At 74.8% G+C, this 46380-nt stretch carries 36 protein-coding genes (1 of these 36 cut by a window edge); 21 read left to right on the top strand and 15 right to left on the bottom strand.

The window, feature by feature from the left end; translation table 11 throughout:
* Window positions 1-281: 281 nt before the first annotated feature.
* Complete coding sequence (locus ACSNOD_RS00435; protein ID WP_436764641.1) at window positions 282-851, top strand: carboxymuconolactone decarboxylase family protein; 570 nt, start codon at window positions 282-284, stop codon at window positions 849-851.
* Window positions 852-930: 79 nt separating this feature from the next.
* On the opposite strand, the gene ACSNOD_RS00430 is transcribed toward ACSNOD_RS00435, so the two are convergent.
* Both ACSNOD_RS00430 and ACSNOD_RS00425 read right to left on the bottom strand, forming a co-directional pair.
* The gene (locus tag ACSNOD_RS00430) at window positions 931-1806 is read right to left on the bottom strand and encodes an alpha/beta fold hydrolase (RefSeq protein WP_436764640.1); all 876 of its coding nucleotides are present in this window, start codon (window positions 1804-1806) and stop codon (window positions 931-933) included.
* A gap of 162 nt (window positions 1807-1968) precedes the next feature.
* The gene (locus ACSNOD_RS00425; RefSeq protein ID WP_436764639.1) at window positions 1969-3561 is read right to left on the bottom strand and encodes a DEAD/DEAH box helicase; all 1593 of its coding nucleotides are present in this window, start codon (window positions 3559-3561) and stop codon (window positions 1969-1971) included.
* A 494-nt stretch (window positions 3562-4055) separates the two neighbouring features.
* Here ACSNOD_RS00425 and ACSNOD_RS00420 point away from each other — a divergent pair, with 494 nt between their 5' ends.
* A complete protein-coding gene (locus tag ACSNOD_RS00420; RefSeq protein WP_436764638.1) occupies window positions 4056-4814 on the top strand; it encodes a ferritin-like fold-containing protein in 759 nt (252 codons plus the stop codon).
* On the opposite strand, the gene ACSNOD_RS00415 is transcribed toward ACSNOD_RS00420, so the two are convergent.
* The 4 genes from ACSNOD_RS00415 to ACSNOD_RS00400 form a co-directional block, all read right to left on the bottom strand.
* Window positions 4811-5095: a hypothetical protein gene (locus tag ACSNOD_RS00415; protein ID WP_436764637.1), complete on the bottom strand. Its 285-nt coding sequence runs from the start codon at window positions 5093-5095 to the stop codon at window positions 4811-4813. The genes ACSNOD_RS00420 and ACSNOD_RS00415 overlap by 4 nt on opposite strands.
* Window positions 5096-5405: 310 nt before the next feature.
* Window positions 5406-5633: a DUF3107 domain-containing protein gene (locus tag ACSNOD_RS00410; RefSeq protein WP_436764636.1), complete on the bottom strand. Its 228-nt coding sequence runs from the start codon at window positions 5631-5633 to the stop codon at window positions 5406-5408.
* A 198-nt stretch (window positions 5634-5831) separates the two neighbouring features.
* Window positions 5832-6473, bottom strand: coding sequence for a TetR/AcrR family transcriptional regulator (locus ACSNOD_RS00405; protein WP_436764635.1), 642 nt, complete (start codon window positions 6471-6473; stop codon window positions 5832-5834).
* A 236-nt stretch (window positions 6474-6709) separates the two neighbouring features.
* Window positions 6710-6949, bottom strand: coding sequence for a hypothetical protein (locus tag ACSNOD_RS00400; RefSeq protein ID WP_436764634.1), 240 nt, complete (start codon window positions 6947-6949; stop codon window positions 6710-6712).
* Between the two features lie 124 nt (window positions 6950-7073).
* On the opposite strand from ACSNOD_RS00400, the gene ACSNOD_RS00395 reads away from it, so the two are divergent.
* From ACSNOD_RS00395 to moeZ, 7 genes are all read left to right on the top strand, one after another.
* On the top strand, window positions 7074-8072 hold the full coding sequence (locus ACSNOD_RS00395; protein ID WP_436764633.1) for an alpha/beta fold hydrolase: 999 nt from the start codon (window positions 7074-7076) through the stop codon (window positions 8070-8072).
* An 8-nt stretch (window positions 8073-8080) separates the two neighbouring features.
* Window positions 8081-9922, top strand: coding sequence for a DUF3152 domain-containing protein (locus ACSNOD_RS00390; protein ID WP_436764632.1), 1842 nt, complete (start codon window positions 8081-8083; stop codon window positions 9920-9922).
* A 341-nt stretch (window positions 9923-10263) separates the two neighbouring features.
* Window positions 10264-12315 (top strand): DUF3492 domain-containing protein, encoded by a 2052-nt coding sequence (locus ACSNOD_RS00385; protein WP_436764631.1) that lies wholly within the window; start codon window positions 10264-10266, stop codon window positions 12313-12315.
* A 161-nt stretch (window positions 12316-12476) separates the two neighbouring features.
* The gene (locus tag ACSNOD_RS00380) at window positions 12477-14342 is read left to right on the top strand and encodes a hypothetical protein (protein ID WP_436764630.1); all 1866 of its coding nucleotides are present in this window, start codon (window positions 12477-12479) and stop codon (window positions 14340-14342) included.
* 318 nt (window positions 14343-14660) lie between these two features.
* Window positions 14661-15611, top strand: a complete 951-nt coding sequence (locus tag ACSNOD_RS00375; RefSeq protein WP_436764629.1) for an NAD-dependent epimerase/dehydratase family protein — start codon at window positions 14661-14663, stop codon at window positions 15609-15611.
* Window positions 15599-16354 carry a spherulation-specific family 4 protein gene (locus tag ACSNOD_RS00370; RefSeq protein WP_436764628.1) on the top strand — a complete coding sequence of 252 codons (756 nt, stop codon included), beginning with the start codon at window positions 15599-15601 and terminating at the stop codon, window positions 16352-16354. Before ACSNOD_RS00375 ends, ACSNOD_RS00370 begins: the two co-directional genes overlap by 13 nt.
* 82 nt (window positions 16355-16436) lie before the next feature.
* Window positions 16437-17615: an adenylyltransferase/sulfurtransferase MoeZ gene (moeZ, locus tag ACSNOD_RS00365; RefSeq protein ID WP_436764648.1), complete on the top strand. Its 1179-nt coding sequence runs from the start codon at window positions 16437-16439 to the stop codon at window positions 17613-17615.
* 151 nt (window positions 17616-17766) lie between these two features.
* Here the strand turns inward: moeZ and ACSNOD_RS00360 are convergent, their stop codons facing one another.
* The 4 genes from ACSNOD_RS00360 to ACSNOD_RS00345 form a co-directional block, all read right to left on the bottom strand.
* Complete coding sequence (locus ACSNOD_RS00360; protein ID WP_436764647.1) at window positions 17767-19803, bottom strand: ABC transporter permease; 2037 nt, start codon at window positions 19801-19803, stop codon at window positions 17767-17769.
* A gap of 103 nt (window positions 19804-19906) precedes the next feature.
* A complete protein-coding gene (gene modA / locus ACSNOD_RS00355; protein ID WP_436764627.1) occupies window positions 19907-20785 on the bottom strand; it encodes a molybdate ABC transporter substrate-binding protein in 879 nt (292 codons plus the stop codon).
* Window positions 20786-20796: 11 nt separating this feature from the next.
* The gene (locus ACSNOD_RS00350) at window positions 20797-21198 is read right to left on the bottom strand and encodes a TOBE domain-containing protein (protein WP_436764626.1); all 402 of its coding nucleotides are present in this window, start codon (window positions 21196-21198) and stop codon (window positions 20797-20799) included.
* 108 nt (window positions 21199-21306) lie between these two features.
* Entirely contained in the window at window positions 21307-24174 is a 2868-nt protein-coding gene (locus ACSNOD_RS00345) for a lysylphosphatidylglycerol synthase transmembrane domain-containing protein (protein WP_436764625.1), read from the bottom strand.
* Between the two features lie 215 nt (window positions 24175-24389).
* Here ACSNOD_RS00345 and ACSNOD_RS00340 point away from each other — a divergent pair, with 215 nt between their 5' ends.
* The 5 genes from ACSNOD_RS00340 (at window position 24390) to nudC (ending at window position 35026) form a co-directional block, all read left to right on the top strand.
* The gene (locus ACSNOD_RS00340) at window positions 24390-24920 is read left to right on the top strand and encodes an MGMT family protein (protein ID WP_436764624.1); all 531 of its coding nucleotides are present in this window, start codon (window positions 24390-24392) and stop codon (window positions 24918-24920) included.
* Window positions 24921-25087: 167 nt separating this feature from the next.
* A complete protein-coding gene (locus ACSNOD_RS00335) occupies window positions 25088-28627 on the top strand; it encodes an ATP-dependent helicase (protein ID WP_436764623.1) in 3540 nt (1179 codons plus the stop codon).
* Between the two features lie 72 nt (window positions 28628-28699).
* Complete coding sequence (locus ACSNOD_RS00330) at window positions 28700-32566, top strand: UvrD-helicase domain-containing protein (protein WP_436764622.1); 3867 nt, start codon at window positions 28700-28702, stop codon at window positions 32564-32566.
* 10 nt (window positions 32567-32576) lie between these two features.
* Entirely contained in the window at window positions 32577-33977 is a 1401-nt protein-coding gene (locus ACSNOD_RS00325; protein WP_436764621.1) for a dipeptidase, read from the top strand.
* 107 nt (window positions 33978-34084) lie between these two features.
* Window positions 34085-35026: an NAD(+) diphosphatase gene (nudC, locus tag ACSNOD_RS00320; RefSeq protein ID WP_436764620.1), complete on the top strand. Its 942-nt coding sequence runs from the start codon at window positions 34085-34087 to the stop codon at window positions 35024-35026.
* A gap of 123 nt (window positions 35027-35149) precedes the next feature.
* Here nudC and ACSNOD_RS00315 read toward each other — a convergent pair whose 3' ends face one another.
* Entirely contained in the window at window positions 35150-35407 is a 258-nt protein-coding gene (locus ACSNOD_RS00315; protein ID WP_436764619.1) for a glutaredoxin domain-containing protein, read from the bottom strand.
* A 250-nt stretch (window positions 35408-35657) separates the two neighbouring features.
* Between ACSNOD_RS00315 and ACSNOD_RS00310 the strand changes: the two genes are divergently transcribed.
* The 5 genes from ACSNOD_RS00310 (at window position 35658) to ACSNOD_RS00290 (ending at window position 39599) form a co-directional block, all read left to right on the top strand.
* On the top strand, window positions 35658-37910 hold the full coding sequence (locus ACSNOD_RS00310; protein ID WP_436764618.1) for an ATP-dependent DNA helicase UvrD2: 2253 nt from the start codon (window positions 35658-35660) through the stop codon (window positions 37908-37910).
* Between the two features lie 162 nt (window positions 37911-38072).
* Entirely contained in the window at window positions 38073-38399 is a 327-nt protein-coding gene (locus ACSNOD_RS00305; protein ID WP_436764617.1) for a hypothetical protein, read from the top strand.
* 170 nt (window positions 38400-38569) lie between these two features.
* Window positions 38570-38935, top strand: coding sequence for a WhiB family transcriptional regulator (locus ACSNOD_RS00300; protein WP_436764616.1), 366 nt, complete (start codon window positions 38570-38572; stop codon window positions 38933-38935).
* On the top strand, window positions 38932-39279 hold the full coding sequence (locus ACSNOD_RS00295) for a hypothetical protein (protein WP_436764615.1): 348 nt from the start codon (window positions 38932-38934) through the stop codon (window positions 39277-39279). Before ACSNOD_RS00300 ends, ACSNOD_RS00295 begins: the two co-directional genes overlap by 4 nt.
* A gap of 110 nt (window positions 39280-39389) precedes the next feature.
* Entirely contained in the window at window positions 39390-39599 is a 210-nt protein-coding gene (locus ACSNOD_RS00290) for a hypothetical protein (RefSeq protein WP_436764614.1), read from the top strand.
* 143 nt (window positions 39600-39742) lie between these two features.
* Here ACSNOD_RS00290 and ACSNOD_RS00285 read toward each other — a convergent pair whose 3' ends face one another.
* Both ACSNOD_RS00285 and ACSNOD_RS00280 read right to left on the bottom strand, forming a co-directional pair.
* Window positions 39743-41185, bottom strand: coding sequence for an ABC1 kinase family protein (locus ACSNOD_RS00285; RefSeq protein WP_436764613.1), 1443 nt, complete (start codon window positions 41183-41185; stop codon window positions 39743-39745).
* 208 nt (window positions 41186-41393) lie between these two features.
* A complete protein-coding gene (locus ACSNOD_RS00280; protein WP_436764612.1) occupies window positions 41394-42719 on the bottom strand; it encodes a ThiF family adenylyltransferase in 1326 nt (441 codons plus the stop codon).
* Between the two features lie 194 nt (window positions 42720-42913).
* Here ACSNOD_RS00280 and ACSNOD_RS00275 point away from each other — a divergent pair, with 194 nt between their 5' ends.
* A complete protein-coding gene (locus tag ACSNOD_RS00275) occupies window positions 42914-43513 on the top strand; it encodes a M48 metallopeptidase family protein (RefSeq protein ID WP_436764611.1) in 600 nt (199 codons plus the stop codon).
* A gap of 110 nt (window positions 43514-43623) precedes the next feature.
* On the opposite strand, the gene ACSNOD_RS00270 is transcribed toward ACSNOD_RS00275, so the two are convergent.
* Window positions 43624-44169, bottom strand: a complete 546-nt coding sequence (locus ACSNOD_RS00270) for an NUDIX hydrolase (RefSeq protein ID WP_436764610.1) — start codon at window positions 44167-44169, stop codon at window positions 43624-43626.
* Entirely contained in the window at window positions 44166-45737 is a 1572-nt protein-coding gene (locus ACSNOD_RS00265; protein WP_436764609.1) for a zinc-dependent metalloprotease, read from the bottom strand. The genes ACSNOD_RS00270 and ACSNOD_RS00265 overlap by 4 nt, the downstream gene beginning before the upstream one ends.
* A gap of 190 nt (window positions 45738-45927) precedes the next feature.
* On the opposite strand from ACSNOD_RS00265, the gene ACSNOD_RS00260 reads away from it, so the two are divergent.
* Window positions 45928-46380, top strand: the start of a protein-coding gene (locus ACSNOD_RS00260) for an NAD-dependent epimerase/dehydratase family protein (RefSeq protein WP_436764608.1). Its footprint extends 657 nt past the window's final position; the window shows 453 of its 1110 coding nt (coding positions 1-453); the start codon lies at window positions 45928-45930; its stop codon lies beyond the right edge, outside the window.

Here is a 46380-nt window from a genome sequence, read left to right as displayed (position 1 = left end):
GGGGGGGGGGGCGGGGGGGGTGGGGGGGGGCCGCGCCCCGGGGCCCGCGAGCGCCCTCGTATCACCTCGGCGCCGGGTACGGGCTCCGCACCACCGCGCCCGGTGTCGGCCGCCCTCGCCCCGGGGATGACCTCGGGAAAGGCGTTTCTTCACGGTCCGCGCGGTCCGGTCGGCGGGTGCCGCCGGCGATCGGCCGCCGGCACCGGAGCGCGCCCGTCCGCACCGATCGGTCCACCGCTGTCGCCGGTGGCCCGCAGCACCCCCCGAGAGGTGGCCCCTCGATGGCCCGTATCCCGTATCCGGAAACGCCGTCCGACGCGCTGACGCGGCTCCCCGCGCCGCTGAACATCTTCCGGATGCTGTCCCACGCCCCCGCCCTGACCGGGCCCGCCATCGACCTCGCCCTGGCCCTGCTCGGTACCACCTCGCTCAGCCCCAGAACGCGGGAGATGGTCATCATGACCGTGGCCGCCCGCTCCGGCTGCGCCTATCAGGCCGCCCAGCACGCCCCGATGGCCGCGGCGGTCGGCGTCACCCCGGCGCAGCTCACGGCGATCGCCGAACAGCGGCCCGCCGCGGGACTGTTCGACGAGAGCGAGGCGGCTGCCCTCACGGCGACCGCGGAACTGCTCGCCTCCCGCACCCTGCGCGCGGGCACCGTCGCCTCGCTGCGCCGCCACTACGGCGAACGGGAGATCGTCGAACTCACCCTCCTGGTCGGCTACTACGTCATGGTGGCGGGGGTCATGAACGCCCTCGACGTCGACCTCGACCCCTCGGGCGAGCACTTCGTCACCCTCGCGGGCGGCTCGGCCCCGCGGGGGGCGACCCCGCCGGGGGCGACGGGGTGACGTCGCGTGCCGGCGGCCGCACCGCCACCGCCGGCGCGTTCGCCCCGCACGCGGGGGCGCCACCCCGTCGCGGGGCGGCTCAGGGGGTGACGGTCTCCCAGAAGCGGACCAGTGCCGCGGCCGTCACCTCGGGCCGCTCGGCGTTGGGAGAGTGCTCGGCGCCCTCGACGACCGTACGGTGCGCGCCCAGCCGCTCGGCCATCGCGTCCATCAGCGCCACCGGCCACGCGTAGTCGGCGGCCCCCGACAGCACATGCTTGGGCAGCGCGGTCGCCGCCAGCTCCGCCACCCGGTCCGGCTCGTGCGTCAACTGGTGCGCGGTGGCGAGCAACTGCTCGGGGACCGTGCCCATCCAGCGGCGGTGCAGGAACTCCTGGAGGGCCGCCGGCGTGGCGTCGTCGGCGGCCTCCGGTGGGTCGAGCAACCGCATGGCCCGCCAGATGTCCTCCATGCCCATCGTCGTCAGCGCGTCGGTGAGCATCCGCAGCCGGGACTGCTGGAGCTCCGCGACGGCGGCGGGGCCCGAACTCATGATGGTCAGCGACCGGAACGGCGTTCCGTCCAGCAGTACGGCGGCCCGCGCGATCAGCGCGCCCAGCGAATGGCCGAGCAGATGCAGGGGTTCGGCGGGGTCGGTCCGTACGGCGGCCGCCTGCGCGAGGACGTCACGCGCCAGTTCCTCCTGCCGGTAGGCGTTCTCGTCCCGTGGACCGGGCGACTCGTGCTGGCCCCGGCCGTCGACCGCGACCGTACGGAAGCCGGCGTGCGCGAGCGGCTCCAGCAGCGCGATGAAGTCCTCCTTGCTGCCGGAGAAGCCCGGCAGGAGCAGCGCCGTCCCCCGCACCGCGACGCCGGGCGGCGGCACGGACTCGTGCACGGCGAACTCGCCGCGCGCGGTGGTCAGACGGTGTGCCCGGGCACAGTCGGGCAAGGTCAGCGTGGGTGGCCTGCTCATGGCGCCGAGGCTAGCGCTGCCCGACCCCCACCCCGACGGGCGGCCCCCACCTCGCCGATCGCGCCCGCGCCGGCCCCCGGCATGGCTCAGGGCCCATCCGGCGAGCGGATGGGCCCTGAGGTCAGGTCCTGGGGGACCCGGGTCGTGCGGGGGAGGGCTCGATCAGCCCTCGGACGCCTGCGGCTCGGCCGCGGCCGACGCACGCGTCCGCCGCCGCCTGCGCACCGGCTTCGCCTCGCCCGCGTCCGCGGTCTCGGCCGGGGCCTCCACCGCGACCGACGCGCCCGAGGCGGCCGTCTCGGTGGCGCTCGTCGCACCCGTCGCGCCCGCGCGCGTACGGCGCCGGCGCCGCGGCTGCTTGCGCTCCGCCGTCTCGCCCTCGGCCGCGGGGGCCGGGGCGTCCGCCGGGGCGTCGGTGGCCGCGCCCTCCGCGGGCGCGCCCTCGATCGGCACGCCACCGCGCATGCGGCGGCGCTGGCGCGGCGCCCGCGCGCTGCGGGGCCGCTCCTCCTCCACGACGACGGCGGCGGCAGCGGCACGCGGGCCGCGGCGGCCGCGGCCACCCGGCTCACCGAGGTCCTCGAGCTCCTCGGCGGCGAGACCGGCGCGGGTCCGCTCGGCACGCGGCAGCACGCCGGTCGTGCCCTCGGGGATGCCCAGCAGCTCGTACAGGTGTCCGGAGGTGGAGTACGTCTCCTCCGGCTCGTTGAACGGCAGGTCCAGCGCCTTGTTGATCAGCTGCCAGCGCGGGATGTCGTCCCAGTCGACCAGGGTGATCGCGGTGCCCGACCGGCCCGCGCGGCCCGTACGGCCGATGCGGTGCAGATAGGTCTTCTCGTCCTCGGGCGTCTGGTAGTTGATCACGTGCGTCACGCCGTCGACGTCGATGCCGCGCGCGGCGACATCCGTGCAGACGAGGACGTCGACCTTGCCGTTGCGGAAGGCCCGCAGGGCCTGCTCGCGCGCGCCCTGGCCGAGGTCGCCGTGGACGGCGCCGGCCGCGAAGCCGCGCCGGCTGAGCTGGTCCGCGACGTCCGCCGCGGTCCGCTTGGTCCGGCAGAAGATCATCGCCAGGCCGCGGGTCTCCGCCTGGAGCACCCGGGCCACGAGCTCCGGCTTGTCCAGGGAGTGCGCCCGGAAGATGTGCTGGGTGATGTTGGCGACCGTCGCGCCCTCGTCGTCCGGCGCGGTGGCGCGGATGTGCGTGGGCTGCGACATGTAGCGCCGCGCGAGCGAGATGACCTGGCCCGGCATGGTGGCCGAGAACAGCATGGTCTGGCGCTTGGCCGGCAGCAGCTGGATGATCTTCTCGACGTCGGGGAGGAAGCCCAGGTCGAGCATCTCGTCGGCCTCGTCCAGGACGAGGGCCTTGACGGCCGAGAGGTCCAGCTTCTTCTGGCCGGCGAGGTCCAGCAGCCGCCCGGGGGTGCCGACGATCACGTCGACGCCCTTCTTGAGCGCCTCGACCTGCGGCTCGTACGCCCGGCCGCCGTAAATCGCCAGCACGCGGATGTTACGGACCTTGCCGGCGGTCAGCAGGTCGTTGGTGACCTGCTGGCACAGCTCGCGGGTGGGGACGACCACGAGCGCCTGGGGCGACTCGACGAGGTCCTCCGGCCGGGCCCGGCCGGCCTCGACGTCCGCCGGAACGACGACGCGCTCCAGCAGCGGAAGGCCGAAACCGAGCGTCTTGCCGGTTCCGGTCTTCGCCTGGCCGATGACATCGCTGCCGGAGAGCGCGACGGGGAGCGTCATCTCCTGGATGGGGAAGGGGGTCGTGATGCCGACGGCCTCGAGGGCCTCGGCGGTCTCGGGGAGAATCCCGAGGTCTCGGAACGTAGTCAGGGTGCTTGCCTCTTCTGTGAGACGCGGCTCGAGGGGGCGAGGAGGGTCGTACCGCGCCGGGATTCATTCGGCCGTGGATGGCCGTATGGCGCAGGACCACTGGCTCTCGCGCGTTTCCACTCGTGCCGCGAGCGGGCCCCTCGCACGGGGGCGCGTACAGTCCCGTACGCGCCTCGGGAGGGCTGTCGGTCGGAGCCGATCGGGCCACCGACCGGGCATCCGCTGCGGTCTGGGGGGCGTCCCCAGAAGACACAGTATGCGATCACCCACCGAATACTCGGCGGGTGCCATACCACTGTACCCCGGAATCGTGCATGTGTGTTGGGTCGATCGGGTCGGCACGTCGGAAGTGTGTGGCTGACCAGGGCCTTCCTTGAGCGACGGAGCGGGCTATTGTGCGCTTCATGGAGACGCCTGACGACATCAACGCGACCGCGACCGCCGCCGACGACACCACGGAAGCGCTCACCGGGATCGCCGCCCAGGACTGGGCCCAGGCATCCGCCGACCCGCAGTACCGGGCCGCCGTGGTGGACCTGCTGGGCGCGCTGGCCTACGGCGAGCTGGCGGCCTTCGAACGGCTCGCCGAGGACGCCAAGCTGGCGCCGACGCTCGAGGACAAGGCGGAGCTCGCCAAGATGGCCTCGGCGGAGTTCCACCACTTCGAGCGGCTCCGGGACCGGCTCACGGCCATCGACGCCCCGCCGACCGAGGCGATGGCCCCGTTCGCCGCCGCGCTCGACGAGTTCCACCGCCAGACCGCGCCCTCGGACTGGCTGGAGGGCCTGGTCAAGGCCTACGTCGGCGACTCGATCGCCTCCGACTTCTACCGCGAGGTGGCCGTCCGGCTCGACTCCGACACCCGTGACCTGGTCCTCCAGGTGCTCGACGACACCGGCCACGCCTCCTTCGCGGTGGAGAAGGTGCGGGCCGCGATCGAGGCCGAGCCCCGGGTCGGCGGCCGGCTGGCGCTGTGGGCGCGGCGGCTGATGGGCGAGGCGCTCAGCCAGGCCCAGCGGGTCGTGGCGGACCGTGACGCGCTGTCCACGATGCTGGTGGGCGGGGTCGCGGACGGCTTCGACCTGGCGGAGGTCGGCCGGATGTTCTCGCGGATCACCGAGGCGCACACCAAGCGGATGGCCGCGCTGGGCCTCGCCGCCTAGCCCGCGGCCGTCCGGGCCGCGCGGTGCGGGGCCCGGACACCGCCGGTGGGCCGGATCAGCAGGGACATCAGGGTCACCCCGACGGCGAGCGCCCCGAAGAGCGTGCCCAGGGCGTGGCCGGGCCCGACCGCGCTGTGCGTCAGCAGGCCCCCGAACAGCCCGCTCACGGGGCCGGTGGCCAACACCAGAGGGCGCGCGGGAAGCCGATCGGGCAGCCAGCGCCTGGCGCCGTAGGTGATCGCGAGGCCGATGATCACGGAGCCGAGCGCTTCCAGGACCATGTTGTTCTCCCTCCCGAGCCGCAGCCGACAGGCGGTCACACGTCGGTTGCTGCCGGTCTTACCCCGGGTCCGCGCGTCGCAATCATGGGCGATGGGCCGCGGGAGGGACGTCCCAGCAGGTCCTGAGCCCCTCGGGACCGGCTCCCGGATACGGCGACGGCCCGCGTACGCCAGCGGCCCGCGTACGGCGACGGGGCCCGCGTACGGCGACGGGGCCCGGCTCTCGGATACGGCGACGGCCCGGCCGTTCCCTCGGGGGAACCGCCGGGCCGCCGGACCGCTGGTGCTGCGGTACTCGCCTCGCGGGGTGTTACATCGCTCCGAAGCCGACCCTGCGGACGGTCGGCTCGCCGATCTCCACATAGGCCAGCCGGTCGGCCGGGACCAGGACCTTGCGGCCGTGGTCGTCCACCAGGCTGAGCAACTGCGCCTTGCCGGCCAGCGCCTCGGCAACCGCGCGCTCGACCTCCTCGGCAGACAGCCCGCTCTCCAGGGTGATCTCGCGGGGCGCGTGCTGCACGCCGATCTTGACCTCCACGGCTTCGTCCCTCCGACGGTCAGTTGGGGTGCGCGGTCAGCCGCGCCGTACGCAGCACACATTAGCCCGGTACGGGGACATCTCATGGGCCGACCGTGCACGCCAGCAGCGAACACGCCGCCCCGGCCCGTGTCGGGGACCGTGCCGGCGGCCCCGGCGGAGGCCCCGGCGGAGGGAGGGCGGAGGAGGGGCGGAGGGTCAGTGCGCCTGGTTCGCGCCGTGCATCGGGAAGCCCGCGATGCCGCGCCAGGAGAGGGAGGACACCAGCCGGGCCGCGGCGTCGCGGGGCAGCGTCTGGCCGGAGCCCAGCCAGTAGCGCGCCGTGATCTGCGCCATCCCGCACAGCCCCACCGCCAGCAGCATGGACTCGTCCGAGGGCAGGTCGGTGTCCTCGGCGATGACCTCGCTGACCGCCTTCGCGCAGTCCAGGCTCACCTTGTCCACCCGCTCGCGGACCGCGGGCTCATTGGTGAGGTCCGATTCGAACACCAGGCGGAAGGCGCCGCCCTCGTCGCCGACGTAGGCGAAGTAGGCGTCCATGGTGGCGGCGACCCGCTGCTTGTTGTCGCTGGTGGACGCGATGGCCGCGCGGACCGCCTGGAGCAGCGACTCGCAGTGCTGGTCGAGCAGCGCCAGATACAGGTCCAGCTTGCCGGGGAAGTGCTGGTAGAGCACCGGCTTGCTGACCCCGGCCCGCTCGGCGATGTCGTCCATGGCCGCGGAGTGGTAGCCCTGTGCGACGAAGACCTCCTGGGCGGCGCCCAGCAGCTGATGTCGTCGGGCTCGGCGCGGCAGGCGCGTGCCTCGCGGGCGCGCCTCTGTCTGCTCGATGGCTGTCACGCCGCCTCCCAGTGGGTCGTTTCCTGCGCGGCGTGCGCCGCGCCCGCCATCGTACTTTTCGGTAACCCGGGTGCGCGCGGTGCGAAGGGAGAATTTCACGGGCCGGACGCTGTGCGGTGCCGACAAAGGGGGAGTTCCGGCCCGGCCGGATCGGCCGGTGGCCACGGCCGGATCACCGCCGGACGGTCAGGGCCACGGCTGGGCCGACGATCGGCACGGCCGGGGGCCCGGCCCGGTCAGCGATAGTCGTCCTCGCTCAGGGGTACCACCCGGGTCTGCTCCACGGCGTCCGCGGGGTCCGCCTCCAGCGGCGGTTCCACGGGCGGGACGTTCTCCTCCTCCGGGTCCACATCGAGATGCTGCTCGGCGATGTCCCCCTCGGGCGCCTCGATGTCGACGTCGGTGACACCGGCGTCGACGAGGTCGGCTTCGGCCTCGAAGGTCTCGGGCTCGGTCGGATCGGCTGGAATCGACATGCTGGCTCCCCTTTCCAGGGCGAGCGCCCTCTACACGAGCCTAGGAGCGCTGATCCGTCAACGCTACGCGATCTGTGACGGCGAACACATGAACGCCCGCGTGATCGTCTCGTAACATTGCCGCATGTCTTCGACCGAGCTGCCGGGTACCCGGATCGCCCAGGCGGTAACCCCCACACCGGGTGTGCGGGTCGCGGAGGGGGAGCGGCTGCGGACCGTCACGCTCCCCGGGGTGACGCTGAACCTGCGCTGCCGTCCGCCGGCGGGCCCCGGGCTGCCGCCCGCGCTCTACGTGCACGGCCTGGGCGGCTCCTCCCTGAACTGGACCCCGCTCATGGAGCGGCTGGAGGCCACGGTCGACGGCGAAGCGGTCGATCTGCCCGGCTTCGGCGACTCGCCGCCGCCGGACGACGGCGACCTGTCGATCACCGGGCACGCCCGCGCGGTCATCCGGCTGCTCGACGCGAGGGGCCGCGGCCCGGTGCATCTGTTCGGCAACTCCCTGGGCGGCGCCGTCGTCACCCGTGTGGCTGCCGTCCGGCCCGACCTCGTACGGACCCTCACCCTCGTCTCGCCCGCCCTGCCCGAGCTCTTCCCGCAGCGCAGCGCGGTGCCCACAGGACTGCTGGCGGTGCCCGGCGCGGCGCGCCTCTACGCGCGTCTCACCCGTGACTGGACCCCGGAGCGGCGCACCCGGGAACTCGCCGCCCTCTGCTACGGCGACCCCTCCCTGGTCGACCCCCGCGGGTTCGAGGTGGCCGTCGAGGAGTACGCCCGGCGGCTGGCCCTGCCCTACTTCTGGGACGTGATGACCCGCTCCGCGCGGGGCGTCGTCGACGCCTACACGCTCGGCGGCCAGCACTCCCTGTGGCGCCAGGCGGAGCGGGTGCTGGCCCCGACGCTCCTGGTGTACGGAGGCCGGGACAAGCTGGTCTCCTTCCGGGTCGCCACCCGCGCGGCCAGGGCCTTCCGCGACTCCCGGCTGCTGACGCTCCCGGAGGCGGGGCACGTCGCGATGATGGAGTACCCCGAAGCCGTGGCCCGTGCCTTCCGCGAGCTGCTGCGGACCACCGAGCCGGCGACGGGCAGCGGGTCCGCGGCCCCCGATGCGAGCAGGAGCTGAGTCGACGCGTGGGACGCCATAGCCGTCAGGGCCGTACGGTCGCCGCCGGCGACACGACGGAGGTTCCGATACCCGGTGCGGGTGCGGGGCCGCGGACACCCGGTGCGGGTGCCGCGCCGCAGACGCCGGACCCGCGGCCCGGCACCGGCCGCCGTCGCCGCGGCGGTGCCGCGCCCACCGCGACCGCCCCGGGCGCCTCGACCGCCGCGTTCCCGGCACCCGAGGCCGCGGGGCGGGCCCCGTCGCCCGACGTCCGTACGGGATCGGACCCGGCCACGGACTTCCGTACGGGATCGGTCTCGGGCACCGACTTCCGTACGGCATCGACCCCGGCCACGGAGTTCCGTACGGGGCCGGTCTCGGCACATGACGTCCGTACGGGGCAGGCCCCGGCACGTGACGTCCCCGCGGGACAGGCGCCGGCCACCGGCTTTCCCGCGGGGCCGGAGGGCCCGGCCCCGCGGCGCTCCGCCCGCCGCCGCGAGGCCGCGGACCGTACGGCCCACGGCGGCCGTACTGCCGCACCGGCCGACGGCCTCGCGCAGTACGGCGTGCCGCACGCCGCCCCTGTCCGAGGCGGGCACCCCGAGCAGTACGAGTTCGGCGGCGCCTGGCGCGAACAGGACGGCACCGGCACCGGCACCCCGGGGGGCCCGTTCCGTGGCGCGCCGGCCGGCGGCCCCGCCGACACCCCTGGCCCCGCCGACACCACCGGCGCCTTCGGCGCGTCCGCGGCGCCGGGATTCTCCGGACCCACCACGCGCGGCACGGTGCCCCGGCCGCGCCAGGAGTACGTCGACGCGTTCGACGGCGGTGCCTTCGCGCGAGGACCCGGTTCCTTCGGCCCCGAGGGCCGTACGGCGCCTCCCACCCCTTCGGCGCCCGGCCGGCCGGGCGGAACCGATGCCTTCGACGCCGACGGCGGCCCGCGCCACGACGGGCACGGTGGCGGCCCCCGCCACGAGGACCCGCGCGACGACGCGTTCACCACCGCCCCGGCCGGCGGTGACGCCCCGGCGGGGCGGCCCGCCCGGACCGCCAGGGGCGGCAAGGGCCGCACGATCACCGGCGTCGCCGCCGCGGCCGTCACCACCGTGCTGGCCGTGATCGTCTCCGGCCAGGTCGCCGAGGCCGACAAGTCCCAGCCCGGCCCCGCCCGTACCTCGGGGGAGAGCGCGCGCCCCGACAAGGACGCGGCCTCCCGCTCCAACACCCGCCCCACGCCCCCCGTGGACCAGGCCGCCGACACCCGCGGCTACGACGAGAAGATGGCGGCCCGCTTCCCCCTCGACGCCGACTTCAAGGGGCCCGGCACCTTCGTCACGGTCCCCGGGGGCGACGCGGCGCCCGGCAAGGGCACGGTCGTGCGGTACCGCGTGGACGTGGAAGAGGGCCTCGGCCTCGACCCCGATCTGTTCGCCCAGGCCGTGCACCGCACGCTCAACGACGACCGCAGCTGGGGCCACGGCGGCACCCGCACCTTCGAGCGCGTGTCCGACGGCCGGGCCAAATGGGTGATCACCCTGGCCAGCCCGGGCACCACCGCCGTCTGGTGCGCCAAGTCGAACCTCGACACCTCCGTCGACAACGTCTCCTGCGACTCCGCGATGACCGAGCGCGTCATGATCAACGCTTATCGCTGGGCCCAGGGCGCCGAGACCTACGGCGACGACATGCACGCCTATCGGCAGATGCTGATCAACCACGAGGTCGGACACCGGCTCGGGCACAACCACGAGTCCTGCGGCCGGGACGGTGCCCTCGCGCCGATCATGCAGCAGCAGACCAAGTTCCTGACCGTCGCCGGCAAGACCTGCCGGCCCAACCCCTGGGTGCACCCCCGGGGCTGACGGCCCGTGCCGCCCCCGCCCGGACTCCCCGTCCTGGCCCCTTGCGCGGACTCCCGTTCGGGCTCCTGCCCGGGCCGCGTTCGGGCTCCCGTCCGGGCCGCGTTCGGGCTCCCGTCCGGGCCGTCGTCCGGGTCGCCGGGTGCCCCCGGCGCGCCGGTGACCTCGGCTCTCGCGCCCCGTGACGCGTAGCGGGCCACAACGCCCGCGCGACGCGAAAGTCACGGGCGTTCACCCCTTCCGGTGGTGCGATGGACAACCGTCCGTCGCGCCGTCCGCATGCCCGCATACCGTCATCCCGCTGCCTTTCGGCGGCGAGTGTTCGGGAGATCGGGGGTGCGTTCGTGCGCGTTGGTTTGCTGACGGAGGGCGGATATCCCTACACGACCGGCGAGGCGAGACTCTGGTGCGACCGGCTGGTGCGCGGCCTCGCCGACCACGAGTTCGAGGTCTACGCCCTGAGCCGCAGCGAGCGCCAGGAGATGGCGGGCTGGGTCCCGCTGCCGCGCCATGTGCAGCGCGTGCGCACCGCCCCGCTCTGGGGCCCGCCGGAGGAGATTCGTTCGACCCGCGCGGGCGGGGCCTGGGGGCGGCGTGAGCGGCGCCGGTTCCTGGAGCACTTCGGGGACCTCGTGGGTGCGCTGTGCGCGGCGGCCCCCGGCGCCCCGGCCGGGCCCGCGGCCCCCGCGCTCGACCGGCCCCCGGCCGACGGGCCCGCCGCAGTACGGTCGAGCGCGGCCGAGGCGGACCGTTTCGCCGCAGGTCTGTACGGTCTCGCCGAGCTGGCCCGGGAACACGGGGGCCTGGCCGGCGCCCTTCTCTCCGAGACGGCCGTACGCGTTCTGGAGGCCGCCTGCCGCGCCCCCGGCGCGCTCCGCGGGGCCCATGGCGCGCGCCTCCCCGATCTGCTTGTGATCGCCGAACACCTGGAGCGCTCGCTGCGCCCCCTCTCGCTCGACTGGTACGGCGACGGCGACCAGGGGCTCGGCGGGGTCGAGCTGTGCCATGCCGCGTCCGGCGGTGCCGCCGCTCTGCCCGGTCTCCTGGCCAAACGCTTCTTCGGGGTGCCGCTGCTGGTGACGGAGTACGGAGTGCGGCTCCGGGAGCACTATCTGTCCTGGGCCGGCGCCCCGTACTCGCTGCCCGTACGGGCCCTGTTGGCCGCGTTCCAGCGCCGGCTGGCCGCGGAGATCTACGCCGAGGCCGCGCTCATCACCCCCGGCAACACCCATGCGCGCCGCTGGCAGGAGCGGTGCGGCGCGGACCGCGCGCGGCTGCGGACGGTGTACCCGGGGATGGACGCCGAGCGGTTCACCGCGCTGGGCGGCGCGGCCGCCTCCGTCTCCTCGGCCGCCTCGGTCGGCTCGGGCGCTTCGGACGGTACGGGCGGTTCGGTTGGCTCCGGTGACGCGGCGGCGGCCGGGGGTGCCTCCGAGGCCGTCACCGGTTCCGCCCCGGCGGAGGGAGCGGTCGACGGCGGCGAGGGCGCCGACGCCGGGGCGCTCGTGTCGGGCGACCGTACGGACGGCCGTACGGACGGCCGTGACGACCTCGACGGCAGCGCCGCGTCCGGTCGCCGGGAAGGGGCATGCGGAAGGGGCGACCACACGCTGGTGTGGGTGGGCCGCATCGAGCCCGCCAAGGACCTCATCGCGCTGCTCCACGCGTTCGTGGAGATCCGCCGGGCCGAGCCCGGGGCCCGGCTGCGGATCATCGGCACCGAGGGGCGCGGCGCGGAGGCCCCCGCGTACGCCGAGCACTGCCGTGCGCTCGCCGCCCGGCTGTTCGCCGACGACAGCGCACCGGAGGGCGCCGCGGCGCTGTGCCCGGTCACCTTCGAGGATCTCGGCTGCCCCGATGTCCCCGAGGCCGCGGACGCCTACGCCGACGCCTCCGTGGTGCTGCTCTCCAGCGTGGTCGAGGGGTTCCCGGTCAATCTGGTGGAGGCGATGTTCTGTGCCCGCGCCACGGTGTCGACGGACGTCGGCGCTGTCTGCGAGGTGATCGGCGGCACAGGACTGGTGGTGCCGCCCCGCAATCCGAAGGCGCTGGCCGACGCGGCCGTGGCACTGCTGCGCGACCCCGAGCGCCGCGCCCGTCTCGGCGAGGCGGCCCGTGCCCGTGCGCTCGAACTCTTCACCGTCGAGCAGAACATCGCGGCATTTCGTGGCATCTACGGCGAATTGCGGGCCCTCGCCCCGGCCCGGCCCGAAGCGCCCGGCGCCGACGGGGAGGAAACCCGCCCCTTCGCTCGGCCCCCGGAGTCCCAGGTGCCCGTGGCGGCCCCTGCCCCGTGCCGCTGGTCCGCCGTTCTGCCGAGCTGGGTGACACCGGCCGCCAGGGCCGCACGCCCCGCCGTCGCCGTCGGCCCGCGCGCGCACCGGGGGGAGGCATGAGGCCCCGGGGCGCGGCCCGGCGCGCCGCCGCCTGCTCCGCCTCCAAGGGGTCCGCGGGGAGCGCCTCGCCGCGGGACTGCGCACCACCGGACGCGCCACCGGACACGGCCGACGCACCGCCCGCCACGCCCGAGTGCGGCGCGGCGGCCCCGGGAGCCGCCGTGGACTCGGCAGAGGGTGCGACGCCGGCAGAGGGTGCGACCGTTCTGTCGAAGGGTGTTCCGTCCAAGGGCGCACCCTGCGAAGGGTCGAGCAGTACGGACGCCACGTGTCAGGACGCCGACGGCGGCCGGGACGCGGAGGCGGCGCCGGGGGAGCCCGGCCCGCCGAGGGGCGACTCCGGCCAGGAGACCGGCGCCGGCGATCCGAGCGGCCCCGCCGAGTCGGCCGCACCGGTCGCGTGTGTCGCGTCCAGCGGCCCGTCATCGAAGGACCCCACCCCGGGGGTCCCTGCCACGGAGAGCCCCGCCTCGGAGGCCCCCGCCTCGGAGGCCCCCGCCACGGAGGGCCCGTCCCCGGAGGCAGCGGCGACCGCCGACCCCGTACGCGCCCTCATGCGCCGGCACCGGCGGTTGTGCGCACGGGCGGTCGACCCCCTGGAGATCGCCGCCGGGCTGGAGGCGCACGGGCTCACCGACCGTACGGCCGCCCGCTTCCGCCATCGCGATGTGTTCTCGCTCGCCGAGGAGCTCTATGCGAGGAGCCCGCGCGAGGAGGAGCCACCCGGAACAGTACTGGCGGCCTCCGACCGTACGGTGCCCGCCGATGGCCAGGGGCCGGTGGCCGCCGCCCGTCCGCCGGCACCCGATGGCGGCCCTCCGCCACCCGACGACAGTCCCGCGTCAGCCGATGACCGTCCTCCCCAGGCTGCCGAGGGGGCGTCGGCCGGGGGCGGGCCACCGGCCGGCCGGGCCTCGTGCGTACGGCCCGGTCCGGGGCGCGTGGCCCGCGCCGGGTACGACGTGCTCCATCTCGCCCCGGGCGCGGTCTGTCTCGCGGCCGTGGCCGTCGGCGGTCGGCTGGCCACGGCCGACCCCACCGTACGGCTGGCCGCCGGCATGGCCGGAGTGCTGGCCGTGGGCGCGGCGGGCCGGCTCTGTCTGCGCCGCAGCCCGCTCAGCACCCGGGGCCACCCCAGGGCGGGCGCCGACCTCGTGTGGACCTGCTGGCTGCTGGGCTTTTTGCTGTCGGGGGACGCGCTCCTCGCCGAGGTGCTGTTCCCCGCGGCCGATCCGGAGGGCGCCCCCGGCGCCGCGCGGGAGCCCGTGCCCGGCCCCCCGGCCGCCGTCGCCGTGGGACTCGCCTTCGCCGTCGCCCCGGCGGCCTGGTGCGCGCGCTGGTTCTCCGTACGGGCGTGGCGGCGCCTGGTGGCCAGCCGCGGGCCGGACGAGTTCGCCGCCGCCGTCCGGCCGTTGCTCAACAGCGCCCTGGGGCTGTTCCTGTGCGCGCTGCTCGTCCTGCTGATCGGCGCCCGGCTCGCCCTCGGCGCCGGCCCGTACGACGCCGCGCCCCTCGTCTCGGCGGTCACGCTCGGCGCGCTGCTCTTCCTGGCCCGGCTGCTGGCCGTGCACGGCCGCGCCGACGCGGCCGCCATCGGCACGGCCGCCGCGTGTGCGGTGGAGGCGGCGGCGCTCGGCTCGGCCCTGGCCGCCCGGTTGCCCGGCTTCGAGCCCCTCGCCCGGCCCGTCGAGACGGCCGTCTCGGCATACGGACCGAGCGTGGTGTCCCTGGTGGCCTGCGGCACCGCGGCGCTGGTGCTGCTCGCCTACGCCACCATCGCGCTGTCCCGTGCCTCGGCCCACTGCGCCGGAGCCGTGCGGGCGGCCGCCGCCGGCCCCTCCGGCCCCGGTCCCGCCGGCTGGGGTTTCCAAGGTTCCGGCGCCTCCGGTTCCGGCCCCTCCGATTCCGGTCTCCCCGGTTCGGGTCTCTCCGGTCCGTGCCCTTCCGCTTCCGGGCCTTCCGCTTCCGGGCCTTCCGCTTCCGGGCCCTCCGGTTTCGCCCTCGCGCCCGGCGCGGGCGCCTCGTGATACCCGCGCCGGCCCGGTGGACCGCTCCCGGGCCGATCGCGGCCCTCCGCGGCCCCCGTGGCCTCCCGCCGCCCCTCATCCGTCCCCCGGCACACCGACGCCCGTACCGGCGCCCGTGGCGCGGCACGCGTCCCGGGCCCCGGCCGGCCGCCCGCGACATCCCCAAGGAGCACCAGAGATGACCTCACGCACCGCCTCCGATCCGGCCCACCCCCGTCCCCCGGCGGTGCCGGGCGGCCGCGCCGGGACCGGCGGCCGGGACCGGCACCGCGATCCCCGGCGCGCCGCCGACCGCGAACCATTCCGGGAGGACGCGCGATGAGGGTGCTGCTGCTCGGCGCGAACGGCTATCTCGGCAGGCATGTCGCCGACCGCCTTCTCGCCGATCCCGCGGTCCAGTTGACCGCGCTCGGCCGCGGTGACGACGCCGACGTCCGGTTCGACCTCGCCTCCGGCAGTCCGGGCGCGCTGACCCGCTTCCTCAACGCCGTGCACCCCGGTGTCGTCGTCAACTGCGCCGGCACCACGCGCGGCGGCGCGCGCGAGCTCACCCGCCACAACACCGTGGCGGTGGCGACCGTGTGCGAGTCGCTGCGCCGCAGTAGCTGTGGCGCGCGGCTGGTGCAGCTGGGTTGCTCCTCGGAGTACGGGCCCGCCCAGATCGGCTCGTCCACGGCGGAGGACGCGGTGCCCCGCCCCGGCGGTCCGTACGGAGTGAGCAAGCTGGCGGCCACAGAACTGGTCCTCGGCTCCGACCTGGACGCCGTCGTCCTGCGGGTGTTCTCGCCCGTGGGGCCCGGCACCCCCGCCGGCTCGCCGCTGGGCCGGCTCGCCGAGGCCATGCGGCGCGCGATGCAGGCGGGGGACAGCGAGCTCAAGCTCGGCGGGCTCGCCGTCCAGCGCGACTTCGTCGACGTGCGGGACGTGGCCCGCGCCGTCCACGCGGCGTCGCTGTCGGCCGCGCAGGGCGTGGTGAACATCGGCACCGGCCGGGCCGTACGGCTGCGCGACGCGGCGGCCGTGCTCGCCCGGGTGGCGGGCTTCGGCGGCACCCTGCACGAACTGGACGGCCACGGGGCGCGGGCCGGCGTCGGGATGGGCGCGGCCGACCACCTCGCCGGCCCGCCCAGCCACCCGTACCCGGACGGCTGCGGCGTCTGGCAGCAGGCCGACGTGCGCACCGCCCGCGACCGGCTCGGCTGGCGGCCCAGGATCGCCCTGGAGGAGTCGCTCGCCGACATCTGGATGGAGGCGGCATGTCGCATCTGACCCCCACCGGTGCGGCGGGCGCGGCGACGGCACCGGCGCACCGGCTCGGCTTCGGGGTGCCCGGCTATGCCCACCCCCTGGTCGCCCCGCTGGAGTGGGCCGAAGTGACCCGGCCCGGCACGCCGTTGCACTGGGTGGTGCTCAACGTCTCCGAGGGGCCGGGCAGCCGCCCCGACCCGCACTGCGCGACGGCGGTGGCGCGGCTGCGCACGGCGGGCGTGCGGGTGCTGGGCCATCTCGACGCGGCCTTCGGGCAGCGGCCCTCCCGGGAGTTGATCAGCGACGCCCAGCGCTTCCTGGACTGGTACCGGGTCGACGGCTTCTCCCTGGACCGGTGCCCGGCCGACCCCGAGGGCCTGCCGGAGATCCGTCGCACCGCCGCCGTACTGCGCGCGCTCACCGACGGCGCCCATCTGGTGTTCGCGCACCGCGGCCACCCCTGCCCCGGCTACGCGGAGGCCGCCGATCAGCTGGTGACCTTCCGCGGGTCGTGGCCGGAGTACCGCTGGTCGCAGGCGGCGGAGTGGACGGCGGACCATCCCCCGGAGCGCTTCTGCCATCTGGTGCACGGCGTGCCCGGCGGCCATCTGGAAGAGGCGCTGAGGATCGCCCGCTGGCAGGGCGCCGGGACCGTCTACTTCACCGATCGCACCGACCGGGGCGGCGCCGCCGACCCCTGGGAATCCCTGCCCGGCTACTGGGACACCATCGTCTCGCGCATCGGACCGGGTATCTCGGAATGAGACAGCGCGTGGCAGTGTTACGGGGAGAAAACACCCCGCTGACGCGGGGATGATCCCCATGTCACCGACCAACGGAGACCCCGTGTCGCTGCCACCACTGGTCGAGCCGGCCGCCGAGCTCACCGTCGACGAGGTCCGCAGGTACTCCCGTCATCTGATCATCCCCGATGTCGGGATGGACGGACAGAAGCGCCTGAAGAACGCCAAGGTGCTGTGCGTCGGCGCCGGCGGCCTGGGTTCTCCCGCGCTGATGTACCTGGCCGCGGCCGGTGTCGGCACCCTCGGCATCGTGGAGTTCGACGAGGTCGACGAGTCGAACCTCCAGCGCCAGATCATTCACAGCCAGGCGGACATCGGCCGGTCCAAGGCGGAGTCCGCGCGGGACTCCGTCCTGGGCATCAACCCGTATGTCCGGGTCAATCTGCACCAGGAGCGGCTGGACTCCTCCAATGTGATGGAGATCTTCGCCCAGTACGACCTGATCGTGGACGGCACGGACAACTTCGCCACCCGCTACCTGGTCAACGACGCCTGTGTGCTGCTGAACAAGCCGTACGTGTGGGGGTCGATCTACCGCTTCGACGGTCAGGCGTCCGTCTTCTGGTCCGAGCACGGGCCCTGCTACCGCTGCCTCTACCCCGAGCCCCCGCCGCCCGGCATGGTGCCCTCCTGCGCCGAGGGCGGCGTGCTGGGCGTGCTGTGCGCGTCCATCGGCTCCATTCAGGTCACCGAGGCGATCAAGGTGCTGACCGGCACCGGCGAGCCGCTGGTCGGCCGGCTGATGATCTACGACGCCCTGGAGATGTCCTACCGCCAGGTCAAGGTCCGCAAGGACCCCGAGTGCGCGGTCTGCGGCAAGAACCCCACGGTGACCGAGCTGATCGACTACGAGGCGTTCTGCGGGGTCGTCTCGGACGAGGCGCAGGCGGCGGCGATGGGCTCCACCATCACCCCCGCGCAGCTCAAGGAGTGGATGGACGCCGGCGAGAACATCGACATCATCGATGTCCGCGAGCCCAACGAGTACGAGATCGTCTCGATCCCGGGTGCCCGGCTGATCCCGAAGAACGAGTTCCTGATGGGCAACGCCCTCCAGGATCTGCCGCAGGACAAGAAGATCGTCCTGCATTGCAAGACGGGTGTCCGATCCGCGGAAGTTCTCGCCGTACTGAAGAACGCGGGCTTCGCGGACGCGGTCCACGTCGGCGGGGGCGTCATCGGCTGGGTCCATCAGATCGAACCGGCCAAGCCGGTGTACTGATCACCTGAGACGCCGAGTTCTCCGGCGCCGGGTGGACCGCGGAGGCGGCCCGCCCGGCGCTTCGGCATTCGGGCGCGTTCGTGGGGCCCCGGCCCGCGCAGTCGTCCTCAGGGGGCGTTTCGAGGGCACCCTCGGGGCGCCGCGGAGCTCTTCAGAGCGCCACCAGGGTCACCTCGGTCGCCTTGATGCCGACCCACACCGACGCGCCCTCCGCGAGCCCCAGGTCCGCTGCCGCCGCGGGGGTGATCTCGGCGATCACCTCCGGCTCGCCGCCGACCAGCACCCGCAGCCGCCCGCCCTGCGCGGTGATCTCACGGACCGTCCCCGCCCAGACGTTACGAGGGCTGCCGGACGGTCGTTCCCGGTGCAGCGACACCGCCTCGGGCCCCACCACGGCGAGCCCCCGGGAGCCCTCCGTCGGCAGTGGCTCGGCCGCCAGCAGCCGCCCGCCGCAGGCGAGTTCGAGACCGTCGCCCTTCGCCGTACCGGGCCAGGCGTTCCGCCCGAGCATCCGGGCCACCCACGGCGAGCGGGGGTGCCGGGCCACCTCGGCGGGCGCGGCGTACTGCGCGGCCCGGCCCCCCTCCAGGACCAGCACCCGATCGGCGAGCGAGACCGCCTCGACCGGGTCGTGGGTGACGATCAGGCAGGCCCCGGGGAAGCCCGCCAGATGCGTGCGCAGGGTGTGCCGCACCCGGGCGCGCGTCGTCTGGTCGAGCGCCGCCAGCGGCTCGTCGAGCAGCAGCAGCCGGGGCCGCGCGGCGAGGGCCCGGGCCAGCGCCACGCGTTGCGCCTGGCCGCCGGAGAGCTGCGCGGGCCGGCGCCGGGCGAGGTCGCCGACACCGAGCCGGTCCAGCCATCCGGCGGCCTCGCGCAGGGCGTCGGCCCGCCGCACGCCCTGGGCGCGCAGCCCGTACGCGGTGTTCGCCAGCGCCGTCAGATGGGGGAACAGCGCGCCGTCCTGGGGCACCCAGGCGATGCCGCGGCGGTGCGGGGGCATGGTGGACACGTCGTCGTCGCCGAGCCGCAGGCGCCGCGCGTGAGCGCGCGGGGTGAGCCCGAGCAGGGCCCGCAGCAGCGTGGTCTTGCCGGCGCCGTTGGGGCCGACGACGGCGACGGTCGTGCCGCCGGGGACCGACAGGGTGGTCTCGGTGGCGCCCACCACCTCGGCCTCCAGCGGCCGGAGCGCGGGCTCCCGCCCGGGGAGCCCGTCCTCGGGCAGGGCGGCGACAGAACCGCGGGGGCCGGCGGCAGAACGGGCGGCGGGGCGGGCGGCAGGCCCCTGGGCCGCCGTCGCCACCGCGCTGCCGTGAGCCGCTCCGCCGTTCCGCGCCGCTTCCGGCCGCTCTCCCGGCCGCCCCTCCGGAACCGCCGCGGGCCGCTCCTCCGGCGCTGCCGAGGGCCGCCGCTCCGCTCCCAGCCACCGGCCCCGCAGCGCGAGCAGTACGGTCGTCGCGATGACGAGCAGCAGAAGGGACACCGCCGTCGCTCCGGCCGGGTCCTCCTGCAGCAGCAGATACACCTGGAGCGGCAGCGTCTGTGTCGTACCGGGCAGATTCCCCGCGAAGGTGATCGTCGCCCCGAACTCGCCCAGGGCCCGGGCCCAGCACAGCGCGCCCCCGGCGAGCAGTCCTGGCGCCACCATCGGCAGCGTCACCGTACGGAACACATGCCGCGGCGACGCCCCCAGGCTCATCGCCGTCTCCTCGTAGCGCGGGGGGAGACCGGCGAGCGCCCCCTCCAGGCTGATCACCAGAAAGGGCAGCGAGACAAAGGCCGAGGCGACCACCGCGCCCGCGGTGGAGAACGGCAGCGTCACGCCGAACCAGTCCTCCAGCGGGCCGCCGAGCAGTCCGCGCCGCCCGTAGCCCTGCAGCAGCGCCACCCCGGCGACGGTCGGCGGCAGCACCATCGGCAGCATGACCAGGCAGCGCACGAACGCCTTCCCGGGGAACTCCACCCGCGCCAGCAGCCAGGCCAACGGCACCCCGAGGAGCAGCGAGACCGCCAGCGCCCAGCCCGAGACGACCAGCGAGAGACCGAGTGCCTCGGTGACGGCCGGTGCGGTCAGACGGGCGGGGAGCTCGCCCCAGGGCGTGCCGGCCAGCACCCCCGCGAGCGGCAGCAGCAGGAAGACGACGGCCAGTACTGCGGGAAGCGTGAGCGTGAGAGGTGCGCGACCCGGCACCCGCCGGCGCCCCCTGAGCGCTCCGCCGGGGGCGTGTTCTCCCCGGCGGTCGGTGCCCGGGGCGGCGTGGGACGTCACGGCCGCCACCACCCTGCCGCGGTGCTCATGGCTTCTGGAACCCCGCGCTCCGCAGCAGGGTCTGCGCCTCCTCGGAGCCGAGCCAGGCCACGAACTTCTCGGCCGCGGCCGCGTGCCGCGATCCCTTGAGCACGGCGGCGGGGTAGGAGGCGATCGCGTTCTGTTCGTCGGGCACCGTGACGGTGGCCACCTTCCCCTTCGCGCTCGCCGCGTCCGTGGCGTACACGAGGCCCGCGTCGGCCTCCCCGAGCCGCACCTTGCTCAGTACTGCGCGCACGTTCGGCTCCTGCGACACGGGCGTGACCGTGACCTGCTGCCGGTCCAGGATCTGCCGGCCGTACCGGCCCACGGGCACCTCGGGCGCGGCCAGGACCACCTTCAGGTCGCCGCGTCCGAGGTCGGCCAGGCCCTTGATGCCGTGCGGATTGCCGGGGGCGGTGGCGATGGTCAGCCGGTTCCTGGCGATGGTGCGCGCCTCGCCGGTCTCGCCCTTGAGGCCGTCCATGGTCGTGGAGTCGGCGGTCACCAGCGCGTCGGCCGGCACCCCCTGCCGGACCTGGGAGGCCAGCTCCTGGGAGCCGGCGAAGGAGAACCGCAGCCGGGTGCCGGGGTGGCTCTTCTCGTAGGCCTTGCCGGCCTGCTGGAACACATCGGTGAGCGAGGCGGCGGCCAGGACGGTCAGCGTGGTGGTCGAGGCGTCGCCGCCGGCCGGCGCGGACGAGGAGGCGCCGCTGTCCGGGCCGCACGCCGCCGCCAGCGGTATCAGCAGCGCGCCCACGAGCGGGGCGGCCAGCGCGCGCAGCCGTCCGCGGCGGGCGGCCGTGGGGCTCGCCGGCGTACGGCTCGGCGCGCGCCCCGGTGATCTACGGCTTGTGGTCGTGGGGCTCGCGGGTGCAGGACTCATGGTCGAAGGCCTCAGGCGCGGTCGATGTGGACGTTGGTGGACTTCACCCGGGCCACGGCCTCCATGCCGACGGCCAGCCCGAGCTCCTCGACGGCCTCGCGGGTGAGCAGGGAGACGAGCCGGTGCGGCCCCGCCTGCACCTCCACCTGCGCGGCCACGTCACCGAGCTTCACGGCGGTGATGATGCCGGGGAAGGCGTTGCGGGCGGTGGTGTACGGCTGGGTGTCCGGGTCGGAGGACTGCGCCTCCGCGGCGAGCGTGACGGAGAAGGCGGCCAGGTCCCGGCCGTCGATCAACCGCCGGCCGGCCTCGTCCCGGTGGGTGGGCAGCCGCTCCGCGTCGGCCCAGCGGCGGACGGTGTCGGGGCTGACTCCGAGCAGCCGCGCCGCCCGGCCGATGGTGTAGGACCGCATATGCGGGAATGTAGGGCCGGACGGCTCGCATGTGCAAGCGTGATCAGGGCATTCGCCCAGCGGATGCGAGGCCCCTGGTGGGCTGCCCGGGTCGCTGCCCCCGGTCGGTCAGAGCTCGCCCTTGCGCGTCAGATGCGTGAAGGACAGCCACCCGGGAAGCACCGGGAGCCAGAAGGTCATCAGCCGGAAGAGCAGTACGGACGGAGCCGCGATCTCGTACGGCAGTCCTGCCAGCGTCAGCGCGGTGATCAGTGCTGTCTCGACGGCGCCCACACCGCCGGGCGTCGGCGCGGCCGACCCCAGCGCGTTGCCCGCCAGGAAGACGACCGCGATGGTCGCGTAGCTGAGCTCCCCGCCGAACGCCCGGATCGAGGCGTCCAGACACATCACGAACGAGCCGGTCAGCAGCAGCATGCCGCCGATGCCCGTGATCAGCTTCTGGGGGCGCTGGAGGATGTCGAGCATGCGCGGGACGACGCCCGCGAACAGCGACCGCAGCCGGGTGACCACGAACTTCCGCAGCGCGGGGATCGCGGTCACCACCAGCACCAGGACGGCCGCCGTGAGCAGTCCGGCGATCACCGTGCGGGAGGGCAGCAGGGAGGACGAGGTCCGCTCGGTGCCGGTGACATAGCCGAACGCCAGCAGGAGGATGATGTGGCTGCCCAGTCCGAAGAGCTGGGAGGCGCCGACACTGGCCACCGCCAGACCCGGCCGTACCCCCGCCCGCTGGAGGAAGCGGGCGTTGAGCGCGACACCGCCGACCGCCGCGGGCGCCACGAGCTTCACGAAGGAGCCGGCGACCTGCGCCAGTACGGTGCGCGGGAACGGCACCTTCTCCGGCACGAAGCCCAGCAGGCTCATGGCGGCGGCCACATAGGTGAGCGCCGAGAACAGCAGGGCTGTGGCCACCCACGCCCAGTTGGCGTTGGAGACGACCTCGCCCAGCTTGATGTGGGTGATCTGGGAGAGCAGGAAGTAGGCCGCGAACGCGCCGGCGATCCAGCTCACCAGGGTGCGCGGCCGGATGCGCTCCAGGCGGGCCGGCTCCACCGGGGCCTGGGGCAGGATCAGCAGCACCTGCTGGCGGATCTGCGCGAGCAGGTCCTCTTCGCGGCCCTCCTCCCGCTCCTCCGCCCGGACCTCCTGGCGCGCCTCCTGCTTGGCCTCCTCCAGCTCGTCCTTGCGGATGTCCTCCTTGGCCTCCTTCGCCGCCCGGGCGGCCTCCAGCACCGCCTCCCGCTCCCGCCGCGCCCGGTCCTTGGCGAGCTGGCGGAGCGTGGCCCGGGTGGAGCGGCTGAGGGCGATCGGCTGGAGCAGCGGAAGGCTGTCGGCGACCGCCTGCGAGCCGATGACGTCCACCGCGGCGGCCACCGAGCGCTCGGCGCCCACCCGCAGCGCCAGCGTGGTCAGGAGCTGTGCCACGTCCATGCGCAGCACCAGATCACCGGCGGCGATCTCACCGCCGCGCAGATCGGTGAGCACGACCGAGCCGGAACGATCCACCAGGATCGCGTCGCCGACCAGCCGCCGATGGGCGATGCGCCGCGACTGGAGCGCGCGCACCTGCTGCCAGGCGTTGCGCAGCAGCTCGTCGGTGAGCGCCTCGTCCGGCAGCGAGTCCAGGGTGCGCCCGCCGGTGTGCTCGTAGACCAGCATCACCGCGTCGGGGCCGAGCTCCGAGGTGGCGATCAGCTTGGGCGCGTTGGCGCCCGCGGCGATGGCCGCGTAGGCGAGCAGCGCCTCCTGTTCGAGGGCCTGGCGCAGGGACTGGAGGCTGCTGCGCCGCTGGGTGATGCCGCGCAGCGCGAGCCGGCGCCACACCCGGTAGAAGAAGCCCTGTGCCTGCTGCTCGCGGTCGACGACGGTGACGTCGAGCGGAGGGCCGTCCTCCAGGGTGACCAGGTAGCGGCGGCCCCGGTCCTGGCGCTCGGCGTCCGGGTCCTCCTCGGCCCGCAGGGCACTGACCGGCTTGAAGCCGACGCGCCGCAGCCCCGCCAGCAGATGCTGTCCGGTGGGGCGCACATTCGGGGAGCCGACGGTGTACAGCGTGCCGTACGCCACCGTCCAGCCGATCAGTACGGTGACCGCGATCGAGAACGGCGTCGTATAGCCGCCGACGAGGACGGAGAAGGCGGAGACCACCAGGACGGCCCACAGGGCCACGCGCCAGCGCGGGCGGCGCGCCATGCCGACGGCCGTCATATAGGCGATGACCGGTGCCAGATAGCCGTGGACGGGGTCGGTGATGTCCCCGCTGGGGGCGGTGCGGGTGAGCGCGTCCTGAATGGAGGCCGGGGCCGCCTCGGCGACCCACAGATCGGTGGCGAGGGCGGCGCCGTGCGCCAGTACTGCGGCGAGGACGCCGTCCGCGATGCGCAGGCCGTCCCGTTTGATCAGCCGTTCGATGGCGAAGGCGACCGGCACGATCAGTACGGCCACGCTGGAGGCGAAGCCGGCGAAGCTGGTCAGCAGATCGGGCGCCTGGTCGGTGCCCTCACCGATGTCCTGCTCCAGGCCCTGGGTGGTGCCGTGCGCGAAGGCGGCGATGGCCAGCACGGCGGCGATGCCCAGGACGCCCAGCAGCAGGCGTACGAGGTCCGAGGGCCGGTGCACGCGCGCGGGGAGCAGCGGTTCGTCCCCGGAGACCCGGTCCACATGGCTCTCGGGGCTCTCGCACGCCGCCGCGGGAGTTTCCGCGGGGGCCGCGGTGGGAGCCGTGGTGGGGGCCGCCGCCGGGGCCTCAGGCGCCTCGCCCGGCGCTTCGGGTGCCCGGTCCGGTGCTTCGGAGGCTCGCTCCGGCGCTTCGGGCGTCTTCCGCGGTGCTTCGGCGGGCGTTTCCGGGGCCGGCGGCCGGTCCGGGCCGGCGCCCTTGTCCGGGCGCGGCGAACCGGCAGAGTCGCGCGCGCTCTCCGGCCGCTCCGGAGGCTGTGCCGCGCTCTGCTGGTCGTCCGTGTCTTCTTGGTCTCGTATCACCAGTCACCGCCCGGAAGATGGTGGCATGGCCCGACGTCCCAGGGGGGCATCAGGGTGCATTTCGGGGGCGCGGGAAGTGGATCGTACGCTGCCGGTCCCGGTCGTGCACTCTCCGTGACCGGTGCTCGGTACGGTTCACCGGCCCGTGCGCCGGACGCGGCGGGGGCGGTGGCGGGAGCCGGCCGGTGTCCGAGCCGTGCGGCAGGATGGGTGGGATGAGTGGGGAACCGGTGGGGGCCGCCCAGGAGCTGCCCGAATACGCGGAACGGGTGCTCGAGCTCGCCGAGCTGATTCCGCCCGGCCGAGTGATGACCTACGGGGACGTCGCCGAATGGCTGGCGTCGGAGGAGCCGCCCGCGGACGGTGGTCCCGGAAGGCGCGGTGCGCCCGGGAGGCCCGAGGGGCCCGAGAGCGATGTGCCGGACCGCCCGGGGGAGGGCGGCGGCCGGCGGGGCGACGGGCGGCGGACCGGTGGGCCGCGCCAGGTCGGCCGCGTGATGGCGCTGTACGGCGGAGGGGTGCCGTGGTGGCGCGTGGTGCGCTCGGACGGTGTCCTGCTGCCGGGCCATGAGCTCCGGGCGCTGGAGCGCTACCGCGCCGAGGGCACCCCGCTGCGCACGGCCGCCCGCGCCACCGCCGGCCATCTGCCGCGCATCGACATGGCCCGCGCCCGCTGGGACGGCGTGCCGCCCGGTGGCGGGGGCGCGCGGCAGGGAGCGGACGACAGTACGGGGGATCACATCTGACAGCTTCCGCCATAGGGCGGCGCGGTACGCGGCCCCCGGTCTGATCGACTTACCCGTTCCGACGGCCCAGGGCGTAGCGTCGGGGCTCGGCACACTCACCACTCGGCCGTCATACGACACATACCGCCACAAGACAACCAGCAGACCCCCCAGGACCGGCAACCCACGTGAGCTCCTCCCTCTCCTCCCGCTCACCGCAGCAACAGCAGGTACGGCAGTCGTCCCCCGGCCCGTACCGCTTGGTGCGTACGCCTCCGGGACCTGCGCGCCCTCCTGTTCTGGACGCGCGCCAGCGCGCGGTGGTTGACCACCCCGGAGGGCCGCTGCTCGTGCTCGCGGGGCCGGGCACGGGCAAGACGACCACGCTGGTGGAGGCGGTCGCCGAGCGGGTACGCCGGGGTGGTGACCCTGAGCGGATTCTCGTCCTCACCTTCAGCCGCAAGGCGGCGGTCGAACTGCGGGACCGCATCGCGGCCCGGCTCGCGGCGGACGCCGGGAACGGCGGCGCCCCGGCCGGCGACAGTACGGACGGGAGCGGCCCGGCGGCAGACAGTACGGGCAGCGGTGGCGCCCCGCTGGCCACCACCTTCCACTCGTACTGCTACGCGCTCGTCCGCGCCCACCAGGACGCCGGCCTCTTCGCGAACCCCCTGCGGCTGCTGTCCGGCCCCGAGCAGGACGTGCTGCTGCGGGAGCTGCTCGCCGGACAGGTGGAACTGGAGCGCGAGGGGCGCCCGAAGGTCCACTGGCCCGACGAGCTGAGGGCCTGCCTGACCACCCGCGGCTTCGCCGACGAGGTGCGCGCGGTGCTGGCCCGCAGCCGCGAGCTCGGCCTGGGCCCGGACGCCCTGGGCGCCTTCGCCCGGCGCACCGGGCGGCCCGACTGGGGCGCGGCCGCGGCCTTCCTCGCCGAGTACCTGGACGTCCTCGACATGCAGGGCGTGCTCGACTACGCGGAGCTGGTGCACCGGGCGGTGCTGCTCGCCGATCGGCCGGAGGTCGCCGCCGACCTCGCCACCCGCTACGACGCCGTGTACGTCGACGAGTACCAGGACACCGACGCCGCGCAGGTGCGGCTGCTGCGGGCGCTGGCCGGCGGCGGCCGCACCCTGGTCGCCTTCGGCGACCCCGACCAGTCGATCTACGCGTTCCGGGGCGCCGACATCAACGGCATCCTGGACTTCCCCCGCGGCTTTCCGCGGGCCGACGGCTCACCCGCGCCCGTCACGGTGCTCGGCACCTGCCGGCGCTCTCGTGCGAACGTCCTCTCCGCCACCCGGCTGCTCACCCGCCGGATGCCGCTCACCCGGCTCCCCGCCGACGCCGTACGGGCGCACCGTGAGCTGACCCCCGTACGGGACGGGGGGCGCGTCGAGGTCCACACCTACCCGACGGCCGGGGCGGAGCTGGACAACATCGCCGACATCCTGCGCCGGGCCCATCTGGAGGAGGGGGTGCCCTGGCGCGAGATGGCGGTTCTCGTGCGCGCCGGGGGGCGCTCGATCCCGGCCGTACGCCGTGCGCTGATCTCCGCAGGCGTGCCGCTGGAGACCGCCGGTGACGATGTGCCGCTCCGTGAGGAGCCCGCGGTGCAGCCGCTGCTCACCGCCCTCCGCCTCGCCGCCACGGCGGCCCTCACGCCCCCGGCGCCGGCCGAGGCGGACCCGGCCATCGCCCCGGAGCAACCCGCTCGGGAGGCGAGTGACGCCCCGCCCCCGGCCGAGGGGCCGAGCGAGCCCGCGCCCCCCGCCGAGCCGCCGTACGGGATCGACACCGAGACGGCGATCACCCTGCTCACCTCGCCGCTCGGCGGCCTCGACAGTACGGACCTGCGCAAGCTGGGCCGCGCCCTCCGTGACGAGGAACGCGCCGCGGGCCGCCCCGTGCCCCGCCCCTCCGACGCCCTGATCGCCGAGGCGCTCGCCGAGCCCGAGCGCCTGGTCGCCCACGACAGCTCCTACGCCTTCGGCGCCCACCGCCTCGGCCTGCTGCTGCGCGAGGCCCGCCGGGCGCTCGCCGCCGGCGGCACCGCCGAGGAGGCGCTGTGGTGCCTCTGGAACGGCACCCCCTGGCCCCAGCGGCTGGAGCGCGCCGCCCGCCGCGGCGGCGCGGCGGGCCGCAACGCCGACCGCGACCTGGACGCCGTCTGCGCCCTGTTCGAGACCGCTGCCCGCGCCGAGGAGCGCGTCGGCGGCCGGGGTGCCCTGAACTTCCTGGAGGAGCTCGACGCCCAGGACATAGCCGCCGACACCCTCACGCGCCGTACGGTCCGGACCGACGCCGTACGGCTGATGACGGCGCACCGCTCCAAGGGCCTGGAGTGGCGCCTCGTCGTCGTGGCCGGGGTGCAGGAGGGCCTCTGGCCCGATCTGCGGCGGCGCGGTTCGCTGCTGGAGGCCGACCGGATCGGCCGCGACGGCCTCGCCGAGCCGCTGCCGCCGGGCGCCCTGCTCGCCGAGGAGCGCCGGCTGTTCTACGTGGCGGCGACCCGCGCGAAGGAGCGGCTGGTGGTCACCGCCGTCAAGGCGCCCGCCGAGGACGGCGACCAGCCCTCCCGCTTCCTCACCGAACTGGGCGTCGAGCCCAGGGACGTCACCCACCGGCCCCGCCGCCCGCTCTCCGTGGCGGCGCTCGTCGCCGAACTGCGCGCCACCACCGTCGACCCGCACGCCTCCCCGGCGCTGCGCGACGCGGCCGCCCACCGGCTGGCCCGGCTCGCGGCCCTCCGCGACGACCAGGAGGACGGCGGGGGAGCGCCCCTGGTGCCCGCGGCCCACCCGTACCGCTGGTGGGGCCTGTACGAGCCGACGCACAGTACGGTGCCGCTGCGCGACCGGACCCGGCCGGTCAGCCTGTCCGGCAGCGCGCTCGACCAGCTGGCGAACACCTGCTCCCTCCAGTGGTTCCTCGGCCGGGAGGTGCGGGCGGACGTGCCCGCCACGGCCGCCCAGGGGTTCGGCAACGTCGTCCATGTGCTCGCCGACGAGGTGGCCTCCGGGCGCACCCCGGCCGATCTCGACGTCCTCATGGAGCGGCTGGACTCGGTCTGGGACGCGCTCGCCTTCGACGCGCCCTGGAAGTCGCGCCAGGAGAAGGAGAATGCCCGCGCGGCCCTGGAGCGCTTCCTGCGCTGGCACGTGCTGGACCGGGCGGGCCGCACGGCGGTCGCCACCGAGCACGGCTTCGACGTGACCCTGGACGCCGGCCCGTTCGCCGTACGGATTCGCGGCAGCATGGACCGGGTCGAGCGGGACGCCGAGGGCCGGGCCTACGTCGTCGACTTCAAGACCGGCCGGACCAAGCCGAGCGGCCCGGAGGTGGCCCGCAACCCCCAGCTCGCCGTCTACCAGCTCGCGGTGCGCGAGGGCGCCCTGGACGACGTCTTCGACGGGCGCACACCGGAACTGGGGGGCGCGGAGCTGGTCCACCTGCGCCTGGGCGCCACCCGGAAGGAGGGCGGTGACGCCTTGCCCACGGTCCAGGGTCAGAAGCCTCCGGTGGGTCCAGCCGTACGGGGCGCCGGGGAGTCCCAGGAGGGCTCTCCCGTGCCCGAGGCCAGGAGCGAGTGGGTGGGGGAGCTGCTGGCCACCGCCGCGGGCCGGGTGCTGGACGAACGTTTCACTCCCACCACGGGCCAGCACTGTCAGCACTGCGCCTTCCGCAGCGCCTGCTCCGCCCGCCCGGAGGGCGGCCACATCGTGGACTGACCCGGCCGGGCGGGCCCCGGTCGGGGACCGACGCGGCGCCGACTGTCGGTGGGCCCCGTTAGCCTCTCTGGAGTGTCCGCACGCATCACCGACCCCGAGCAGCTCAAGGAGCTCCTGGGCATCCCCTTCACCCCGGAGCAGATGTCCTGCGTCACCGCGCCCCTCGCGCCGCAGGTGATCGTGGCCGGCGCGGGCTCGGGCAAGACCACGGTGATGGCCGCCCGCGTGGTCTGGCTGGTCGGCACCGGCCAGGTCGCGCCCGAACAGGTGCTCGGGCTCACCTTCACCAACAAGGCCGCGGGCGAGCTCGCCGAGCGCGTCCGCACGGCCCTGGTCAAGGCCGGCGTCTCGGACCCCGACGCCCTCCCGCCCGAGGGCGCCCCCGCCGGTTCCTGGGCCGAGGGCGACCCCGCCGCCGCGGGCGAGCCGCAGATCTCCACGTACCACGCGTTCGCCGGCCGGCTCCTCACCGAGCACGGCCTGCGCATCGGGCTGGAGCCGACCTCCCGGCTGCTCGCCGACGCCACCCGCTTCCAGCTCGCCGCCCGCGTCCTGCGCACGGCGCCCGGCCCCTACCCCTCCCTCACCAAGTCGCTGCCCGCCCTCGTGGAGGACCTCCTCGCGCTCGACGGAGAGCTGTCCGAGCATCTGGTGACGGCCGGGGAGCTGCGCGCCCACGACACCGAGCTGCTGCGGTCCCTGGAGGACGTGAAGCTCACCAACGCCGATCTGCGCAAGCTGCCGGAGGCCGCCCGGGCCCGGCTGGAGCTGCTCGACCTCGTCGGCGCCTACCGCGCCGAGAAGCGCCGCCGCGACCTGCTCGACTTCGGCGACCAGATCGCGCTCTCCGCCACCCTCGCCCGCACCCGGCCCGAGGTCGGCACGCTCCTGCGCGAGCAGTTCGCGGTCGTCCTCCTGGACGAGTACCAGGACACCTCCGTCGCGCAGCGGCTGCTGCTCGCGGGCCTCTTCGGCGGTGGCACCGGACACGCGGTGACCGCCGTGGGCGACCCCTGCCAGGCGATCTACGGCTGGCGCGGCGCCTCCGTCGCCAACCTCGACGACTTCCCCGAGCACTTCCCGCACCCCGACGGACGCCCCGCCCAGCGCTTCGCCCTCAGCGAGAACCGGCGCAGCGGCGGCCGCCTGCTCGACCTCGCCAACCGGCTCGCCGCCCCCCTGCGCGAGCGCCACTTGGGCGTCGAAGCCCTGCGCCCCGCCCCCGGCGCGGAGCACGACGGCACGGTCCGCTGCGCCCTGCTGCGCACCCAGGCGGAGGAACTGGAGTGGCTGGCCGACTCCATCGCGCACCTGGTCCGTACGGGCACCGCGCCGGGGGAGATCGCCGTACTGTGCCGCACGGCGTCCGACTTCGCCCGGATTCAAGCAGTACTGGTGGAGCGGGAGATCCCGGTGGAGGTGGTGGGCCTGTCCGGCCTGCTGCACCTGCCGGAGGTCGCCGACCTCGTCGCCGTCTGCGAGGTCCTCCAGGACCCCACGGCCAACGCCTCGCTGGTGCGGCTGCTCACCGGGCCGCGCTGGCGCATCGGCCCCCGCGACCTCGCGCTGCTCGGCCGCCGCGCCCGGGCCCTCGTGCGGTACGGCCCGACGGCCGCGGACCCGGCGGCCGACCCCGACCGACGGCTCGCCGAGGCCGTCGAGGGCGTCGACCCGGCCGAGACGATCTCGCTCGCCGACGCCCTCGACACGTTCCTGGGAGTGGACGGGCCGGACGACGGGCTCCCGTTCTCCGCCGACGCCAAGGTCCGCTTCGCCCGACTCGCGGCAGAACTGCGCGATCTGCGCCGCTCGCTCGCCGATCCGCTCATGGACGTCCTCCACCGCGTCCTGGCCACCACCGGCCTCGAGGTCGAGCTGTCCGCCTCCCCGCAGGCGCTCGCCGCCCGCAGACGCGAGACGCTCGGCAACTTCCTGGACATCGCCGCCGGCTTCGCCGCCCTGGACGGCGAGGCCACCCTGCTCGCCTTCCTCGGCTTCCTCCGCACCGCCGCGCAGCACGAGAAGGGGCTCGACAACGCCCTGCCGGGCGGGGAGAACACCGTCAAGGTGCTCACCGCCCACAAGTCCAAGGGCCTGGAGTGGGACGTGGTGGCGGTCCCCGGACTGGTCGCCAAGCAGTTCCCCAGCGAGCAGGCGCGCGAGTCCTGGACGGCCAACGCCAAGGTCCTGCCGCACGCCCTGCGCGGCGACGCCGCCACCCTGCCCGAGGTGACGGAGTGGACCACCCGGGGCGTCGCGGGCTTCAAGGAGGCGATGAAGGAGCACCAGCGCACGGAGGAGCTGCGCCTGGGCTATGTGACCTTCACCCGGCCCCGCTCCCTGCTGCTGGGCTCGGGCCACTGGTGGGGCCCCGCGCAGAAGCGGCCGCGCGGCCCCTCGGCGTTTCTGGAGGCGCTCCGCGAGCACTGTGAGGCCGGGCACGGCGAGATCGAGGTGTGGGCCGACGCGCCGGCCGACGGCGAGGAGAACCCCGCGCTCAAGGAGGCGGCGGCCGACCACCCCTGGCCGCTGCCCCTCGACGCGGGGGCGCTGGCACTGCGCCGCCGCGCCGCCGAGACCGTGCTCGCCCATCTGGAGCGGATCACCGCGGACGGCGCGGCGACGGCCGTCGCCGACGACCCGGACTGGCCCCCGCCCCCGGAGGACGACCCGTACGGTGAGGAGCCCGTCGGCGATCCGTATGGCGACGTGCCCCCGGACGATCCGTACGGCGACGAGCCCCCTGGTGACCCGTACGGTGACGTGCCTCCGGACGATCCGTACGACGTCGTTCCCGCCGATGATCCGTACGGCGGCGGGCCGCTGGACGATCCGTTCGGCGAGGGCCCCGGGAGCGATCCGTTCCCGGACGGCCCCCTGAGCGACCCGTACGGTGACGAGCCCGCCGGTGATCCGTACGGTGACGCGGACGTGCGCGCGGCCGTGGACGGGCATGGGGACGGGCACGGGCACGCCGGCCACGGCATGGCCCCCGCGGCCGTACCCGCCGCGCGGCAGCACCCCGGCGAGCCCGGCGGCGAGGACCGCTCGGCCCGCCCCGCGGTGCCCGGGTCGCGCACCCCCGGTGAGCCCGTACTGTCACCCGCCGCCCCGGACGAGACGCGCGCCCTCACCCCGGAGGAGGCCCGCACCGTCGCGTCCTGGGACCGCGACCTCGACGCCCTCGCCGGCGAGCTGCGCAGGGCCCGTGCGACCGTACGGGACGTCCCCCTGCCCGCCTCGCTCAGCGCCTCGCAGCTGGTCTGGCTGGCGGCCGACCCGGAGGGCTTCGCGAAGGAGCTCGCGCGCCCGATGCCGCGCCCCCCGAAGCCGGCCGCGCGCCGCGGCACCCGCTTCCACGCGTGGGTCGAGTCGCGCTTCGAGGAGCTGCCCCTGCCCCTGTTGGGCCCGGACGAGCTGCCCGGCGGGCTCCTGGACGACGACGCCTACGGGGACGGCGGCTCGGCCGCCGAGATCGCGGACGAGCGGGAGCTGGCGGCCCTGAAGGAGGCCTTCGCCCGCACCGACTACGCCCGCCGGACCCCGTACCGCGTCGAGGTGCCCTTCCAGCTCACCCTCGCCGGCCGGGTGGTCCGGGGCCGCATCGACGCGGTGTACCGCGAGCCGGCGCCCCAGGGCGACCCCGGCGATCGTACGGGCGCGGGGCACGGCACCCCGCACCGCTACGAGATCGTCGACTGGAAGACCGGCCGGACCGCGTCCGCCGACCCCCTTCAGCTCGCGATCTACCGGCTGGCCTGGGCGGAGCGCCAGCGGGTGCCGCTCTCCGCCGTCACGGCGAGCTTTCTGCACGTCCGCACGGGCGAGGTGGTCCGCCCGGCGCGTCTGCCGGACCGCGCCACCCTGGAGCGGATCATCCTGGCCGGGCCGCCGACCGGGGCGGAAACCGGGTCAGAGGGTGCCTCCCGGGCCGGATAGGCTCGCAGTCATGAGCATTGCCCCGGACAGCGCCGTCCGCGCCTTCATCGCCGATCACCGTGCCGCCTTCCTCGACGACCTCGCCGACTGGCTGCGCATCCCCTCCGTATCGGCCGACCCGGCCCGCGCGGGGGACGTCCGGCGCAGCGCCGCCTGGCTGGCGGGCAAGCTCGGCGAGACCGGCTTCCCGGTCGCCGAGGTCTGGGAGACGGCGGGCGCCCCGGCGGTCTTCGCGGAGTGGCCCTCCGACGACCCCGACGCCCCCACGGTGCTCGTCTACGGCCACCACGACGTCCAGCCCGCCGCCCGGGAGGACGGCTGGCACACCGAGCCGTTCGAGCCGGTCGTGCGCGACGGACGGCTGTACGCGCGCGGCGCCGCCGACGACAAGGGGCAGGTGTTCTTCCACACCCTGGGGCTGCGGGCGCACCTCGCGGCGACCGGCCGCGCCGCCCCGGCCGTCCACCTCAAGCTGCTCATCGAGGGCGAGGAGGAGTCCGGCTCCCCGCACTTCGCCGACCTGGTGCGGGACCGGGCCGACCGCCTCGCCTGCGACGCGGTGATCGTCTCGGACACCGGCATGTGGTCCGCCGACACCCCCACCGTCTGTACGGGCATGCGGGGGCTGGTCGAGTGCCAGATCGATCTGTACGGGCCGGCCCAGGACATCCACTCCGGCTCATTCGGCGGCGCGGTGCCCAACCCGGCCACCGAGGCGGCCCGGCTGGCGGCCGCCCTGCACGACGAGGACCGCAGGGTGGCCATCCCCGGCTTCTACGACGGTGTGATCGAGCTGACCGCGCAGGAGCGGGAACTCTTCGCCGAGCTGCCCTTCGACGAGGCGGCCTGGCTCCGTACCGCGCACTCGCACGCAGTACTGGGCGAGGCCGGCCACACCACTTTGGAGCGGATCTGGGCCCGCCCCACCGCCGAGGTCAACGGCATGGGCGGCGGCTACCAGGGCCCGGGCGGCAAGACCGTCGTGCCCTCCAGCGCCCTGCTGAAGCTCTCCTTCCGGCTGGTCGCGGGCATGGACCCGGACGCGGTCCAGGACGCCGTGCGCGCCTGGGTCGCCGAGCGGCTCCCGGAGGGCATACGCCACGAGATCACCTTCACCGGCGCCACCCGCCCCTGTCTGACCCCGCTCGACCACCCGGCGCTGCGATCGGTCGTCCGCGCCATGGGCCGCGCCTTCGAGCAGAAGATCCGCTTCACCCGGGAAGGCGGCTCCGGGCCCGCTGCCGACCTCCAGGACATCCTGGGGGCGCCGGTGCTCTTCCTCGGCATCTCCGTGCCGTCCGACGGCTGGCACGCACCGAACGAGAAGGTCGAGCTCGACCTGCTCATGAAGGGCGTGGAGACCACCGCGTACCTGTGGGGAGACCTCGCGGAGTCCTGGCGGGACCGCTGAGGCGGTCGCGCCCCGGACCGCCGACGCCCGCGCGCCCCGGACCGGCCCGGCCGGCCGCGCGCACACCGGATTACCACCCGTTTCAACAGGGGGAGTTGGAAGCGACTGTGACCACCTGGACCGAACACATGACCGCCGAACAGATCCCGCTCACGGCCGCCAGCGGCATCGACCGTGCCACGCACCACCGGCTGGACGAGGCGTACCTGGCGGCCGCGTGGAGCCACCCCACGACCCGGGTGTTCGTGGTCTCCGGCGGCCAGGCGCTGGTCGACGACACCCCGGACGGGCGCACCGAGCTGGTGATGACCCCCGCCTTCGAGGCGCCCATCACCGAGACGCACCGCTACTTCCTCGGCGTGGACGAGGACGGCGTGCGCTACTTCGCGCTGCAGAAGGACGCCCTGCCCGGCCGGCTGGACCAGTCGGCGCGGCCCGCGGGACTGCGCGAGGCCGGGGCTCTGCTCTCCGACCGCGACGCGGGGCTGCTGGCCCACGCCGTCGCGCTGGAGAACTGGCAGCGGCTCCACCGGTTCTGCTCGCGCTGCGGGGAGCGCACGGTCATCGCCGCGGCCGGGCACATCCGGCGCTGCCCGGCCTGTGGCGCGGAGCACTACCCGCGCACCGACCCCGCCGTGATCATGCTGGTGACGGACGCGGAGGACCGGGCGCTCCTCGGCCGCCAGGTGCACTGGCCGGAGGGCCGCTTCTCGACCCTCGCGGGCTTCGTGGAGCCGGGCGAGTCCATCGAGCAGGCCGTGGTCCGGGAGGTCTTCGAGGAGGCCGGTGTGCGGATCGGTGACGTGGACTACGTCGCCAGCCAGCCCTGGCCGTTCCCCTCCAGCCTGATGCTGGGCTTCATGGCCCGCGCCACGTCCTCGCACATCGAGGTCGACGGCGAGGAGATCCACGAGGCGCGGTGGTTCTCGCGCCGGGAGCTGCGCACCGCCATCGAGTCGGGCGAGATGCTCCCGCCGAGCGGCATCTCGATCGCCGCTCGACTGATCGAGCGCTGGTACGGCGAGTCGCTGCCCACCGGGCCGCGCTGACCGCACGGGAAAAGGCGTCGTGAAGAGGGCCCCGGACTGTGTCCGGGGCCCTCTTCCACGCTGCCGCGTTCGCGCCGCCGCGGCGCCCGTCCCGCTGTCGTCGAAACGCCGCGGTGAGCCGCGTCAGGACGCCAGGGCCTGCTTGACCTGCACCAGGCTCGGGTTCGGCATGGCGATCGGCTCGCCGCCGCTCTCCGGGACCACCAGCACGGTCGGCACCAGCTGGTTGCCGTTGTTGACCTTCTCCACGAGCTTCGCCGATTCCGGGTCCTGCTCGATGTTGATCTCGGTGTACGCGATCCCCTCGCGGTCCATCTGGCTCTTCAGCCGGCGGCAGTAGCCGCACCAGGTGGTGCTGTACATCGTCACAGTGCCCGGCATGGGTCATCGGCTCCTTCGTGGAGGGGAGGGTTGCGGTGGGAGAACGCGCCACCGCGCCGTACCATTCCCGCGCACGCCGGGGGAGCGCGGGTCGGCGCTCGCCGGAGCGGCACGTCATCCGGTCCCATGGGTCACTGTTGTCCCAAGGGACCCATGGGCCCCAGGCGCCCCGGCCGATTAATACGACCGCAGGGGCCGGGCTGTGGACAACGTGACCCGGCCGCCTCCCGAGACCTGGCAGCATGGCGGGGTGACATCAGCAACGCACTCCTCGCTCTTCCCGCAGGTTCCGACGGCGGCCGATCACGCGGTCCCGCCGCGGGACGCCGACGCGGTGCTCGACGGGCTCGACCCCGAGCAGCGTGAGGTCGCCACGGCCCTGCACGGGCCGGTCTGCGTGCTCGCCGGAGCCGGCACGGGCAAGACCCGCGCCATCACCCATCGCATCGCCTACGGCGTGCGCGCGGGGATTCTGCCGCCGGCCAGCGTGCTGGCCGTCACCTTCACCAACCGCGCCGCCGGCGAGATGCGCGGCCGGCTGCGGCTGCTCGGCGCGGGCGGCGTCCAGGCCCGGACGTTCCACTCCGCCGCCCTGCGCCAGCTCCAGTACTTCTGGCCGAAGGCCGTCGGCGGGGAGGTCCCCCGGCTCGTCGAGCGGAAGATCCAGCTGGTGGCCGAGGCCGCCGCCCGCTGCCGCATCCGGCTCGACCGCAACGAGCTGCGCGACGTCACCGGCGAGATCGAGTGGTCCAAGGTCACCCAGACCGTTCCCGAGGACTACCCCGCGGCCGCCGCCAAGGTCGCCCGGGAGACGCCCCGCGACCCCGCCGAGATCACCCGCATCTATGGCACCTACGAACAGCTGAAGCGCGACCGCGGGGTGATCGACTTCGAGGACGTGCTGTTGCTGACCGTCGGCATCCTCCAGGACCGGCCGGACATCGCCGACCAGGTGCGCCGCCAGTACCAGCACTTCGTGGTCGACGAGTACCAGGACGTCAGCCCCCTGCAGCAGCGGCTGCTGGAGCTGTGGCTCGGCGACCGGGACAACCTCTGCGTGGTCGGCGACGCCAGCCAGACCATCTACTCCTTCACCGGCGCGACCCCCGACCACCTGCTGGACTTCCGCACCCGGCACCCGAACGCCACCGTGGTGAAGCTGGTCCGCGACTACCGCTCGACCCCGCAGGTGGTGCACCTCGCCAATGGGCTGCTGGCCCAGGCCCGCGGCCGGGCGGCCGAGCACCGCCTGGCGCTGGTCTCCCAGCGCGAGGCGGGCCCCGAGCCCGTCTACCAGGAGTACCCCGACGAGCCGGCCGAGGCCGAGGGCACCGCCCGCCGCATCCGCGAGCTGCTGGACGCCGGCGTCCCCGCCAGTGAGGTCGCGGTGCTCTACCGCATCAACGCCCAGTCCGAGGTCTATGAGCAGGCCCTCGCCGATCAGGGCGTCCCCTACCAACTGCGCGGAGCGGAGCGCTTCTTCGAGCGGCCCGAGGTGCGGGAGGCCGGAGTGGCCCTGCGCGGCGCCGCCCGGGCGGGTGCCAACGACACCATGCTCGACGCCGCGGAGGACCTGCCCTCCCAGGTGCGGGCCGTCCTCGGGACCAAGGGCTGGACCGCCGAGCCCCCCGCGGGCTCGGGGGCGGTGCGCGACCGCTGGGAGTCGCTGGCCGCCCTGGTGCGGCTGGCGGAGCAGTTCGCCGCGAGCCGCGCGGCGGCGGGCGACGGGACCGGTGCCGGCCTCGCCGAGTTCGTGGCCGAGCTGGACGAGCGGGCGGCCGCCCAGCACGCCCCGACCGTCGAGGGCGTCACCCTCGCCTCGCTGCACGCGGCCAAGGGCCTGGAGTGGGACGCGGTCTTCCTGGTCGGCCTGACCGAGGGCATGATGCCGATCACCTACGCCAAGACCGATGAGCAGGTCGAGGAGGAGCGGCGTCTGCTCTATGTGGGTGTCACGCGCGCCCGGGTCCATCTGACCCTCTCCTGGGCCCTCTCCCGGGCCCCCGGCGGCCGGGCCTCTCGACGGGCCAGCCGCTTCCTGACCGGGCTGCGGCCGGGCTCGGGTGCCCGCGGCGCCGCGGCGGGCGGCGCCGGAGGGATCGAGCGGGGCAGCGGCAGCCGGCGCAAGCGGCGGGGGCCGGTCCAGTGCCGGGTCTGCGGACGCACCCTGACCGACGCGGGCGAGATGAAGCTGATGCGCTGCGAGGGCTGCCCGTCCGATCTCGACGAGGCCCTCTACGAGCGGCTGCGGGAATGGCGCATGGAGCAGGCGAAGGAGCTCGGCCAGCCGGCGTACTGCGTCTTCACCGACAAGACGCTGATGGCCATCGCCGAGGCGGTGCCGGCCACCGAGTCCGAGCTGGCCGGCATCTCCGGCGTGGGCCGGCGCAAGCTGGACCGGTTCGGCGCCGATGTGCTCGCCCTGTGCGCCGGCGAGGAGCCCCCGGGGAAGGCCGCGGACGAGCCGTCGGACGAGGCGGCTGACGAGCCGTCGGAAGGCTGATCGCAACTCGTCGAAAAAATAGTTTGCGCATGCCGCCGCGATCCCCATAGCCTTCCGAACACGGAAACAGCGCTTCTGGAAGCGGCTGAATCCGTGCTGTACTGAAGAGACCCCAGGACCGGTCCCGACCGGTCCCCGAGACGCCGAGAGGAGGCGAGCCCAATGATCACCAACACCAAACTGGCCGGTCGTACGGTCGTCGCCTCCTGCCTGCCCGGCGCTCTCGCCTTCCGTGGCACCGGTGTGTCCGGCGGCGCGGACGTGCGGCACGTCGAGCGCGGCACTGTCGCGATCATCGATCGACCGGTTCAGGCGCCAGTGGCAGCCATGGGGCAGGCGCACGCCTACGCCCCGCCGGCCCCGGGTGCCGACCTCCAGCTGAAGTGGACCAATGGCGCGTTCCTCGCCACCGGTCTGTCTTCCGCAGCCGAGCAGTACTTCACGATGCGGGCCTTCCGCGGGCTCGAACCCTGGAGAGATCCAGCCTGATCGCATCGATCAGGTCGGCACCTTCCAGGGCCGCGGAACCCGAACCGGGAACCGCGGCCCTTTTCGTTGCCGGAGCACAGCTCTCTTCGGCAGCGGATTCGGAAAGCGCCCCGGTACCGACCGAGTCCCCGGCCCACAAGGCCGGGCCAACAGACGAGGAAACACCGACCGTGCACAGCCCCGCGCACGCCCCGTCCGTACCGCGTACCGAAACCGTCCCGCCGCCCGGCTCCACGGAGGTCCCCTTGACTCAGCTCACTCAGCTCACCGCGCTCGACCAGGAGATCGAGCGCCTCGGCGAGCTCGTCCCCTGCCGCAGCTACGACCCGGAGGTCTTCTTCGCCGAGTCGCCGGCCGATGTCGAGTACGCCAAGTCGCTCTGCCAGACCTGCCCGCTGCGCGAGGCCTGCCTCGCCGGCGCCAAGGACCGCCGTGAGCCCTGGGGTGTCTGGGGTGGTGAGCTCTTCGTCCAGGGAGTGGTCGTGCCCCGCAAGCGGCCGCGTGGCCGTCCGCGCAAGAACCCGGTCGCGGCGTGACAGCGGCACACCGGAGGCCGACCCCCACCTTCCCTCCGGGCCCCGGCACCATCGACCGCCCCTTGACGCACGGCTCCACGAAGCAGGTCCCCACCGTGAACCCCACTCACCGCATTCCCACGCCGAACCACTCGAGCGCGCCTCGGGCGCGCCACCAGAACAGGACCCTTGAAATGCAACTCATCCCAGAAGCCCTGGCCCGTGCTCATATGCAACAAAGGCGGCACGAGGCCGAATCGGAACGCAGGGCCGCGCGCCTGGTCGCCGCCCGGCGCATGCAGCGCCGGGCCGAGCGGGCCTCGCTGCGCGCCCGGCGCGCGCTGGCCATGGCCGTGATGCAGTAATCGGGCATCGGCCCGAGCCATCGCGCCAGCCGCTGGGCCGGTCCCCCGAGGACCGGCCCAGCGGTGCGTTGTGACCGATCTCACCCGCCCGTCGGGGATATCGTCGTCGGGTGGACCAGAAGACTCATCACCCGGCCGACCGGGGTGCCGGGTCCGGCGCCATCCGCTGCAGCCGCTGCGGAGCCACCGCCGAGGGCCCGACCCCGCCCGTCACCTGGACCTGCTCCGTCGAGAATCACCGTCGCCACTACTTCTGCGAGAACTGTTCCCGGGACAACATCCGCTCCATCGAGGGGCGCCTCGACTCCTCCTGGTGGTAGCGGCGCCGCCCGATGCCTCGGCCGGACCGCCGAAGGCCGGCGGTCTGCCGAAAACCGCGGGCCACCGGAGGCCGACGGCCACCGGAGGCCGGCGGGCCACCGGAGCGCGGCCGGAGCGGCGGCCGGGCCCCGGTGGCGCCGGCTCAGGCCCCGGCGCGGCGCTCCCGCCGGCCCAGGTCACCCACCTCGGTGCCCTCCCGCTCACCGGGGCCGCCGTCGCCCGAAAGGCCCTCGGGCGCCTCGGCGCTCCTGGTGGCGAAACCCGGCAGCCATGCCTCCAGTTCGTCCCGCATCCGCACGGTCGCCCCCAGCTGGCACAGGACGCCGATGGTGCTCAGCGTCACCCGGTGGATCAGCAGATACGCGGGCGGCAGATTGATCCGCTTGCCGAGCTGATAGGCGGGCGAGCGCGGATCGGCGATCCTGGCCGCCTGCTGGCGCATCCAACCGCGGCTGAAGGTGAACTCCTCCGACCGCGCCGGTTCGATGATCGGCAGCAGATAGTCGAGCATCGCCTGCGGGTCGAGTTCGATCGTCGGTTTGACGAACCCCTCCTCGCAGAGCATCTCGTATACCGTCTCCGCGTTCCCGTCGAGCGTCATCCGCAGCGCGGAGCCGATCGTGGGCGGCAGCCCGTCGGGCAGCCGGTCGACCGTCCCGAAGTCCAGCACGCCCAGCCGCCAGCCCTCCGGGGAGTCATCCCCGGCCTCCCCGGCCACCAGGCGGAAGTTCCCGGGGTGCGGATCGGCGTGGAGCAGGCCGGTGCGCGCCGTGCCGGAGAAGAGGAACCGGGCCAGCAGCTGCCCCGCCCGGTCCCGCTCCGCCTGACTGCCGTCGGCTATGACCTCGGACAGCGGCACCCCGTCCAGCCACTCGGTGATCAGCACCTGGTCGCCCTGACGCACCACCTGGGGCACCACCACGTCCGGATCGCCCGCGAACTCCTCCGCGTGCGCCTGCTGGGCCTTCGCCTCCAGGGAGTAGTCCAGCTCCTCCGACACCCGGTCGCGCAGCTCCGATATCAGGGGCTTGACGTCCATCCCCGGGATCAGCGGGCCCAGCAGCCGGGCGAACCGCCCCAGTTGGGCCAGGTCCGACAGCAGCGCCTCACCGGCCCCCGGGTACTGCACCTTGACGGCGACCGGGCGCCCATCGTGCCAGACGGCTCGGTGCACCTGTCCTATCGAGGCCGCGGCCGCCGGCCGGTCGTCGAACTCCCGGAAGAGGTCGCGCCAGTCCGCCCCCAGCCGCTCCTCCAGCACGGTGTGCACCGTGCGGGTGGGCATCGGCGGCGCCGCCTCCTGCAACTTGGTCAGTGCCGCCCGATAGGGGCCGGCGATCTCCTCGGGCAGGGCCGACTCGAAGACGGACAGCGCCTGGCCGAACTTCATCGCCCCGCCCTTGAGTTGCCCGAGCGTCGCGAAGAGCTGCTCCGCCGTGCGCTGCTGCAGCTCATTGGCGATGATCTCGGCGGGCCGGCCACCGATGCGCTTTCCGATGCCCAGCGCGGTGCGGCCCGCGAAGCCCAGGGGGAGTGCGGCGAGCTTGGCCGTACGAACCACGGCCTTGCGTGGCAAATCAGACATGCGTGCGTCCTTCCACGGTCCCCAGCGCGTCGGAAGCGCCGCTTCTGAGCCCCGATGCGGCCCGCCCGGCCAACCTCACTGGCGGCTCGGCCAATCCGGCGGCCCACCGGACCGCCATGCGGGGAAGATCAGACATTCGCCCCTCCAACTCCCACCGGACTCTCGGGGGTCGCCCCCCACTCCTCGCCGTGGCCGGCGAGGCACCCGGTCATTGTCCCGTGTGGCCGGAAGCGGGCGGAGGGGGATTCCTCGTCGCGGCGGCGGTGACGGCATCGAGGGGCTCGGAGGCTCCGCAGGAGCAGTGCGCGGAGGGGGAGATCCACGACGGGCGTGTGATCAGATCCGGCAGGGCCACCTCCAGCCGTCCGCCCACACTGACCGGCGGCCGGCCGTCGAGGAAGCTCAGCGCGTGGGCGGCCGCCAGCCCCGCCACCACGCTCGTCAGCGCGGTGTCACCGGCGGGCACTCCCGCGCGCCGCGCCGAACGTCCCGACCGCCACTGGGCCAGCAGCAGCGGCCACCAGGGCTCCCGCTCGGTCCGCTCCAGCTCCAGGCAGCCGGCGCACGCCGACTCGCCCGGCAGCACGAGCGGCCCCACCACACCGGTCGCCTCGATCACCCCCGCGTACAGATGCGGCGTCCCGGACGCCATGAGCGGCTCGGCGGCGAGGGGATCGGGGGCGTAGGCGGCGAGGCCGTCGCGGGGCGCGAGGACGGTCAGCGCCAGCCCCGGCTCGGCGGCCCCGGCCGATGAGCCGGCCGATGAGTCGTCGCCCCGGCGGGAGCCGGCGCGGCAGGGCTGCGCCGCCGCCTCCCGAACGGCCCGCCGGGCCGCCGCGTCGCGCCGCTCGCCCACCGCCGTCGTCGGCAGCCCCGCGGGGTGCGTGTCCCAGGGCTCGACGCAGCCGCCGTCCACCGTGTCGACCTGTCCCACGCCGGCAGCCGACAGCGCCGTCGCGATGGCCGTGCCGAGCCGGCCGGTGCCCCGTACCCGCACCCTGGCCCGGCGGCGCGCGGCCAGCAGCCGGGACGGCGCCCCCGCCTCGGGGTGCAGCACGCTGAGCGAGGCGAGATCGGGGCGGAGGCGATCGGGCGCGGTGGACCGTCCCGGGGAGTCCTCCAGCACCCCGGCCGCCGCCAGCCGGCCCATCAGCGCGTCGACGTGACCGTCCGGGAGGCCGAGGGCGTGCGCCTCGCGCCGCAGCAGGGGCATGCCGCGGGTGCCGTCGAGAAGGTCGAGAAGGCTGGCCGTCGCCGTGTCCACCGGCCCCAGGGTCACGGCGTGCGCCGCGGTCACTCCCAACTGGAGGGTCTGCCGGTCCCGCCAGCCGCGGCGCAGCGCCGGCTTGAGCGCCGGGTGGTCCGGGATGGCCGACGGCGTGTCGCGGGGTGTCCCGCCGTGCGCGATCGCGTCGTGGGTGGTGCCGTGCGCGCGCTGTGCCGTGCGGTGCGCGACCGCGCGCGCCCCGGTCGTGCCGTGCGCGGCCTCGTGCTGCGTCGTCCCACGTGCGACCACGTGCTGTGTCACCGTCATGTCCGCCCCCGTGATGTGTCGATCGGACGCCATCCGTCGTCCGGTCCCCAGCATGCGACGCGGCGGTGATCGGCGCGGCGAGTTGTCCACAGGCCGGGGGCGTTAGTCATACAAGTGGTGGGCGGTTGGGGGGATCGTCGGCGAACCCTTCGAGGGGCGGGACGGCACCGGCTCCCAGCGGGTAACGTCGGGGCGTGCCCGCCGACCCACCCCACTTCGCCGGAAAGGCGCAGGACAGCACTGTCGGAAGCCGGCCGCCGCGCGCCTCGGCGACGAGCGCGGTCGAGGTCCGAAGGAGCGCACGCCGCCGCCGAACCGTATCCGCCTATCGCGAGGGTGACCGGACCGTCGTCCTCATCCCGGCCCGGATGACCGAGGCCGAGGAGCGGCGCTGGGTGACCGTGATGCTGGACAAACTGGCCGCGCAGGAGAGCAGGCGCGTGCTGGGGGACAGCCAGCTCGTCGCCCGGGCCGAGCGCCTCTCGGCCCAGTACCTCGGCGGCCGGGCGCGCCCCGCCTCGGTCCGCTGGGTGACCAACCAGAACACCCGATGGGGCTCCTGCACGCCGGCCGAGGGCAGCATCCGGCTCTCGCACCGCCTCCAGGGCATGCCGGACTACGTGATCGACTACGTCCTCCTGCACGAGCTCGCGCACCTTCTGGTGCCCGGCCACGGCGCGGCGTTCTGGCGGCTGCTGGAGACCTACCCCCGTACGGAGCGGGCCCGCGGCTATCTGGAGGGGGTCGCCGCCGTCGATCACCTGCCGCACCTCCCCGCCGCCCGCAGCGAGTGAGGCCCTCGGCCCCCGGCCCCGGCACGCTCAGGAGCTGGGAGCCGGGAGCCAGGAGCCAGGAGCCACGGGCAGGCCGGCGGCCAGGGGCCACGGCCGCGACAGCGCGCCCGCTACGCCGCGCCCGAGCCCTTGAGCAGCGCGCGGGTGCGCTCCGCCAGCCGCCGCACCGATGTGTCGGCGACGTCCGCCACCTCGTCGTACGTGAACCAGCGCAGATCGAGCGACTCGTCACTGATCGCCTCGACCGCACCCGGCGGGGCCACCGCCGCGTACTGCACGTCCAGGTGCCACGCGCAGGGGGTGTGGTGCCGGTCCAGCCGGACCGGGCCGCCCGGCAGCAGCGTCAGAATGCCGATGCCGGACTCCTCGGTCGCCTCCCGCAGGGCGGCACCGGCCAGGGTGGAGTCCTGCTCCTCGCAGTGCCCGCCCATCTGCAGCCACATGTTCAGCTTGCCGTGCAGCGTCAGCAGCACCCGGTCGGCCGACGGGTCGACGACCAGGGCGCTCGCCGTGATGTGACCCTCGCGGCAGGACCGCCACATGCCGTCGGGGCGCGCGGCCAGATGGTCGCCGTACTGCAGGCGCAGGCGCTCCTGCTCGTCGTCCGGGGCGGCCCACTCCTTCAGGACGCGTGCCGCGTCCTCGCGCAGGCTCACTTCTCGCCGTCGTCGTTCGGCCGCTCGGACTGCCTGCGGTCCTTCCCCTCGGGCTCCCCGGCGTCCCGCCCCGTGGACTCGCCGTCCTGCCCCTGGGGCTTCCCGCCGCTCTCGGCTCCATCGCGCGACGCGGCCTCGGTGTCCTTGGCGCCCTCGTCACCCTTGGCACCCGTGTCGCCCTTGTCGTCCTTCGTCAGGGACGGCCGGGCGCCGCCGCTGCCCGCGGCCTCGCCGAGCATCTTGTCCAGCTCCGAGAAGTCGAGCTGCTCGCGGTGGACGAAGCCGTCCGGGTCGTCCAGGTCGTGGGCGGTCGGCAGCATGTCGGGGTGCTCCCAGAGGGCGTCACGGCCCTCCATGCCCCGGGCGTCCGTGAGCGAGGCCCACAGCCGGGAGGCGTCCCGCAGCCGGCGCGGCCGCAGCTCCAGGCCGATCAGCGTGGCGAACGTCTGCTCGGCCGGACCGCCGCTGGCGCGCCGCCGCCGGAGGGTCTCCCGCAGCGCTCCCGCGGAGGGCAGGTGCGGCGCCGCCGCGGCGTGCACCACCGCGTCGACCCAGCCCTCGACCAGCGCCAGGGCGGTCTCCAGCCGGGCCAGCGCCGCCTTCTGCTCCGGGGTGTCCTCCGGCTGGAACATGCCCTGCTGGAGTGCTTCCTGGAGCTGCTCCGGGTGCGTGGGGTCGAGCTGGCCGACCACGTCCTCCAGCTTGGCCGTGTCGACCTTGATCCCGCGGGCGTAGCCCTCGACGGCACCGAACAGATGCGAGCGCAGCCACGGCACATGGGCGAACAGCCGCTGGTGGGCGGCCTCGCGCAGCGCCAGGTACAGCCGCACCTCCTCCTGGGGGACGCCCAGGCCGGCGCCGAACGCCGCGATGTTCACCGGCAGCAGCGCGGCCTTGCCGGCCGGGCCCAGCGGCAGCCCGATGTCGGTCGAGCCGACCACCTCGCCCGCCAGCACGCCCACGGCCTGCCCGATCTGGGTGCCGAACATCGCGCCGCCCATGGAGCGCATCATCCCGAGCAGCGGGCCGGCCATGGCCTGCATCTCCTCGGGCAGGACGCTGCCCATGGCCGCGCCCACGCGCTCCGCGACCGGGTCGACGAGGTCCTTCCACACCGGCAGGGTCGCCTCGACCCACTCCGCGCGGCTCCAGGCCACGGCGGAGCCGGAGCCGGAGGGCAGCGAGGTGACGCCGTCCAGCCACAGGTCGGCCAGCCGCACCGCCTCCTCGACGGCGGTGCGCTCGCTCGGCGAGACGCTGGCGTCCTTGGTGCCGTCGGCGGTGCCCTGCGCGACGGTCTGGCGGGCGATGTCCTTGGCCATGTCCCAGTTGACGGGGCCGCCCTCGTAGCTGAGCATCTGCCCCAGCTGCTGGAAGGCCGCGCCCAGGTCGCCCGGGTTCAGCGAACCGAACATCGCGGCGAACGGGTTGTCCGCCCCGCCGCCCGCGCCGAACCCGAACGGATTCGCGGGGCCCTGGTTACCGCCCTGACCGCCTTTCTTCTTGCCGTTGTCGCCGTCCTCCGGCTCCTCCGGCGGAAGGCCGAATCCGAATGGGGTGTCACTCACGGGTTTCCTCGGCTCTCAAGGCCGCCGGCTGAGGCCGACGGCGACTGCCCGACTACACGACCAGCGTAGACACCCCGCCCGGGGGAGGGCTCGGTGCTTCGCTGTCCTGAGGCCTGCGGCAGGATGGACGACACCTGGTCCGTACGGGCATGCACACGTACGTACTGCTGACAACCGCTGGAGACGCCCGGTGAGTTCCCCAGACCGAGAAGTTCGCGCAGCGCGAAACGGTTCAGCCCGTGCCGCGCGGCGGCCCGTCGTGGCCGTCACCGGCGCCGCCTCAGGCGTCGGCGCCCTGCTCACGCAGCGGCTGACCGAGTCCGAGGAGGTCAAGCACGTCGTCGCCATCGACGAGCGGCGCGGTGAGGTGAGCGAGGCGCAGTGGCATGTGCTGGATGTGCGCGACCCCGCCATCGCCGAGCGGCTGCGCGGCGTCGACGTCGTGGTCCACCTCGCCCTCGACCTGGACCTGGAGAGCGACGACGCCGCCCGTACGGCGTACAACGTCCGGGGCACGCAGACAGTCCTGACGGCAGCGGCGGCGGCCGGGGTGCACCGGGTCGTGCTGTGCACCTCGGCGATGGTCTACGGCGCCCTGCCGGACAACGACATCCCGCTCGCCGAGGACGCGGAGCTGCGGGCC

The sequence above is a fragment of the Streptomyces sp. URMC 123 genome (assembly GCF_051386515.1).
Taxonomy (GTDB): Bacteria; Actinomycetota; Actinomycetes; order Streptomycetales; family Streptomycetaceae; genus Streptomyces.
This window is presented reverse-complemented; position numbering and strand designations above follow the sequence as displayed.

Excerpts from the sequence above, each read along its gene's own strand:
- ACSNOD_RS00435 (WP_436764641.1), top strand. The coding sequence starts at position 282 with ATGGCCCGTATCCCGTATCCGGAAACGCCGTCCGACGCGCTGACGCGG.
- ACSNOD_RS00430 (WP_436764640.1), bottom strand. The coding sequence starts at position 1,806 with ATGAGCAGGCCACCCACGCTGACCTTGCCCGACTGTGCCCGGGCACAC.
- ACSNOD_RS00425 (WP_436764639.1), bottom strand. The coding sequence starts at position 3,561 with ATGACGCTCCCCGTCGCGCTCTCCGGCAGCGATGTCATCGGCCAGGCG.
- ACSNOD_RS00420 (WP_436764638.1), top strand. The coding sequence starts at position 4,056 with ATGGAGACGCCTGACGACATCAACGCGACCGCGACCGCCGCCGACGAC.
- ACSNOD_RS00415 (WP_436764637.1), bottom strand. The coding sequence starts at position 5,095 with ATGGTCCTGGAAGCGCTCGGCTCCGTGATCATCGGCCTCGCGATCACC.
- ACSNOD_RS00400 (WP_436764634.1), bottom strand. The coding sequence starts at position 6,949 with ATGTCGATTCCAGCCGATCCGACCGAGCCCGAGACCTTCGAGGCCGAA.
- ACSNOD_RS00395 (WP_436764633.1), top strand. The coding sequence starts at position 7,074 with ATGTCTTCGACCGAGCTGCCGGGTACCCGGATCGCCCAGGCGGTAACC.
- ACSNOD_RS00375 (WP_436764629.1), top strand. The coding sequence starts at position 14,661 with ATGAGGGTGCTGCTGCTCGGCGCGAACGGCTATCTCGGCAGGCATGTC.
- ACSNOD_RS00370 (WP_436764628.1), top strand. The coding sequence starts at position 15,599 with ATGTCGCATCTGACCCCCACCGGTGCGGCGGGCGCGGCGACGGCACCG.
- modA (WP_436764627.1), bottom strand. The coding sequence starts at position 20,785 with ATGAGTCCTGCACCCGCGAGCCCCACGACCACAAGCCGTAGATCACCG.
- ACSNOD_RS00350 (WP_436764626.1), bottom strand. The coding sequence starts at position 21,198 with ATGCGGTCCTACACCATCGGCCGGGCGGCGCGGCTGCTCGGAGTCAGC.
- ACSNOD_RS00340 (WP_436764624.1), top strand. The coding sequence starts at position 24,390 with ATGAGTGGGGAACCGGTGGGGGCCGCCCAGGAGCTGCCCGAATACGCG.
- ACSNOD_RS00325 (WP_436764621.1), top strand. The coding sequence starts at position 32,577 with ATGAGCATTGCCCCGGACAGCGCCGTCCGCGCCTTCATCGCCGATCAC.
- ACSNOD_RS00315 (WP_436764619.1), bottom strand. The coding sequence starts at position 35,407 with ATGCCGGGCACTGTGACGATGTACAGCACCACCTGGTGCGGCTACTGC.
- ACSNOD_RS00305 (WP_436764617.1), top strand. The coding sequence starts at position 38,073 with ATGATCACCAACACCAAACTGGCCGGTCGTACGGTCGTCGCCTCCTGC.
- ACSNOD_RS00285 (WP_436764613.1), bottom strand. The coding sequence starts at position 41,185 with ATGTCTGATTTGCCACGCAAGGCCGTGGTTCGTACGGCCAAGCTCGCC.
- ACSNOD_RS00280 (WP_436764612.1), bottom strand. The coding sequence starts at position 42,719 with ATGACGGTGACACAGCACGTGGTCGCACGTGGGACGACGCAGCACGAG.